Raw genomic sequence first — 49736 nt, 5'->3', positions numbered from 1 at the left:
AAAGAACAGCATTTAGCTGTTCTTTTTTTGTATTTAGGTCTTGTTAAAGGGGTTCCTCGGAAAGCGGTTTAAAACATGTTCTTAAGAATCTATAGATAATCACTAGATTCGTATATTTTTAACAAACAAAGGACATACTAGCTTTCAGGAGGTGGAGAAGTTGAAAAAATTATATAAAGGGAAGACTTGTGTAGTATGTGAAGAAGAGAAAGAAGACGGTATGTATGTATATACTGCTTTTATTTGTTGGGAATGTGAAAGAGAAATTGTTCAAACAGAACCTGGAACTGAAAAGTACGAACAGCTTGTGAAAAAATTGGGCAAAATAAGAAAGCCTTCTGTTTTCTCGTGATCTCCTTGTTCTAGTATGTTAGGCTAAGAGAAAAGTATAGATAGAAAAGGCAGGATGTTCATTGAAATTAAAGCAAGCACATACCCCACTTATTCATGCATTACAACAACATATAAAGCGGCAGCCGTTGTCTTTTCATGTACCTGGCCATAAAAATGGTGTGTTAACGAAGGAATGGCTGCCTGCAGATTTTCGAAACTTTTTACCTTATGACGTAACTGAAATTACAGGTCTGGATGATCTTCACTCACCCGAAGGCTGCATTTTAGAAGCGCAGAAGTTGCTAACAGACTTATATAACACGAGAAAAAGCTATTTTTTAGTGAACGGCAGTACAGTTGGGAATCTAGCAATGGTGATGTCTGTATGCGAAGAAGGGGACATTGTTTTCGTACAGCGTAATTCCCACAAATCCATTTTTCATGCCTTGAAACTGGCGAAGCTAAAGCCGGTATTTTTAGATACTGCATATGATAGCCGTATACAGGCGGCTGGACAAGTTAGTTTAGATACGATTAGGGAAGCGTATAGCCGTTTTCCTTCTGCAAAAGCGGTTATCTTCACGTATCCTACTTATTATGGAATGATAGGAGAGCTTGAAGAAATGATTAGACTGGCAAAGCAGCACGGTTCCTTTGTCCTTGTCGATGAGGCTCATGGTCCTCATTTCACACTGCGCTCTCCTTTTCCAAAAAGTTCTTTAAGATTAGGGGCAGATATTGTTGTTCATTCCGCCCATAAAATGCTTCCAGCCATGACAATGGGCTCTTACCTTCACGTGCAATCAGAGAAAGTACCGATTGCGAAACTAGAGTTTTATCTGCAAGCGTTACAATCGAGTAGTCCCTCTTACCCTATTATGGCTTCATTAGATGCAGCCAGGGCTTATTTAGCGAGTATAACTGAAGAGGATCAATCTTTTATGCTGCAAATGAGAGAAAAGCTGTCTTTGCAGTTTCATAAGAAAGGAATAGGAGTTGTTTTTTCCGATGATCCTTTGAAGTTATTGCTTAGAAAGCCCGGATATAGTGGTTACGAATTACAAAAAAGATTAGAAGAGGCAGAGATCTACACAGAGATGGCGGATCAAGCACAAGTGTTATGTACACTTCCTTTAGTGAAACAAGGAGAAACTGGGTTTTTTAGTGATGTGGAGAAAAAGCTATCACAGTTTATAATAGAGGAGCGGGAAGAAAGTTTTCTCCCTACTGTACCAGTGCCCAGTCAGAAGAAAGTTTCTCCTCTTGCTTTGTCGTATGGAGAGCAGAAGAATTATCAAATTGAGTGGATACCTGTACGAAAAGCAGCTGGCAGGATTGCAGCAGAAACCATTATTCCTTACCCTCCAGGTATTCCGTTAATGATAGCGGGAGAAAGAATATTTACAGAACAGGCGGCTGCAATGGAGAAATTGCTCACGGAAGGGGTACATATACAGGGAGGGCAGCAATTGCAAGAAAAGAAACTAGCTGTTTTTGCTGAGGAAAGTGGCAATCATGAATAATGCGGAGGATTATATGAGACAAGGCGTTTTTATTACTATTGAAGGACCAGAGGGAGCCGGCAAAACAAGTATTATCCAAAAGCTCAAACAAGGGCTTGAAGAAAGAGGACAAGTCGTTATGGCAACCCGGGAGCCAGGCGGTATTGCGATTGCTGAACAAATTCGGGAAGTGATCTTAAATAAAGAAAATATTTCAATGGATGGGCGAACGGAGGCTTTATTGTATGCCGCAGCGAGAAGGCAGCATCTCGTGGAGAAGGTGAGTCCTGCCCTTAAGGAAGGACATATCGTGCTTTGCGACCGCTTTATCGATAGTTCTCTTGCTTACCAAGGATATGCGCGAGGGTTAGGGATGGAGGCCGTATATGAGATCAACCGATTTGCAATCGGCGAGCTTATGCCTCATTTAACCTTATTATTTGATGTTCGCCCGGAAGTGGGGCTAGAGCGCATTAAAGCGCATAAGGAACGGGAGGTAAACCGTTTAGACTTAGAGGCCCTGTCATTTCATGAGAAGGTAAGAGAAGGATATTTGCAGCTGGCAGACAAGTTCCCTGAGCGTATAGCCGTTGTAAATGCAGAGGCTTCTATTCAATCAGTTTATCAGGAAAGTCTAAAATTGATTTTGGCTAAAGTTGAAGAACAATCTCTCGGCCAGCAATGTTGAAAGAATTCCTGCGAAAGGAGTTCTTTTTTATTAATATTGTTTGTACAATTCAAAAAAACACTCTTTTTCTTGGTATAATAGAAGAAAGAGAAAAGAAAGAGGAGGAAGAGGGATGAAATTAATTTTGGCAGTGGTACAGGATCAGGATAGCCATCGTTTATCGCAAGCTTTGATAGAAAACAACTTTCGGGCAACAAAACTTGCTACGACAGGCGGATTTTTAAAAGCTGGAAACACAACCTTTATTATTGGGACAGATGATATTCGGCTTGATCGGGCACTTGCTATTATTAAAGAGAATTGCCAGTCACGGGATCAGATGGTAGCACCTGTTTCCCCAATGGGAGGCAATGCGGATTCTTATGTTCCTTATCCTGTGGAAGTTCCGGTAGGCGGAGCGACTGTATTTGTCTTGCCAGTGGAGCAATTTCATCAATTCTAACAGGGGAAATATTCAATGAAAATCAACAAGGATCTAAATTTTAATATAGATAAACCGTGGACAGACCAGAAGCCTGGACAAACAGGCCAATCAAAGTTTGCAGGACTGGTCCAGCACCAAGGCCAACAGATGAAAACAGAACAGCTGACGAAGTTGCTTGTTGATATCGAGGGAGCGGGAGAAAGATTAGCCCGCTCGCGGACATTTCAAGATATGGCAAAATATAAAACACTTGTACGACGCTTTATTAAAGAAGCTGTAGACTTTGGCATGAATTTAAAAAATTCTCATACGTGGAATCAATTTGGTGAAGGACGTAAATTAAAAACGGTTGAAACAATTGACGAGAAATTGATTGAACTGACGGAAGACGTCATGAATCGGGAAAAATCATCCGTCGATTTATTAGACAAAATTGGCGAAATTAAAGGACTCATTATAAATTTATACACATAGGCGGGGATGAAAGTGTCCGATATATGGAAAGATTTAAATGAACTGCAGCCTATTGTACTCAAAATGATAACCAATAGCCTGACAAAAGATCGAGTGGCTCATGCTTATTTATTTGAGGGCGACCCGGGAACAGGCAAGAAGAAAACCGCTTTTTATTTTGCAAAAAGCTTACTTTGTGAAGAAGCAGGTGACAGGCCTTGCAACGAGTGCAGCAATTGCCGGCGGATTGATAGCGGCAACCATCCGGATGTCCATATGGTCGAACCTGATGGTCTATCGATAAAAAAACAACAGATTGTGTACTTACAGCAGGAATTTAGTAAAACAGCTGTAGAATCAAACAGAAAAATCTATATCATCAATCACGCAGATAAAATGACAGCTAGTGCCGCTAATAGTTTGCTGAAGTTCTTAGAAGAGCCAGCAGCAGACACAGTGGCGCTGCTCTTAACTGAACAGGCGCAGCGAATGCTTCCAACGATCCTGTCTCGTTGCCAGCTCCTCTCTTTTAAATCGCTGCCTCCCGCTCTCCTAAAAAATAAATTAATTGAAAAAGAAGTTTCCCTGCCGATGGCTGCACTGGTTTCAAGGCTGACAAACAATTTTGAAGAAGCGTTTCGTCTGGGTACCGAAGAGTGGTTTGCACAGTCACGTAAGATAGTGTTAAAATTATACGAAGTCCTGCTAAAAAACCCATTAGAAGCAATGGTGAAATTACAGGAGGACTTTAACGGGCATTTTAAAGATAAACAACAAGTCAGCGTTGCACTCGATCTTTTGTTGCTGCTTTTCAAAGATTTGCTGTCTATTCAGACAGGAGAAGAGCAAGGTCTTGCTTATCCTGACCAGCTTGCCTTGCTTAAGAATACGGCTCTTCATTCTTCCATTGTAAATACAACAGAGCAGATAACTGCTATTTTAGAAGCAAAGCGGAAACTTGATGCTAATATGAATCCACAGCTGCTAATGGAGCAGCTTGTGCTAAAATTGCAGGGGGGAGCATCCTTTGTATGATGTAGTAGGAGTACGCTTTAAAAAAGCGGGTAAAATATATTATTTTGATCCAATGGATCTAGGCGTTGAGAAAAATGACCATGTCATTGTGGAAACTGCCAGAGGTGTAGAACACGGCGAAGTAGTTGTAGGGCCGAAGAAGGTGGATGATGATGATATCGTCCTTCCTTTAAAGAAAGTCATCCGTAAAGCTGACCAGAAAGACCGCTTAATTGTGGAAGAGAATAAGTCAGCAGCAGCAGAAGCTTTTGAAATATGCTGCCAGAAAATTTCTGAGCATCAGTTGGATATGAAGCTTGTTGATGTTGAATATACGTTTGATCGCAACAAAGTGATCTTTTATTTTACAGCAGATGGAAGAGTGGATTTCCGGGAGCTTGTAAAAGATTTAGCCGCTATTTTCCGAACAAGAATTGAACTTCGGCAAATTGGAGTCCGTGACGAAGCTAAAATGCTTGGTGGAATCGGGCCATGTGGCAGAATGCTTTGCTGCTCGACTTTTCTAGGAGATTTCGAGCCAGTTTCAATAAAAATGGCGAAGGATCAGAACCTCTCATTAAATCCGACTAAAATTTCAGGTTTGTGTGGTCGTTTAATGTGCTGCTTGAAATATGAAAACGATGAATATGAAGCAGCAAAAGAGCTTCTTCCTGATATAGGTACGAAAGTGAACACCCCTCATGGTGCTGGAAAAGTTGTCGGTTTGAATATTCTAGAACGGGTGCTTCAAGTAGAGGTATTCAACCACGAGCGAATCCTTGAGTTCACCATGGATGAAATTGGGGCGGAAGGTGCCGTGTCAGTACAAGCCACAGAGTGATGGGGTGGAACGGGTGGAAAAAAAAGAATTTCTTGATTCGGTCAGCGATATGGAAATGCAGATTGGCCAGCTGTATAAACAGCTGGGAGAGTTGAAAAAAGGTTTAGTAAAAATGATGGAAGAAAACCATTCATTACAATTGGAGAATGAACATTTACGACGCCGTCTTGAAGAGATTGAACTTTCTCATGATCAAGCTGGACAAGAATTGGACAAAGAGACTAGCAGCAAAAGCTTCTCAAAACTAATGGATATAGGCGAGGGATATGATAACCTTGCAAGGCTTTATCAAGAAGGGTTTCATATTTGCAATATTCATTTTGGAAGTCCGCGCAAAGACGAAGATTGCTTGTTTTGTTTATCATTTTTAAATAAAAAATAATAGAGCATGTTGATGAGGCTGTCCACGGAGGCCGGTACCGGAACTGTCAATCATTTAAGAAGAGGTGACATCCTTCCTAAGTGAAGCAGCAGTCAGGCCTGTCGGGACAGTCTTTCTTTTTTGTAAAAACAGGAGGAAAGAAGGAAATGGTTCTATTAAAAGGTGATGAAAGGCTCGATTATTTGCTGGCGGAGGAACTGCGAATTATTCAAAGTCCGTCCGTCTTTGCTTTTTCTCTTGATGCTGTACTCCTTGCGAGGTTTGCCTATCTTCCTGCTAAGAAAGGCTCGATTGTTGATTTATGCTCGGGAAACGGAGTGGTGCCGCTCCTAATGAGCGCTAAAACAAAGGTACCGATCATTGGCGTGGAAATTCAAGAGCGATTGTACGATATGGCTTTTCGCAGCATTGAGTATAACGGATTAGAAGACAGAATTTCTATGGTACACGGAGATTTAAAAGAGGCTCCCGCACAATTAGGGTACGAAAAGCACAGCGTAGTGACGTGCAATCCTCCGTATTTTGTCACACCCTCTGACAAAGAGCTAAATATGAATGAGCATTTGGCTATTGCCCGCCATGAAATCTACTGTACGCTTGAGGATTGTATCCGCTCGAGCAGCGAGCTTTTAAAACAAGGCGGAAAAGCGGCTTTTGTTCACCGTCCGGGAAGATTATTAGATTTAGTGACGCTCATGAGAAAATATCGCTTAGAGCCCAAACGCCTCCGCTTTGTTTATCCGAAAACGGGAAAGGAAGCCAACACGGTATTGATTGAGGGCATGAAAGATGGAGCGCCTGACTTGAAAATATTGCCGCCATTGTTCGTGTACGATGAGCAGGGTGAATATACAGCAGAAGTAAGAGAGATGTTATATGGAGAAGAACAATGAACATTTTTTCTACGTGCTAGAGTGTAAGGATCACTCGTTGTATGGAGGCTATACGACCGATTTAGAAAAAAGGCTAAAGGCCCATAATTCTGGAAAAGGAGCAAAGTATACACGAGGAAGAGGCCCTGTGCGTCTGATCCATTCGGAAAAGTTTGATACCGTGACGGAAGCAATGCAGGCAGAATATGCTTTTAAACAGCTGACACGAAAGCAGAAGATTCATTATTTGCAAAGGGAGGGCTGCCGCTATGATCAGGAAACAAAAAAGTTTTATCCATGAGGGAGGAGCTCTTTATTTAGTGCCTACCCCGATTGGAAATTTAGAGGACATGACATTTCGAGCGATTCGAATGATGAAAGAAGCGGATGTCATTGCCGCTGAAGATACACGTAATACAAAAAAACTATGCAATTACTTCGAGATTGCCACTCCCATAACAAGTTATCATGAGCATAATAAAGAAATGAGTGGCAAGCAGCTCCTTGAGCGCATTAAGCAGGGAGAAAAAGTAGCCCTAGTGAGCGATGCGGGCATGCCGTCTATTTCAGATCCAGGCTATGAACTGACCGCCGCTGTGATCAGGGAAGGCTTAACCGTTGTTCCTCTGCCTGGCGCAAATGCTGCACTGACCGCTCTTATTGCTTCAGGTCTTGCTCCCCAGCCATTTTATTTTTATGGCTTTTTAAGCCGGCATAAAAAAGAAAAGAAACTACAGCTAGCTGAGTTGAATAAAGTGCGCGATACGTTTATTTTGTATGAATCACCGCATCGCTTAAAGGACACCCTTGCCCTTATGGCTGAAATATTAGGAGATAGCCGGGAAATTGTATTGTGTCGGGAGCTGACAAAGAAGTTTGAAGAGTTTCTGCGGGGCACCATCGCAGAGGCACTCGTCTGGTCAAAAGAAGAAGGAATTCTAGGGGAATTTTGTTTAATCGTTGAAGGAAACGAAGAAGCGGAGGAAGGGGAAGCCGAAGCATGGTGGTCCTCTTACTCTGTGGTTGATCATGTTGACTATTATATTAATGAAAACAACCTGTCTTCAAAAGAAGCCATTAAACAGACGGCTGTCGATCGGAATATGGGAAAACGTGATGTCTACCAGGCTTATCACGTAAAATAAAAAACGAGCCGCACTGGCTCGTTTTTTTTATTTTGTAGAAGCAAATGACTCGGAAATTTCTTTCATCAATTGTTCTGCACCTTCACGGCTAAGAATTAATTTTCCGCCTGCAAGTTTGATATTGTCATCAGAAACTTCACCTGTAATGTGGCAAGTCATGCTAGGTTTATATTTTTTAAGAATGATTTTGTCGTCGTCTACGTAAATTTCTAACGCATCCTTTTCAGCAATTCCTAATGTACGGCGAAGTTCGATTGGAATAACCACCCGTCCTAATTCGTCAACTTTACGAACAATACCTGTTGATTTCATTTTTTTTTGCTCCTTCCAAACTAATATATTTAAAATATAAAGCTTAATCGTCAATTTTCGACATATTTTTCACTTATGATCTTATCATACCAGCTATTCCCAACGTCGTCAACAAGAAAATGTAATTTTACCAGGGAATGTAAAGTGCTTAAAATGTTGATATAATAAGGTTTTTAAGCCTTGAGTAATAAATTGGAAATGAAAAAATAAAAAAAATGTCGAATCAATTGAGTTCCATGTCGAATCTTTTAAAATTAGCTAATATAAGAGAGTTTAATATTTACAATTGTCGCTGAATAAGAGAAAATAAAAGAAGTGGCTCTTTAACCATAGCCTATGTATATTTTTTTTGTATAATAGTCATAATGTCAATAAAATTTAGTATGAATTGTCCGCTAGGGGCATGAATGTAAAAGAAAGCTCTCAACCGCTGGGTGAGGGCTTTTCTACATAAGAATCAGCGTTTTGAGGAGGGGTACAAGATGAATGATCAAAAGAACACATTTTATCTAACGACACCGATTTATTATCCGAGTGGAAATCTCCATATCGGACACGCTTATACAACGGTAGCAGGCGATGCTATGGCACGTTATAAGAGACTGCGTGGATTTGATGTCATGTACTTAACAGGTACAGATGAGCATGGACAAAAAATTCAACGGAAAGCGGAAGAAACAGGCGTAACTCCGCAGCAATATGTCGATAATATTGTCTCTGGCATTCAAGAGTTATGGGACAAGCTAGACATCTCTTATAATGATTTCATTCGTACAACACAGACTCGTCACAAGGACATTGTCGAAAAAATCTTTAAACAGCTATTAGATCAAGGTGATATTTATCTAGACGAATATGAGGGCTGGTACTGTACACCGTGTGAGTCTTTCTTTACAGAACGCCAATTGGAAAATGGCAACTGTCCAGACTGCGGCCGCCCTGTTGAGAAGGTAAAAGAACAATCTTATTTCTTCAAGATGAGCAAGTATGCAGATCGTCTGCTGAAGTATTACGAGGAGAATCCGGACTTTATTCAGCCGGAATCTCGTAAAAATGAAATGATTAATAACTTTATTAAACCAGGGCTAGAGGATTTAGCTGTATCCCGAACAACTTTTGACTGGGGTATCAAGGTGCCAGGGGATCCAAAGCATGTTATTTACGTATGGATCGATGCGCTTTCTAACTATATTACTGCTCTTGGATATGGAACGGATCATGATGAGAAGTACCAAAAATATTGGCCGGCTGATGTCCACCTTGTCGGCAAGGAAATTGTGCGCTTCCATACAATTTATTGGCCAATTATGCTGATGGCGCTTGATTTGCCTCTTCCTAAAAAGGTATTTGCACATGGATGGCTGCTCATGAAAGATGGAAAGATGTCGAAGTCAAAAGGCAATGTAGTCGATCCAGTTACGTTGATTGACCGTTATGGACTCGATGCTCTTCGTTATTACTTACTGCGTGAGGTGCCATTCGGTTCAGATGGCGTCTTTACACCAGAAGGCTTCGTTGAACGCATTAATTACGACCTAGCTAACGATTTAGGTAACTTATTAAATCGCACTGTTGCCATGATCAATAAATATTTTGATGGTGTAATCCCAACATACAAAGGGTCAAATGGAGAGTTTGATCAGCAGCTTGAGCAAATGAACATGGAAACAGTGAAACAATATGAAGAAGCGATGGAGAAGATGGAATTTTCCGTTGCATTGTCAGCTCTCTGGCAGCTTGTTAGCCGTACGAATAAGTATATTGATGAAACACAGCCATGGGTACTTGCTAAAGCGGAAGAGAAAGAGAAACTCGGCGATGTCATGGTTCATTTAGCAGAATCTTTACGCAGAATGGCTGTTATGCTAAAACCATTCTTGACACAAACACCGAAGAAGATTTTCGAACAGTTGAACATTCAAGATGAACAGCTGCAATCATGGGACAGCCTGTCTCAATTCGGATTGATACCAGAAGGCACAACAGTCGTGAAAAAAGGAGAGCCAATTTTCCCTCGCCTTGATATCGAGGAAGAAATTGCCTACATTAAAGAGAAAATGCAAGGCACTCCTGAGAAAAAAGAAGAACCGAAAGAAGAGCCAAAGGTTGAACTAGCTGATGAAATTACCATTGATGACTTCATGAACATTGATTTAAGATCCGCAACGGTTATTGCTGCAGAACCAGTTAAAAAAGCTGATAAATTATTAAAGCTTCAATTGGATCTTGGCTTTGAAAAGCGCCAGGTCGTTTCCGGCATTGCTGAATTTTACAAGCCAGAAGAACTAGTCGGCCGTAAAGTAGTCGTTGTCGCTAACTTAAAGCCAGTTAAATTACGTGGGGAATTATCACAAGGCATGATCCTTGCTGGTAAAGCTGATGGCGTATTATCATTAGTTAGTGTGGATGAAAACTTGCCAAATGGTTCGCGGATTAAATAAATGAGTCGATTGAAAAACATAGAATGTTTCACGTGGAACAATTATTCGACGGAAACGTCTATGTTTTTCTTTTAGAAAGGATGAAAAGATTGTTATTCGATACACATGTTCATTTAAATGCTGAACAATATAAAGAAGATATAGCAGAAGTAATTGAACGGGCTCAAGAAGCAGGCGTAGAAAACATGGTCGTTGTCGGCTTTGACCGCCCAACAATTGAAAAAGCACTTGAACTAATTGAAAAGTATGACTTTTTATATGCAAGTGTCGGCTGGCATCCGGTTGATGCAATCGACATGGAAGAAGAGGATCTCGCTTGGCTGGAAGAGCTGGCGGCACATCCGAAAGTCGTTGCCTTAGGGGAGATGGGGCTTGACTATCATTGGGACAAGTCGCCCAAAGATGTTCAGAAAGAAGTATTTCGCAAGCAAATCCAGCTAGCTAAAAAAGTGAAGCTCCCCATCATTATTCATAATCGGGAAGCCACACAGGATATCGTTGAGATTTTGAAGGAAGAAGGAGCCGAGGAAGTAGGCGGCATTATGCATTGCTTCAGTGGCAGTGTTGAAACAGCCCGTGAATGTGTAGATATGAACTTTTACATCTCTCTTGGCGGTCCCGTGACCTTTAAAAATGCCAAAAAGCCAAAAGAGGTGGCAGCCGATATTCCACTTGATAAGCTGCTAATTGAAACGGACTGTCCGTATCTCGCTCCCCACCCTTATCGCGGCAAGCGCAATGAGCCAGCTTATGTAAAATTAGTAGCAGAACAAATTGCTGAACTGAAAGGAATAAACTACGAAGAAGTGGCACAAGCAACAACAGAAAATGCCCGTAAGCTGTTTCGTATTGAGCGGTGAGTGATAAGATGAAAATAAAAGAAATTATTGTTGTAGAAGGAAAAGACGATACAACAGCGATTAAGAGGGCAGTGAATGCCGATACGATAGAAACGAATGGTTCGGCGGTGTCAGATGCTGTGATTGAGAGAATTAAGCTGGCACACGAGACGAGAGGGGTTATTATTTTTACGGATCCCGATTATCCGGGAGAACGGATTAGGCACATTGTTGCCGAGCAGGTGCCTGATTGCAAGCATGCTTTCTTGCCAAAGCACGAAGCCATTGAAAAGAGGGGAAGAGGTGTTGGGGTCGAGCACGCATCTGTAGAGGCAATCCGCAAAGCCCTAAAAGATGCCCAGACGGTAGAAAAAGAAGCCGCAGAGCAAATTTCAAAAGAAGATTTGGTGGATGCCGGACTCATTGGAGGGCCTCAGGCAAAAGAAAGAAGGCAGAAGCTCGGCGAAAAGCTCCGGATTGGCTATATGAACGGCAAGCAGTTATACAAACGCCTGCTGATGTTCCAAATTACACAGGAACAGTTTGCTCGCGCTTTAAAAGAAGTGTTGCAGGAGGAAAAAACATGAAAGATATTGCCACCCCTACGCGAACGAAAGAGATCTTAGAAAAATACGGTTTTTCTTTCAAAAAGAGCTTAGGACAAAACTTTTTAATCGACCCGAATATTTTGCGTAGAATTACAGAAACAGCTGAGCTGACAAAAGAAACAGGAGCGATCGAAATTGGTCCTGGAATTGGCGCTTTGACTGAACATTTAGCTCGTACGGCGGGAAAAGTAGTAGCCTTTGAAATTGACCAGCGGCTTTTGCCGGTTCTATCTGATACACTTTCTCCTTATGACAATGTAAAAATCATTCACGAAGATATATTAAAAGCAGACGTGGCGCAAATCACGGAGCAAGAGTTTTCCGATTTTGAACAGCTGATGGTAGTAGCCAATTTGCCTTATTATATTACAACACCCATTATCATGAAGCTGCTTGAAGATAAGGTCCCTTTTAAGGGGATGGTGGTGATGCTTCAAAAGGAAGTGGCTGATCGCATTTCAGCCAAACCAGGCACCAAAGATTACGGCTCGCTCTCGATTGCTATCCAATATTACATGGAAGCAACGACCGCTTTTATCGTACCTAAAACCGTCTTTATGCCGCAGCCAAATGTTGACTCTGCCATTATTAAGCTGCTTAGAAGAGAGCGTCCGGCTGTAGAAGTGACGAATGAAGAGTTTTTCTTTACCGTTACTCGCGCTTCTTTTGCCCAGCGCCGGAAGACTATTTTAAATAACTTAACGAATCAATTGCCTGCCGGAAAAGAAAAAAAGGAGCAGATTTTAGAGGCGCTTCAGCAAGCTGAAATAGAACCGTCGAGGAGAGGAGAGTCCCTTTCGCTTGAGGAATTTGCTCGACTCGCCAATGCTCTTTATCCTGTTTTTAATTAAGAAGTATCCGCCTCATTATCGGGGCAGATATTTTATTTTCAGGGCTGTTTTTTATCAGCTATATATCTGTATTCCCCAATTATACTTCTTTTGCATAGGATAACTAGAAGAGTAAAAATTAACGGGGATGATCACATGGTGATTCGTATTAATTCTATTGTTAGCCGCCCGTCTTATGGGAATGACATATTGTTCCGGGTAATGGAGATTAAAGAGACAGAGGAAGGCAAAATAGCGATTTTATCAGGAGAAGATTATCGGCTGATTGCAGATGCCCCGTTCTCCGATTTATTAGAAGTAGACCCCGATGAGCAGCAGAGAATGACACGTGATACGAGGATGCGTGAAGAGCAATCGCTGCATTTATTTAGACAAGAACTGGAGCTAATTAAGGAAAAACAGGAGTACAGGGCAACAAAGTGTTATCGGAATGAAAATGACGTTTTTCAAATACCAGGCAGGGTGCTCCACATGGACGGCGATCCTAACTATTTAAAAAAATGCTTAGCTGCTTATGAAAAAATCGGCCTTCCCGTTTATGGAGTACACTGCCTGGAAGAAGAAATGCCGCAGAAAATTTTATCGTTAATTGATGAATATCGTCCAGATATATTAGTCATCACTGGTCATGACTCTTATTCGAAAACGAAGGGAAGTAAATCAGATATAAATGCGTATCGTCATTCAAAATACTTTGTTCAAACTGTTCGGCTGGCGCGAAAGAAAATTCCGCATCTAGATCAGTTAGTTATTTTTGCCGGGGCCTGTCAATCGCATTTTGAGTCCTTAATCCGGGCGGGGGCCAACTTTGCCAGTTCGCCCTTTCGCGTAAATATTCATGCACTCGATCCTGTTTATATTTCATCTAAAATCGGTTTTACGCCGTTTAACGAGCTTGTAGATGTACGCGAAGTGCTTAGAAACACACTGACAGGAAATAAAGGGCTTGGCGGAATTGAAACGAAGGGACTGCTTCGGGTTGGCATGCCTTTTCAGCCTCCTGAAGAGGAATAAAGAACACTAAAAACAATTTTGTCATGGTTATTGAATTATTGGGCACGCTAAAAATATGATGAAAAAAGCAGGTTTTTGTAAAATAAAAAACGTTGACAAAAGGGGGCACTGGTTGATAAAATATTTTATTTATTTGACTTGCTATTTAAATCATGGTATTATAAAAATAGTGAGGTGGAAGCGGATGCCAAAAACATTAGCCGACATTAAAAAATCTCTTGATTCAAATTTAGGAAAAAGACTGTTGTTGAAGGCAAACGGGGGACGCCGAAAAACGATTGAGCGATCTGGTGTTCTAGCTGAAACATATCAAGCAGTCTTCGTAGTAGAGTTAGATCAAGATGAAAACGCGTTTGAAAGAGTGTCATACAGCTATGCAGATGTGTTGACAGAAACAGTAGAATTAACATTTGAAGACGCAGCAGGAAGCGCCGTTTAAGTTTGCAGTAAACAATATTGTTTACTGCTTTTTTATTTGTTTTAAAAATAAAGTGGGATGTATTCTAATTTACTTTTGAGTCAACTAAGTGCTTCAGGAATACTTAACTTTTCCCTGTAGACGCCAAAAACAAACTTTTTGAGAGAGGAACATGGTCCGTCGGGACTGGTCAAGGCCTTCTGGCTTGGTTGTCTTCCAGTTCTTCAGCCAGCTTGTCTTATGCGTGTCGTTGATAATCGGCGCTCTCTGCATTGAGGGCTTCCCTTCATTTTCCGCTAATCGTTTTAAACGGGCTGGTTAAGCTATAAATGGCGGCAGAAGGAGGAAAACGAATGGGCAGAAGAAGAGGGATTATGTCTGACCAATTGAAGGAAGAGCTTGCGAAAGAGCTAGGGTTTTATGACACTGTTCAACGGGAAGGCTGGGGCGGAATTACAGCTCGTGATGCTGGCAACATGGTAAAGAGAGCAATTGAACTTGCAGAAAACCACCTCGTTAACAAGCGCTGACACGGTAGTTGACTTCTAACTGAAACGCCGCTAAGAGATCGGGGAGGAAGCCCGGTCTCTTTTTATATAGAAAATTACTCCATCCTACATCATATTTACAACTCCTAATCGACTTTATGATAAAATAAGCTAAACTAATTGTATTGTGCACAAAGTAGGTGGCTATTGTGAAGATAATGATGAAAGCACCAGCGAAAATTAACTTAACGCTTGATGTGCTGCATAAACGTGCGGATGGATACCATGAAGTTGAAATGATTATGACAACGGTGGATCTGGCGGACCGCATAGAACTGGAACCGCTCGCAAAAGATGAAATTAAAATTATATCCCATAACCGTTTTGTTCCGGACGATAAACGGAATTTAGCTTATCAGGCAGCCATGCTGCTGAAAGAAAGATATAGCATTCGTTCAGGTGTAGCAATCGGCATTGAAAAGGTTATCCCAGTAGCTGCCGGTTTAGCAGGAGGCAGCAGTGATGCTGCGGCGACATTAAAAGGGTTAAACCGAATGTGGAATCTAGGATTAAGCCTGGATGAATTAGCAGCGCTTGGATCAGAGATTGGTTCCGATGTTTCTTTTTGTGTGTATGGCGGCACAGCTTTAGCAAAGGGACGTGGAGAAAAAATACAGCATCTTCCGTCTCCGCCAAACTGTTGGGTGGTTCTGGCCAAGCCGACCATTGGAGTATCAACAGCGGAAGTATATAAAAACTTAAAAATCGATGGGCTCCGTCATCCTGATACGAAAGCGATGATGACTGCGATTCAAACGAAGGATTATCAAAAGATGTGCGCTAACCTTGGCAATGTTCTAGAATCTGTTACCTTAAAGCTTTATCCGGAAGTGGCGCAGATTAAAGAACAGATGGAACGTTTTGGAGCAGATGCGGTGCTGATGAGTGGAAGCGGACCGACTGTTTTTGGACTCATCCAGCATGATTCTAGAATGCACCGGGTTTGCAACGGCTTAAGAGGATTTTGTGACCAGGTATACGCAGTCCGACTGTTAGGAGAAGGGATTCCTGTTGATTGAATCCGTATATTAAGTTATATTTAAAATTAAATATTCGGATTTACTCCTTAGGAGGGTAGAGTAAAACATGAAGTTTCGTCGAAGTGAACGGTTAATTGATATGACACATTATTTATTAGAACATCCGCAGCAGCTAGTTTCACTTACTTTTTTTGCTGAACGGTACGGATCAGCAAAATCGTCTATTAGTGAGGACTTGTCTATTGTGAAGGAAACGTTTGAACAGCGTGGCATCGGCTCGCTTCAAACTATTCCCGGAGCAGCTGGCGGTGTGAAGTACTTCTCGAAAGTCAGTGAGATGGAAGCACGAAAGTTTATTGCGGAGCTCTGTGAGCAAATTGAAAATCCAGAAAGGCTGCTTCCGGGCGGTTATTTATACATGATGGATTTGCTTGGTCATCCGCAAGTTATTCACCAAGTTGGCAAGCTCCTTGCCTCAGCGTATGCAGGAATGGACATCGACGCCATTATGACAGTTGCCACGAAAGGCATCCCTATTGCCCATGCTATTGCTTCGCATTTAAATGTTCCAGTCGTCGTGGTTCGCAGAGACAGCAAGGTAACAGAAGGTCCAACTGTAAGCATTAACTACGTATCCGGATCTACGAAGCGAATTCAGACGATGGTGCTGGCGAAGCGTAGTTTGAAGGAAGGTTCCAAAGTGCTGCTTGTTGATGATTTTATGAAAGCAGGTGGAACCATTAATGGAATGATCAGCCTGCTCGCTGAGTTTAATGCATCAGTAGCGGGAATTGCTGTGCTAGTGGAAGCGGAGCATGACGAGGAAAGACTCGTGGAGGACTACATATCTCTTGTTAAGCTTCAAGATGTAAATGTTCGTACGTCTGCTATTTCTGTAGTAGAAGGAAATTATTTTTCCGAAAATATACAGTTTTCATAAGGAGAGGTTAACATGAAAGTAGTAGCAACAAACCAAGCACCAGCGGCTATTGGGCCATATTCTCAAGGGATTATTGTAAACAACATGTTTTACAGTTCTGGTCAAATTCCATTAACACCTGCAGGGGAACTAGTGAATGGAGATGTAACAGAGCAAACTCACCAAGTATTCAAGAATCTTCAAGCTGTACTGGCTGAAGCAGGTGCTTCACTAGATACCGTTGTAAAGGCGACAGTTTTTATCGCGGATATGGAAGAGTTTGCGGCAGTAAACGATGTGTATAGCCAATACTTTGGCGATCACAAACCAGCTCGCTCTTGTGTAGAGGTAGCAAGATTGCCGAAAGATGTAAAAGTGGAGATTGAAGTCATCGCGCTCGTAAAATAACAACAAGTGTGAGCTTTAAGACAAGCGCTCTCTTTCTTTATTATTTTTTGATAAGGCAAGCGTTTTCAAAACAAACATAGAGATAATCTGTATTCTGACACTCGTGAAACAATCACGAGTGTTTTTTATATAAAAAAAAGTAAAATTTTTTCAAAAAAAAGAAGGAATATTTAAAATATTATTGAATAGTTAGTTTAGGCTTTTTATATAGGGGAAAAAGGGGTGAACAGAGTGGAAGTAACTGATGTGAGACTAAGACGTGTAAATACGGACGGCCGCATGAGAGCGATTGCATCTATTACGTTGGACAATGAATTTGTTATTCATGATATCCGTGTAATTGATGGCAACAATGGTTTATTCGTAGCCATGCCAAGCAAACGCACACCAGATGGAGAATTTCGTGATATTGCTCATCCGATCAACTCCAACACACGCGGTAAAATCCAAGATGCTGTTTTAGCTGAGTATCACCGTTTGGGAGAATTAGAAGAAGTGGAATTAGAAGAAGCAGGAGCTTCATAAATTTAAATGCAACAAGAGCCTACTTCAAATGTATGGCTCTTTTTTAGTGCGAAAATTTCCTCTTTTTCCACTCTGCTTATCCTCTTGGAATCTTCTTTCTTCGTTTCCTTTAAAAAATTCGAATATTCATTGACAAAAATTTGTCGTTTTTTAAGCTGTCTTGAAATAAGAGCCCTTTTAAGATATAGTCAATAAGGATAAAAGGTTATAGGGGGACCCTCAATGACGAATATTTATGCTGTCATTCTTGCAGCAGGAAAAGGCACGCGTATGAAGTCTAAGCTTTATAAAGTGTTGCACCCTGTCTGCGGTAAACCGATGGTAGAGCATGTAATTGATCAAATATCCGATTTACATACACATAAAATTGTTACAATTGTTGGCCATGGAGCAGAAAAAGTTAAAGGCTATCTTGGGGAAAAAAGCGAGTTTGCTTTGCAAGCAGAGCAGCTTGGCACCGCTCATGCAGTCATGCAGGCGGAAGAGATCCTCGGTAAAGAAGAGGGTTGTACACTCGTTGTTTGTGGTGATACACCTCTTATTAAGTCTTCCACTATGGAGGCGCTTGTAAACTTCCACACAGAACAACAGGCAAAAGCGACTATTTTAACAGCTTACACGGATCAGCCTGATGGTTATGGGCGAATCATCCGCAATGAGCAAGGAATGGTTGAGAAAATCGTTGAGCATAAAGATGCAACAGACGAGGAACGGAAAGTGAAAGAAATTAATACAGGCACTTATTGTTTCGATAATCGTTATTTATTTGAGACGTTGAAGAAAGTATCAAATGATAATGCCCAAGGCGAATATTATTTGCCAGATGTTATTGAAATCCTTCAGAAGGCCGGAGAGAAAGTAGCCGCCTATCAAACAGCCGATTTCAATGAAACACTTGGTGTAAATGATCGTGTAGCTTTAAGCCAAGCAGAAAAAATTATGCGTGAACGTATTAACGAGCAGCACATGCGCAATGGAGTAACGCTCGTCAGTCCAGAAAATGCATTTATCGGTCCAGACGTAGTGATTGGTTCAGATACTATTATTCACCCTGGAACAGTATTGTCTGGAAACACTTCTATTGGTGCTGATTGCGAGATCGGTCCAAATAGTGAGATTAACAATTGCCAAGTTGGAGATAGCACTGTTATTCGCCATTCTGTGGCTGCTGATAGTGAAATTGGATCTCGTGTGGCGATCGGGCCATTTGCACACATTCGTCCAGCATCTCAAATCAGCGATGAAGCGAAGATCGGTAATTTCGTTGAGATTAAAAAGTCTGTCTTTGGCAAAGGCAGTAAAGCTTCCCACTTAAGCTATATTGGCGATGCCGAAGTAGGAAGTGGCGTTAACCTTGGCTGTGGTTCTATTACAGTGAATTACGACGGAAAAAATAAATTTTTAACTAAGATTGAAGACGATGCATTCATCGGCTGTAATTCTAACCTTGTAGCTCCTGTTACAGTGGGCAAAGGGGCGTATGTAGCAGCCGGTTCTACTATTACGAACGATGTGCCTGGTGAAGCTTTAGCCATTGGCCGTGCTCGTCAAGTAAACAAAGAAAATTACGTAGAAAAGTTAAATCTTAAAAAATAAAGGCGGAGGTCCACCCATGCATAATCAGTATTTAGACCCTAAGTTGAAAATCTTTTCTCTCAATTCTAACCGCAAACTCGCTGAAGAAATTGCCGAAATTATTGGAGTAGAATTAGGGAAATGTTCAGTGAAGCGTTTTAGCGACGGAGAGATACAAATTAATATTGAAGAGAGCATTCGCGGCTGCGACGTATACGTTGTTCAATCAACGAGTGCACCGGTCAATGAAAATCTAATGGAACTACTCATTATGATTGACGCTCTAAAAAGAGCTTCTGCTAAAACGATCAATATTGTTATTCCTTACTATGGTTATGCACGTCAGGACCGCAAAGCCCGCGCTCGCGAACCAATCACTGCAAAATTGGTAGCTAACTTACTTGAAACAGCTGGAGCAACTCGCGTAATTACGCTTGATCTACATGCACCGCAAATTCAAGGATTCTTTGATATGCCAATTGATCACTTAATGGGTGTACCAATCTTGTCTGATTACTTTAAAGGGAAAAACTTCAGCGGAGATGATGTTGTCATCGTTTCCCCAGATCATGGTGGGGTAACACGTGCACGTAAAATGGCCGACCGTTTAAAAGCACCAATTGCTATTATCGACAAGCGCCGTCCAAGACCAAATGTAGCTGAGGTAATGAACATCGTTGGGAATATCGATGGAAAAATTGCTATCTTGATTGACGATATTATCGATACAGCTGGTACCATTACACTTGCAGCTAATGCGCTGGTCGAAAACGGAGCAAAAGAAGTATATGCTTGTTGTACGCATCCTGTGCTCTCAGGCCCAGCGATCGAGCGTATTCAAAACTCTAACATTAAAGAACTTGTTATTACAAACTCAATTGCTCTTCCAGAAGAGAAAAAGACTGACAAAATTGTAGAGCTTTCCATTGCACCACTAATCAGTGAAGCCATCATTCGTGTTCACGAAGAACAATCCGTCAGCACATTATTTGATTAATAGAAAAGCGGAGGGCGCTTGTTGAGCACGATAGCGGATTGGAGCTCTCGACGAGAAGTTGTTTTCCAAACTTCGACAGAGAGAGCGAAATCAGCGTACGTGCTAGCGTCTGCAGCTAGACAATAGAAAAGTGGAGGGTGCTCGATCAGCACGATAGGAGGTTGGAGGAATTTCTGTTGGAGTCGTTCTTTGACTCCTGCAGAAATTTCGAAACCGCCGTACGTGCTAGCGCCTGCAACTAGACAATAGAAAAGCGAAGCCGCCTGTTCTGGGGCGACAAGCATAAGCCAAGCCGTCTGGAAGGTTGTTCTTAACCTTCTGGGCGGCTTAGCTTATGACCTCGAGCTCCAAGGAGGCGCAGCTGGACAATAGAAAAGCGAAGCCGAATACTCTCGCTCTAATAAATAGCCTTTCCTTCAAAAATCCATTTTTCGGATCTCAGGGGAAAGGCTATTTATTTTGACATTGTAGGAGACTAGAGTAGTCAAGCGATGGGTGTGCTGCCAACATGTATATAGCTGAAAGAACCGTCAAGCAATAAAAAGGCCTTGTCTACGCTTTTTATGTTTAGCCATGACACAATAAGGGAATAGATGGTTTAGGACAGAAGTTTCAGACAGAGATCATAATACAGGAAGGTGAGTTTCTCTAATGAGTTCAGTACTTGAAGCAAAAAAGCGTAATGAATTTCAGCGATCGGCTAAAACCGAGCTGCGAGAGAGTGGAAATTTCCCTGCTGTTGTTTACGGGAAAGAAGTTGAGTCAGAGTCCGTTTTTGTGAATGAAGGAGATTTCTTCAAAGTGATTAAAGAAGTTGGCCGTAACGGGGTCATTTCTTTAGCCGTAGACGGAAAACAACATAACGTTATTTTACACGATTATCAACAAGACCCAATTAAAAATTATATCGTTCACGCTGATTTCCTGGCAGTAGATTTATCATCTGAGATGACGTCCAATGTTCGAGTTGATTTAGAAGGAGAAGCCGCTGGGGCAAAAGAGGGCGGAGTCGTTCAGCAGCCGCTATTTGAGCTTTCAGTGACAGCAAAGGTTAGTGAGTTCCCTGAAAGTGTGGCAGTGGATGTTTCTAATTTAAATATTGGTGACAGCCTATCTATCAGTGATATCCGTAATAGCCAGCCATTTACTATAAATCATGAAGATGATGAAGTCATCGTATCTGTGCTTGCTCCACGTGTCGAAGAAGCGTCTGAGGAAACTAATCAGGAAGCTTCAGAAGCAGAGACTGAAACGGAAGCGAAGGCTGAGCAAGAATAATATAAAGAGAGAGGTCCCTCCTTTCCGTAATGGAGCGGGCCTCTTTTTTGCGGAAGAAAGAGGATAGGGTTTATAATTAAGCGTATAATTTCTGACTCATGTGCGTTATACTTAAATTAATTTATTGAAGAAAAAATTCGAGGTGCGCAAAATGAAGCTAGTCGTTGGTCTCGGCAATCCGGGAGCAAAATATGCAGGTACGAGGCATAATATCGGTTTTGATGTAATTGAAGAGTTAGCCGAGCGGTTTAATTCACCCCTTACAGAAGCAAAGCATAAAGGCATTTATTCCATTGTGCGGAAGGGGACAGAGAAAGCTATTTTACTTAAGCCGCTTACATATATGAATCTGTCAGGGGAAAGCATTGGAGAGGTTATGCGCTATTACGACGTGGCAGCAGAAGAGGTAGTCGTGATTTACGACGACTTGGACTTGCCGGTCGGTCGTATTCGTCTCCGTCAAAAAGGCAGTGCAGGCGGGCACAATGGGATTAAGTCGACCATTGCTCATCTTGGCACGCAGAATTTTAATCGTATCCGTATCGGCATTGACCGTCCAACTCCGCCTATGAAGGTTGTTGATTACGTATTAGGAAGATTTACAGAAGAAGAACAAGAAAAAATGAAGCAAGCCGTTTCAAAAAGTGCAGACGCAGTAGAAGCATGGCTGGAAAAACCGTTTCTTGAAGTAATGAACGAATATAACATTCAGATATGAATAAATGCTTTCTTCTTTGCCTATACTAACGTTAGCCATACATAACAAAAGTGAGCAGCAAAGGAGGAGGCACATGGCCATTCATTACGTTTGCCGCCATTGCGGAACGATGGTTGGAAGCCTTAAGCAATCAGTTGTATCTAGCCGACAGCTTGGCATCAATGCACTGACGGAGGACGAAAGAATAGAGATGGTTCATTACGACTCTGAAGGAAACGTAAAGATCATGACAATATGTGAAGATTGCGAGGAATCTCTTCAAAGAAACCCTGATTTTCACCAATATGATTACTTTATACATTAAAAACAGCTTTGGACAGCGATCCAAAGCATTTTTCTGTTTTCTGCCGAGGCAACAAATAGAAAGCCTTGGTTGGAGGGACAGTAAAAGTGTCCATTTAAGGGGAGGAAGAAAGCGTGAATAGTTTACAACAAATTCTCTTGCGGAATCATGATATTCAATCTATTCTTGATGGGGTATCAGGCGGGCTAAAAGAACAATTAGCTGCCGGTCTTTCGGGATCATCTCGAGCCCTTTTTATAGCGGCTGCTTACGAGAAAACAGGCAGGCCTACCGTCGTCGTAACGTATAACCTGCTTCAAGCTCAAAAGCTGTACGATGATTTACTTCAGTTTGTTGACGAGCGAGAAGTATATTTATATGCAGCGAATGAGCTAATAGCCGCTGAAATTAGCGTAGCAAGTCCTGAGTTGCGAGCGCAGCGAATTGAAGTGCTAAATCATATGGTTCATCAGGCAAAAGGGATTTATATCGTGCCTGTTGCTGGACTGCGAAAACTGCTGCCGCCTAAAGAGAGATGGGCCAGCTTGCAAAAAACAATTGAGCTTGGAAAAGAAATTGATTTGGACGAAACGATCCATCAGTTCGTGCAAATGGGTTATCAACGCACGGATATGGTATATGCACCTGGAGAATTCAGTGTGCGCGGCGGTATTATTGATATTTACCCATTGACGATTGAGCACCCTGTTCGCATTGAGTTATTTGATACAGAAGTAGATTCGATTCGTACATTTTCTATGGAGAACCAGCGCTCTATTGAAAATAAGAATAAGATAGATATTAGCCCTGTTACAGAAACGCCGTATTCTTCGGAACAGCTTTTAGTATTATCACAACGGTTAGAGGAAGTTTTACAAGACTCACTCAAAAAAGTTAAAAAGGCTGAAACGAAACAGCTGATGAAAGAAAATATCGGCTTTGAAATTGACCGTTTAAAGCAAGGCATTCCAATAGAAGGATTAGCGAAATACACGGCCTTAATGTATGAAAACCCAATGAGTTTAACCGATTATTTACCGGAGGATGGCCTTGTATTCTTCGATGAGATTAGCCGAATTAATGAAATGAATGATTCTCTACAACAAGAGGAAGCTGAATGGTATACATCACTGTTAGAAGAGGGGAAAATCCTCCATGACATTAAATTGTCTTACCATTTTGGAGAGTTGTTATCCACTATCCGTCAGCCAATTATTTACCTTGCGCTGTTTTTGCGTAAGGTTGCTCATACGCGCCCAGAAAATATCGTTAATTTTTCCTCGCGGCCAATGCAAGATTTTCACGGTCAGATGAATGTGCTTCATGCAGAAGTAGAGCGCTGGAAAAAGCTTGGGATGACCGTTGTATTTCTTGGCGAAAGTGAGGAGCGGATAGCTAAAATTCAACGTGTTTTAGCAGATTATGAGATTGAAGCCTCTAGTTCACTAGAGAAAAACAGCATTATAGAACAGGCTGTGCAAGTCAACCGCGGAACTTTAACAGCAGGGTTTGAATTTCCTGCGCTACATCTTGCGGTTATTACAGAGAAGGAATTATTCAATAAAAAACCAAAAAGCAGCAAGCGGCGTCAAAAACTGTCTAATGCCGAGCGGATTAAAAGCTATTCGGAACTAAAGCCGGGAGATTACGTGGTTCATGTGAACCATGGTATTGGAAAATATTTAGGAATTGAAACGCTTGAAATTAAAGGAGTACACAAAGACTATTTAAATATTAAATATCAGGGAACAGACCAACTGTATGTTCCGGTTGAGCAAATTGAGCTCGTTCAGAAATACGTAGGTTCAGAAGGAAAAGAGCCAAAAGTATATAAATTAGGCGGCAGCGAATGGAAACGGGTTAAAAGCAAAGTTCAATCATCCGTTCAAGACATTGCAGATGATTTGATCAAACTTTATGCCGAGAGAGAAGCGGCTAAAGGATACGCATTCTCGCCTGATGGAGAAATGCAGAGGGAATTCGAAGCAGCTTTTTCTTATGAAGAAACAGAAGATCAAATTCGTTCAATTAACGAGATTAAAATGGATATGGAAAAAGAACGGCCAATGGATCGCCTTCTTTGTGGAGATGTTGGATATGGTAAAACAGAAGTAGCCATTCGAGCCGCTTTTAAAGCCATTGCTGACGAGAAACAAGTCGCTTTTCTTGTGCCAACCACTATTCTGGCTCAACAGCATTTTGAAACGTTGAGCGAGCGTTTCCGGGACTTTCCGATTGAGATTGGTCTACTGAGCCGCTTCCGTTCCCGAAAACAACAAACCGAGACGATTAAAGGCCTTAAAAATGGCACGGTAGATATTGTTGTCGGCACACACCGCTTACTATCGAAAGATATTCAATACCATGATCTAGGGCTGTTAATTGTGGACGAAGAGCAGCGTTTTGGTGTGACACATAAAGAGAAAATCAAACAGCTGAAGACAAATATAGATGTCTTAACACTGACAGCGACACCGATTCCACGGACTCTTCATATGTCCATGCTTGGTGTTCGGGACTTATCTGTTATTGAAACGCCGCCAGAGAATCGTTTTCCTGTACAAACATACGTAGCAGAACTGAATCCTGCCTTAATTAGAGAAGCGATTGAGCGGGAGCTTGCCCGGGAAGGACAAGTATTTTATTTGTATAACCGTGTAGAGGATATTGAACGAAAAGCAGATGAAATTGCTATGCTTGTCCCTGATGCCAAAGTAGCTTACGCACACGGCCAGATGACGGAAAGAGAGCTTGAAACAGTGATCTTAAGCTTTTTAGAAGGGGAATATGATGTCCTTGTCACGACGACGATTATCGAAACAGGCGTTGATATTCCAAATGTTAATACACTCATTGTCCATGATGCAGACAGGATGGGACTATCCCAGCTTTATCAAATTCGCGGGCGCGTTGGGCGCTCCAATCGGGTAGCCTATGCTTATTTTATGTATCGTAAGGACAAAGTATTATCTGAACAGGCTGAGAAGCGCTTGCAGGCGATTAAAGAATTTACTGAACTAGGTTCCGGCTTTAAAATTGCCATGCGCGACCTATCTATTCGCGGGGCAGGAAATTTACTTGGTTCCCAACAGCACGGATTTATTGACTCCGTCGGATTCGATTTATATTCTCAAATGTTGAAGGAAGCCATCGAACAAAAACAAGGAGCAGACAAAAAAGAGACAAAATCATCGTTTGAAGCGGAAATTTCTATTGATGCTTACATCCCTGATTCTTATATTAAAGACAGCCGTCAGAAAATTGAGATGTATAAACGGTTCAGAAGTATAGAATCATTAGAAGAAGTAGAGGAGTTAAAAGAAGAAATGGTAGACCGTTTTGGTGACTATCCACGTGAGGTGGAAGATCTCTTCAAGGTAGCAGAGATGAAGGTTTATGCGGTTGCTGCTCAACTAGAGTTAATTAAACAAGAAAAAGACTCCGTGTATATATTAATGAATGAAGATGGAACGAAAGAAATTGATGGCTCAAAAGTATTCAATATTTGCAATAAACATGGACGAGCAGTGGGGCTTGGAATGGAAGATAGTAAGCTCAAACTGACTATCGATATTAAAAATATGACAACGGAGACGTGGTTTGGAATTGCCTTCGATATTATAAAAAATTTAGAGACAGCGAAAAAATAGTGGGAAAAACACAACAAAATGTATAGAACTTCCCAGATGATAAATAATAACAATCACAAGGGCAATATCATCGGTCAGGTATCGTTGATTCATTGTCAATCCATCATCTGAGGAAAGTGAGGCAACATAAGATGAAAGCAACTGGTATCGTTCGTCGAATCGACGATTTAGGACGGGTCGTTATCCCAAAAGAAATCCGCCGCACGTTAAGGATCAGAGAAGGGGATCCGTTAGAAATTTTCGTTGATCGCGATGGAGAAGTTATTTTAAAAAAATATTCCCCTATTAGTGAGTTAGGCGATTTCGCTGAGGAGTATGCAGAGGCACTGAATGACAGCTTAAACACGGCTGTATTAATTTGTGACCGTGATGCCATTATTGCGTCTGCTGGAGTATCGAAGAAAGAATATGTAAACAAAAGCATTGGAGAAGTTATTGAAAAAGCAATGGATGATCGGCAAAGCGTACTGCAGCATCCACAATCTCAAGTATCATTTGTAGATGGCCGCGAAGAAAAAGTTCAATCTTACACACTCGCCCCTATTATTGCAGGCGGTGATCCAATTGGAGTAGTCGTTATTTTCTCTGATGAACGCTCAATAGGTGAAGTAGAGAGAAAATCAGCAGAAACGGCTGCCAGCTTCTTAGCTAAACAAATGGAAAGTTAATTGGGAAAGGAAGCAGGAGAAGCACTGCTTCCTTTTTTATGGACAAAAACGTTGAGTGGAGAGAGCGTGTGCTGGTCGGGGCTAAACAAGGCACTTGCACTTTTCTATGTAAATATATTAAGTTGGAAGCAGCATGTTTAGAAGGGCAGAGTGCTATATGTTGCCATGGAGAGAGAAAAATTCATTAATGCAGGGGGCAGCCATCTTAACGATAGCGGCTGTGTTTATAAAAGTGTTAAGTGCGGTATACCGGGTCCCATTTCAAAACATCGTTGGTGATATTGGTTTTTATATTTATCAGCAAATATATCCTTTTTACGGAATTGCGAATGCATTAGCTACATATGGGTTTCCTGTTGTTATTTCTAAATTAATAGCTGAATCGGCGGGTGATCCGCGGCGCAGACAAGAAGCTATCCGTCTTTCTTATTATGTAACAAGCTGTACGGGCATTTTACTATGGGGAATTGTCTTTTTCGGGTCAGGCTTTATATCCGGTAAAATGGGAGATCCGTCTTTACAGCCGCTCCTCCAGATTGTTGCTTTTTCTTTTTTATTCATTCCGTTATTAACAGTGTGGAGGGGCACATTCCAAGGAGATGGAAATATGGTTCCGACAGCTGTTTCACAAACGGTGGAGCAATCAGTACGAGTTGGAGCTATTTTATTATTCTCTTATATTCTAATCGGAAGAGGTGCTTCGCTTTACACGGCAGGATCAGGTGCCTTTGCAGGATCGATAGCCGGCAGTCTCGCTGCGACGGCGGTTCTGTTGTACTTCGTGCACAAGAGCGGTTTGATCTCTGACAGAAAAATAAGGCTTGAAAGTACTATAAAGAAGAAAGAAATTCAGCTGCTCTTCATTCAGGCAGCCGCTATTTGTCTGTCGAGTATGGGAATTGTATTGTTTCAATTAATTGATTCATTTAATCTATATCATGGATTAATAAAAGAAGGCATGGGGGAATGGGAAGCTAAAATGGCTAAAGGAACTTATGATCGCGGTCAGCCACTTTTACAGCTTGGCACAACAGCGGCTGCTTCCCTTGCCTTGACCATTGTACCGCTCGTGACATCGGCTTACCGCAGAAACTTTCGTCAGGAGCTGGACAATTATATTCAACTGGCATTGAAGGTAAGCTTTACATTCGGGCTGGCGGCCACAGCAGGACTCATAAATATTATGGAATCGGTTAATACGATGCTTTTTGAAAACAGCAATGGCTCCTTTGTGCTTTCTGTTTTTTGCACATCCATCCTCTTTAGTTCGCTTGTGCTTACATTGACGGGGATATTGCAAGGGTTCGGCAAAGACTTTGCGCCTGCTTTGGCCGTGTTAACAGGTATGCTTTTTAAGTATATTGGCAACGTTGTTTTGATTCCTCTGTTTGGAACAGCTGGAGCAGCGGCTGCTACGTTGTTAGCCTTTGCTTGGATGTCTGTCTTTTTAACGATTGTTCTTCGGAAAAAGTGGAAAACCGCCTTTATAAAAAAAGAAGCAGCAGGCAAAGCCTTGCTTGCCGTTTTTTGTATGACAGCTGTTCTGCAGGCATGGAGAGTGTTATGGGAGTACATTTTTCCTCTAGAAGAGAGCAACCGAGCAGCAATGGTCGGAATGGCGTTAAGCAGTGTCGCTATTGGAGCATTTATTTTTATTTATTTAGTTTTAAAATTAAAGCTTTTTACGGAAGAAGAACTTCAACAAATTCCTTTCGGCAGCAGACTGAGTAAAAAAATCAGTTGAGCCAAAAAATTACAATGGAAAGAGAGAGGGAACATGACGCCATCTATTACGATTGCCGGTCTCGGCGCCGGAGATATAAACCAGCTGCCCCTTGGTATATATCGTCTATTATTACAATCTGGGAAGGTTTTTACCCGTACGCTCGATCATCCAGTGATTGACGAACTGAAGAAAGAAGGAGTTCGTTTTGAAAGCTTTGATCACATATATGAAAAGCATGATCAATTTGAAGCTGTCTATGAAGAGATTGTTTCCTTATTAATCACACAAGCTCAGGAACAAGGAAATATTATTTATACAGTTCCAGGACACCCTATTGTCGCTGAGAAAACAGTGCAGCTTTTACTTGAGAAAGGGCACGTAGGTGAACTGAAAGTCAACATTGCGGGGGGCCATAGTTTTCTTGATGACTTGTTTGCTTCGGTTGAAGCCGATCCAATAGAAGGGTTTCAGTTTCTTGACGGCACGTCCTTAAAAAAGGAAGACATCAACATTTTTCAGCATATTGTCATTGCACAAGTGTACGATGCCTATGTTGCTTCCGATGTGAAATTAACCTTAATGGAAAAGTATCCGGACGATTATGAAGTGACGATTGTGACAGCAGCAGGAAGCACACAGCAGCAAACAAAAACGCTGCCTCTTTATGAGCTAGATCGTCAGGTCACGCTGAATAACCTCACGTCCTTATACGTGCCACCTGTGCAAAAAGAAGAGGATACGTACAAAGAATTTTCTGTATTGCGTCAAATCATCGCTACATTGCGGGGACCAGACGGCTGTCCGTGGGATCGGGAGCAAACACATACGTCTTTAAAGAAATATTTGATTGAGGAAGCCTATGAATTGCTGGATGCGATCGATCAAGAAGATGATGATCATATGATTGAAGAGCTGGGGGATGTGCTGCTGCAAGTTCTGCTTCATGCGCAAATTGGTGAAGATGAGGGCATGTTCTCTATAGAAGATGTAATCGAATCAATTTCCCGGAAAATGATTCGCCGTCATCCACATGTATTTGGTAATGTAGAGGCAGAAAATGCCGAAGCGGTGGTTTCAAACTGGCAAAAGATCAAGAGTGAGGAAAAAGGAGAAACACAAGCTTTCCGACTCGACGAAGTAGAAAAAGGGCTGCCTGCTCTGCTGCGCGCCTATGAGTTCCAAAAGAAGGCGGCCAAAGTAGGATTTGATTGGGATGATGCCAACGGAGCGATTGAGAAGGTATTAGAAGAGTGGCAGGAGTTTCTGGATGAAGTGAAGAATGAAGACAGCAGCAAACAGCTCGATGAATTCGGTGATACCCTTTTTGCGCTTATTAACGTGGCGCGGTTTTATCATATTCATCCGGAAGAAGCGCTCGCTAAAGTGAATGAAAAGTTTTACCGCCGTTTTTCTCATGTAGAAAAACGGGTAAAAGAGAGCGGACGTTCATTTGATGATTTTACTCTAGATGAGCTGGATGCATTTTGGGATGAAGCTAAAAATATAGGTTTGTAAAGGGAGAGAGAACCATGTCGACGATGAGACTCGATAAGTTTTTAAAAGTTTCACGATTGATTAAACGGAGAACATTAGCAAAGGAAGTAGCCGATCAAGGAAGAATTGCTATTAATGGGACTACCGCGAAAGCGAGCTCTAATGTGAAGGAAGGGGACGAGCTGTCTATTCGGCTCGGACAGCGTGTTCTAACTGTAAAAGTACAAAAATTGCAAGAAACGACAAAAAAAGAAGAAGCCGCCGGTATGTATGAGTTAGTAAAAGAAGAGAGAATCAATGAATAAAAGAGTCGGCTGGTAAATGAGAAGTACTCATAGAGCAAGCCTTTGTGAGTACTTTTATTTTTGACAAAAAGCCGGGAGCCAGGAACAAATAGCTGCGAATGTGAATAAAAAGGTTAGAGCGATAAATAAAGCAGGACACTCGTAAACACGGCCTGGTGCTTTTAAATTTTTTCTTGCCCCTCATAGTTTTGCTATTGGCTGCATACATTTAGTGGCAAAGCTTGTACTTTGCAGTGAGGGGGAGAAAAATGAATCAGATGTATGATTCTACTAATAGTCGCTCAGCTGACGGTCATGATATTGTCATGCAAGGCAGAAAGATCATGGAGATCACCGGAGTAAAGCAAGTAGAAAGTTTCGATAGCGAGGAATTTTTACTGCTGACTGTTATGGGCATGCTCGTGATTAAAGGCGAAAATTTGCAGATGAAAAACTTAGATGTAGACCGTGGTCTCGTAGCGATTAAAGGGCGTATCTCTAGTTTGGTTTACACAGATCAGTCTGCGGGCGATAAATCAAAAGGATTGTTCAGTAAGTTGTTCAAATGACATTAACTGTTCAATTCGAAACGTTATTGTCGATGATCGCTATGGGAATCTTTTTCGGCGCCCTGTTGGACACTTATCAAAGATTTTTAAAGCGGCAGACCCGCCCGCGAGTTATCTCTTTTTTTACAGATATTTTGTTTTGGTGTGTGTTTGGTTTATTAATATTCTATTGCTTATACCAGGTTAATTTCGGTGAAGTCCGCCTGTATCTTTTTCTCGCCTTGCTTTGTGGGTATTCAGCTTACCAGGCTTTATTTAAAGGGTTTTATATGCGGCTTCTTGAGCAGATCATCTTAACTATAGTGAATATTTTCCTTTTCTTAAAAAAATGTTTTTATTTTCTCATTATCCTCCCTATTAAGTTGATTATAAAAGCAGTTATCACCATTGCCACCATAGTGGGCCAGTCTTTTCTACTTCTTGCCAAAACTACCCTTTCCCTATTATTATGGATAGGAAAGATTGTTTTTTCGCCTATTCTTTTGATTTGGCGCTTTTTTCCTGAAAAATTACAAAAAAAAGCAACTAATTTAAAAGAGAAACTGGCAGGATTTTTCTTATCAATCAAGAATAAGGTTATGAATCAAGCAAATCGTTGGAAAAAATGAGCCGGGAGGAAGGGAAATGAGCGGTTTGAACAAAAGTAAAGTAACTGCCTTGAAAAACGCCTTTGTCTTCAGCCGTGCGAGAAAAGACTTATTTATGGCAAGGCACAAAAAGAAGCTGTACAGGAGGCTGATTGCCTTTGTTGTCGTAGCTCTGATGATTTCTGTGGGCTTAATGTCGACTCTTTATTCACGGACGGCCCATCTAGAAGAACAAAAGCTAGCGAAAGAAAAAGCAGAAGCATCGCTGGCAGAGCTGAAGCAGCAACAGAAACGATACGAGGAAGAATTAAAGAAACTAGAAGACGATGAATATATTGCGGAACTCGCGAGAAAAAAGTACTTTTTATCTGATGATGGAGAGATTATATTTAACCTTCCTGAATCAGAGGAAAGCAATGGGAAAAGTAAAGAATAAGAAGGGTTATATTGACACCTTTTTTTTTCGTAATATAATAAAGGTTAAAGTTTGATCATTTCTAAGGAGGAACATTTTTTTTATGTCAATCGAAGTAGGCAGCAAGTTACAAGGTAAAGTGACAGGGATCACTAAATTTGGAGCGTTTGTTGAACTGCCAGAAGGCTCAACTGGATTAGTACACATTAGTGAAGTAGCGGACAACTATGTAAAAGACATCAACGACCATTTAAAGGTCGGCGATGAAGTAGAAGTAAAAGTCATTAATGTGGAAAGCGATGGAAAAATTGGTTTGTCCATCCGCAAAGCGAAAGACCAGCCGCAGCAACAGCAATCCTATCGTCCCCGTCCAAGAAATAATGATTTCCGCTCTAAAGGACCAAGAGGAGGAGGAAGCTATTCAACTCCGAAAGAAAACTTTGAACAAAAAATGGCCCGCTTTCTCAAGGAAAGTGAAGATCGTCTGTCTACCTTGAAACGCCAAACAGAATCGCGCCGCGGCGGTAGAGGAGCGAAAAGGGGTTAATTGCTGTCTATTTAACTATAATTATGAACTGATCGGAAAAACATTCAGCAGCAAAAAAGCTGCCTTGCAAGGCCTTATAAGCCTTGCAAGGCAGCTTTTTTTATTGTTTAGGGCAGTCTAGCTGCCAGATGGTGCCAAATTTATCCTGTAATTTAGCATATGTGGAGCCCCAAAATGTATCTTGCAATTCCATTTGAATAGTTCCTTCTTGCTGTAACTTCTCGTATACAGATTGAATTTCTTCTTTGCTCTCAAAAGTTAATGCCAGAGAAATATGGTTTCCGATCTGAACATCTTGTCCCGGAAAAGTGTCAGAGACCATTATAAGAAAATCTCCTTTACTTAAACGAGCATGCATCACTCGGTCTGCCGCTTCCGGAGGCGTTGGATAATCTGCTTCTCCAAATGTTTGAAGTCTTTGTATTTCTGCTTGAAAGGTTTGTGCGTAAAAATTAAGTGCTTCTTTGGCGTTGCCGTTAAATGTTAAATAAGGCGTAGCTTGTCCCTTCAATTTCATCACCTCTTTTTATTTTAATATGGAAAATATAGATGCACAGCTGAACGTTGTCAACTAAAAAAAGAGAAAGATGTCAATAAACCGAGCAAGAAATTGCATAAAAAGCGATAAGATAGGAGGATACAAGAAAAAGCGGCAAAAGAGCCGCTTTTTTTATAACATATAGAAACTGACGAATGATAGGCAAAATAAAAAACCAGATCTCTGACAGACCGCTTGGATCCGTAGAAATCTGGTTTTTTTGCCGATGACCCGTACGGGATTCGAACCCGTGTTACCGCCGTGAAAGGGCGGTGTCTTAACCGCTTGACCAACGGGCCAGTGTAAAAAACTAGAATGATAAATGTAGATTACGAGTTTGAATAGCTAAGTAAATCATAGCTGTCTACTTTTTCCAGAAGCTGATACAAAAACGCTATTAAACGAAATTTGGTTTTTAATAGCGGCGGAGGGGATCGAACCCCCGACCTCACGGGTATGAACCGTACGCTCTAGCCAGCTGAGCTACACCGCCATGATAAATAGAAATTCAAGCACAATGACTATAATACTGAGGATAAACTGAGTTGTCAATCTCTTTTTTACGGTTTCTGAAAAAAGTGGCTTTTCTTGCTGTCGAACGGTTTTTTGACAAGCCTTCTCTTTTTGACAAACTTTGAAACCGTTGTTTTGTATAATGGCAGCAAAGAAACGTGGATGGGAGTTGTTAACTGTGGAGAAAGCGGAAAGAAGTTTAACAGAGCCGGTCAATCATGTGGGATTAGAAGAGACGAAGGTGGAGGTATTCAAAGGGCTTAAACAGTTTTTTACTCAGTTGCAAGTACTGCTGCTTGAAAAAGGGTTTATTTTACTGATTATAGGCTTTTTGTTAGGTCGAGCATTAATTTTGTCTCATTTAACGCCGTTTGGTCTTCCTTTTTTTGCCGCTGCTTTCATGCTAAGGCGTGACTGTGCACCGCTTGCTTTGATAGGCTTGCTTGCCGGATCTTTAACCTTGTCCATCGAGCAAATGAGCTATTCCTTTTTTTCTATAGCTGTCTTCCTAGTCGCCTACCGAATGCTAAAAAACTTTCATAAAGAAGATATAGTGTCACTGCCATTTTTTGTTTTCTTTACGGCTATGGCAGTGAAAATAGGCTTTGCTTATTTTCAAAATGGCCAGCAATTTGTCCCTTATGATTTGTTAATGGCTGTAATTGAATCTTCTTTGGCCTTTGTACTTACACTCATTTTTATGCAAACCATTCCTTTTTTATCACTAAAAAAGCGGATTAAAGCATTAAAAACAGAAGAGATTGTCAGTTTGATTATTATGCTTGCTTCCATTACATCAGGTACGATCGGCTGGTCTCTCTATGGTTTATCGATTGAACACATCTTTTCTAGATATTTGGTACTTATTTTCTCGTTTATTTCCGGCGCTGCAGTCGGGTCTACTGTCGGTGTAGTCACCGGACTGATCTTTAGTCTCGCCAGTGTTTCTAGTTTCTTTCAAATGAGCCTGCTTGCTTTTGCTGGTTTGCTTGGCGGGTTGTTAAAAGAGTGGCGGAAAGCAGGAGCGGCAGGGGGGCTTATCATTGCCACTCTGCTCGCTGGAATGTACGGAGAGCAAGGTGTTCCTCTTACCCAAACATTGTATGAATCATTAGTGGCTGTAGCGCTCTTGTTTTTAACGCCTAAAATTCTTACCGATCAGCTTGCAAAGCTTATACCGGGGACAGCCGAGCATTCAAATGAACAGCAACAATATTTACGGAAGATGCGGGATGTAACAGCGAGCAGGGTAGAACAATTTTCCGAAGTGTTCCAAGCGCTGTCAAAAAGTTTTTCTCAGTACAATATTGAAGCGCTGGATAATTACGAAGAGCGGGAGTTAGATATGTTTTTAAGCCATGTAACAGAAAAAACATGTCAAACATGTTTTAAGAAAGAACAGTGTTGGACAAAAAATTTCCATCATACTTATCATTTAATGAAAGATGTGCTGTATGAATTAGATGAAGGACAAGCAGGGCTAAGTCAAAGACTGTCAAGAGAGCTGGATACCCATTGTTTCCGCCCAGGTCGAGTGGAAGAAGCCATTAAGCAGCAGCTAACTTATTATCAGGCCAATCAAAAGTTAAAAAAGCAAGTTCATGATAGCAGGAAGCTTGTGGCAGAGCAGTTGCGAGGGGTTTCTGAAGTCATGAGTGATTTTGCGGAAGAAATTCAACGGGAACGGGAAAATCATTACAATCAGGAAGAACAAATATTAGAAGCGATCGAGTCATTTGGATTGGAGATTGATTACGTCGATATATATAGTCTGCAAAAAAGCAATGTAGACATTGAAATTAGCCTGCCCGCTTCTTGCAATAACCATGGAGAATGTCAAAAGGTGATCGCCCCTATGCTGTCTGATATTTTAGGCGATAATGTCATCGTTCATAAAGAAGACTTCGACGGGGGGCCTGCTGGCATGTGCCATGTGATTTTCCGTTCTGCCAAAGCTTTTGCTGTACAAACAGGAGTAGCTCATGCGGCTAAGGGCGGCGGATTAGTTTCGGGAGACAGCTATTCTACCATTGAGCTCGGGGCAGGGAAATATGCTGTTGCGATTAGTGACGGAATGGGGAATGGAGAAAGGGCTCATTATGAGAGTCATGAAACGCTTCGGCTGCTGCAGCAAATTTTGAAATCAGGCATCGAGGAAAAGGTGGCTATTAAATCGGTCAACTCTATTCTGTCTTTGCGGACAACCGATGAAATTTTTTCCACTCTTGATCTTGTGATTATTGATTTGCAGGATGCTGTAGCTAACTTTTTAAAAGTAGGGTCGACGCCAAGCTTTATTAAACGAGGCAGCAAAATAATGAAAATAGAAGCAAGCAATCTGCCAATCGGTATTTTACAGGAATTCGAGGTAGATGTAGTGAGTGAACAGCTTAAGTCTGGAGACTTAATTATCATGATGAGTGACGGAATCTTTGAAGGGCCAAAAAATGTAGAAAACAAAGACCTATGGATGAAGAGAAAAATACAGGAAATGGAAACGGATGACCCGCAAATGATTGCTGATTTACTTATTGAAGAAGTTATTCGAACAAGATCAGGAGAGATTGAAGATGATATGACGGTGGTAGTGGCAAAAGTAGAACACAACCTGCCAAAATGGACATCCATTCCAATGCAGTTCGGTTTTTCAAAAAAGAAAAAGAAAATTTCTTAAGGTGGTGAATTTGTCCCTTTATAAGTATAATTTTCCCTCTTTATGGCGAGGCTGGTAATAACTCGTGAAGGTTGGAGGGGTTATGATGAAGCAAGGGACGATTAAGCAAATTTTGCTGCTAACGGATGGCTGCTCAAATCATGGCGAAGATCCAGTTGCTATGGCTGCTTTAGCTCGAGAGCAGGGAATTACCGTTAATGTTATTGGAATGATAGATGATCAAGCTACAGATGAGCGAGGACTTCAGGAAATTGATCAGATTGCTCTTTCAGGAGGAGGGATCAGTCAAACCGTTTTTGCCAAGCAGCTTTCCCACACAGTGCAGATGGTGACAAGACAAGCTATGACCCAGACGCTGCAAGGAGTAGTGAATGAACAATTAAAGAAGATATTGAATAAGGACACTGGTATGGAGTCGTTGCCGCCGGATACGCGTGGCGAGGTAATGGAAGTGGTGGACGAGCTCGGTGAAACAGCTAACTTAGAGGTATTGATCTTAGTTGATACGAGCGCCAGTATGAAAAGCAAGCTGCCGACTGTAAAAGAAGCGTTGCTTGATTTGTCACTAAGCATGAATGCGAGAATGGGGAGCAATCTCTTTTCCTTATCAATATTTCCTGGGAAAAGAAAAGATACGGAACAGCTGCTTGACTGGACACCTAAGTTAGACTCTTTAACATCTCTGTTCTCGAAGCTGTCTCCGGGAGGATTAACACCAACTGGACCTGCTATTCGTGAAGCTATTTCCCAATTTAAAAAGAAACGAAGCAGGAAAGGCTGGTTATCAGGTGGCGATGAATACATCGAGAAATCAGTTTAATATTGGCCGGGGAACTGTCATACATGGGAAATGGCATAGTCAAGCTTACTTGGTGGAGCGGCTGCTCGGCCGGGGAGCCACCGGAACAGTCTATTTAGTGAATGGGCCAGACGGGGCTGCTGCGCTGAAATTCAGTAACTCATTATCCATCACAGCTGAAATGAACGTTTTGAAGGCGTTTGCTAAGGTCCAGGGGTCTTCCCTTGGACCTTCTTTGTTAGATGCTGATGATTGGGAGAGCGGGTACGGAGTGCAGCCATTTTATGTGATGGAATACATACAGGGACCAACACTGTCTGCTTTTATCCGGATGAGAGGTTCATCATGGATTGGTGTTTTGCTATTGCAGCTGTTAGAAAACTTACAGACGCTTCACGAAGCCGGCTGGATCTTTGGTGATATTAAACCGGATAATCTAATCGTCTCGGGTCCGCCTTTTGCTCTCCGTTGTATAGATGTTGGCGGCACAACTAAAATGGGGCGTGCTATCAAAGAGTATACAGAATTTTTTGACAGGGGTTATTGGCGTGCAGGATCCAGAAAAGCAGAGCCTTCTTATGATTTATTTGCCGCTGCGATGGTAGCCATCAACCTAGTGTATCCAGAGCGATTTTCACGAAATGAGGAAGGCATAAAACAATTAGAAGCTAAAGTTAGGCAAAAGAAGGAGCTGCAAGCTATTGCTCCTGTATTAATAAAAGCGTTGCAAGGAAAGTATTCTTCCGCCAGTGCTATGCGAACAGAGCTGCTCGTTTCACTTAATAGCGAGACAAAGAAAAAAGAACCGGTAAATAGGAGATCAGCTGTCCGTAAAAACAACGGAAGGGCGATTTATAAACAAAAGAGGAAAGAGCGGGGCTTATTTACTTTAGCGGCTGTTTTGTTTATTGCCGTTGTGTATGTCCTCTACGTGCTGACAGAACTGCTTATTTAAAGATAAACTTTTTCTTTTTGTTTGTTATCTTTAGAAAGTGTTAATATAGTCAATAAAAAGAGCAGGAAGAGGAATAGATGCTGGCATATGAAGAGAACGTTAAACAATTTATTACTCATCACCAATTAATCAGCAAGGGCGACAAAGTTGCTGTCGGTGTATCAGGTGGTCCAGATTCTTTATCGTTGCTTTCTTATTTGGAGAGAAAACGTAAAGAATTCAATATTGAAGTGTTTGCTCTCCATTTGGATCATATGTTCAGAGGAGAGGAGTCTTACCGGGAGTTACAGTTTGTTGAACAATTTTGTGAAAGCAAAAAGATTCCTTTTTATGCAGAAAGAATTAATATAGCAAAGGAATTGGAGGAAGAAGGCGGGGGATTGCAGGAAGTGTCACGTCGGGTACGATACGAATTTTTTGAGAGAGGACTAGAGAAGTTTTCAGCTGACAAGCTGGCACTTGCCCATCATGGAGATGATCAGATAGAAACTGTTATGATGCAGCTCGTGAAGGGGTCTAGCAGCCGAACGGGAATTCCAGTTCGCAGAGCTTTCGGAAAAAGAGAGATTATTCGGCCGCTTCTTTCCGTAAACAAGGATATGATTGAAGAATATTGCCTTCATTATCGGCTTAATCCACAGAGGGATCCAAGCAATGAGAAGCCTGTCTATACCCGCAACCGTTATCGACTTGAGCTGCTTCCTTTTTTAAAAGAGGAAAACCGCAAAGTTCATGAGCATTTCCAAAGATTTAGTGAAGAGTTGAATGAAGATAACAGATTTTTGGAAGAATTAACAAAGGAGAAAATGAAGAATATATGGCAAAAGGATGACAGTATGTGCTCCTTTGAAATTGAGAGCTTTCAGTCAATGCCTTTGCCTTTACAAAAAAGAGGGATTCATCTAATATTAAACTATCTTTATAAAGGAAAAAAGCCCTTCTCTTACATACATATTCAACAGATTTTACAGCTTTTAAAGGAAGACAAATCCTCATGGAAATTGGACTTGCCGCATGGGCTGAAAGTCTGCCGGGAATACCAATTATGTGTCTTTAGATTTAATGCTTCAGAAAAAAGGGAATATACTTTTAAGCTGAACTGTGGAGACCAGGTTTCTTGGCCTTATGGAGGCCAGTTTCTATTGACTGATAGAGCCCCCGAAGTAACGGGTGAATATGAATACATGATGCTTGAGGAGAAGGTGAAGCTCCCGCTTTATATTCGAACAAGGAAAAAAGGCGATAAAATTCAGCCAAAGGGCATGAACGGCTCAAAAAAATTAAAAGACTTATTTATCGATGAGAAAGTGGTCCTTGCAAGGCGTGATCAGTGGCCAATCGTAACAGATAGCGAGGGGAAACTGCTCTGGGTGCCTGGGTTGAAGAGATCTAGGTATGAAAAAGCCGGTTCTAATGGCAACCATTTAATATTAATTTATATACGCAATCACTTCTAGGAGGCTAACAAATTGTTAAATCAGGATATCGAGAAAGTACTGATTACCGAGGAAGAAATTCAAGAGACAGTGAAAGAGCTTGGTCGTCAGCTTACAGAAGAGTATAAAGATAAGTTTCCCCTCGTTATTGGAGTTTTAAAAGGGGCTTTGCCTTTCATGTCTGATTTGATTAAGCGAATGGATACTTATTTAGAAATGGACTTCATGGACGTTTCGAGTTATGGCCGCTCCACTACTTCATCAGGGGAAGTAAAGATTGTAAAGGATTTAGATACTTCAGTAGAAGGCAGAGATATATTAATCATTGAGGATATCATTGATAGTGGCTTGACGCTGAGCTATCTAGTGGAGCTTTTCCGATACAGAAAAGCAAAATCCATTAAAATTGTGACGCTTTTAGATAAGCCAACGGGCAGAAAGGCAAAGATTGAAGCTGACATCGTTGGATTTAATGTGCCTGATGAATTCGTTGTCGGTTACGGACTTGACTTTGCAGAGAAATATCGAAACCTTCCTTATATCGGCGTTTTAAAACCGGAAGTATATACGGAAGAGGATAACGGTTAAGAAAGGTTGATCAGCATATATGAATAGGCCGATCTACATGCCAAATAGTTGTAATACCAAGATTTTCTATGATAGTATTGAATACAGTATTTTTACCGTGGGAGGAGGTAAGGGATGAGCCGAATTTTTCGTTATACCATATTTTATTTATTAGTTTTCCTTGTCATTATTGGGGTTGTCAGTTATTTCAATAACAATAATGAACCGAATAAGAATATAACGTACAATGAGTTTGTTTCCTATCTGGAAAAGGATCAGGTAGACTCATTCTCCATGCAGCCGGAAAGAGGGGTCTATGAAATTCGCGGACAACTCAAGGGTGCACAAGAAGGTGAATTTTTTCTTACTTACGTAATGAACAGTGAGAATATGCTGAACCGCATTGATAACGCAGCAAAGGATTCTAAAGTAGAAATCTTGCCTGCCAAAGAGACCAGCGGCTGGGTATCTTTCTTCACAACAATTATTCCTTTCTTAATTATTTTCCTTTTATTCTTCTTCTTATTGAATCAGGCGCAGGGCGGCGGCAGCCGAGTGATGAACTTCGGAAAAAGCAAAGCCCGCTTGTACAATGATGAAAAGAAAAAAGTACGCTTTAAAGATGTAGCAGGGGCAGATGAAGAAAAGCAAGAACTCGTAGAAGTAGTTGAATTTTTAAAAGACCCGCGCAAATTCTCCGAGTTGGGTGCGCGAATTCCAAAGGGAGTTCTTTTAGTTGGACCTCCGGGAACTGGTAAAACGTTGCTTGCGCGAGCAGCAGCGGGAGAAGCAGGAGTACCGTTTTTCTCCATCAGTGGTTCTGACTTTGTAGAGATGTTTGTTGGGGTCGGGGCTTCTCGTGTACGTGATTTATTTGAAAACGCGAAAAAGAACGCTCCTTGTATCATTTTCATTGATGAGATTGATGCAGTAGGCCGTCAGCGTGGCGCCGGACTTGGTGGCGGACATGATGAACGCGAACAGACGTTGAATCAGCTTTTAGTTGAAATGGATGGGTTTAGTGCCAATGAAGGAATCATTATTATTGCGGCAACAAACCGTCCTGACATCTTAGACCCTGCCTTATTGCGTCCAGGTCGTTTTGACCGTCAAATTACAGTTGATCGTCCGGATGTAAATGGCCGTGAAGCAGTATTGCGTGTTCATGCGCGCAACAAGCCGCTTGATGACTCAATTGATTTAAAAGCTATTGCGATGAGAACACCAGGTTTCTCAGGTGCGGACCTTGAAAACTTACTAAACGAAGCAGCGCTTGTGGCTGCCCGTCGCAATAAGAAGAAAATTGATATGCGTGATATCGACGAGGCGACAGACCGAGTGATCGCAGGACCTGCTAAGAAGAGCCGTGTTATTTCTCAGAAGGAGAGAAAGATTGTTGCTTTCCACGAAGCGGGGCATACTGTGATTGGTCTTGTGCTTGATGAAGCCGAAATGGTTCATAAAGTAACCATTGTTCCACGCGGCCAGGCTGGCGGCTATGCTGTTATGCTGCCGAAGGAAGACCGTTACTTTATGACAAAGCCGGAGCTTCTTGATAAAATCACCGGCTTGCTAGGTGGCCGTGTAGCCGAGGATATCATTTTTGGTGAAGTATCTACTGGTGCCCATAATGACTTCCAGCGCGCGACAGGCATCGCCCGCCGAATGGTAACTGAATTTGGAATGAGTGATAAACTCGGTCCACTTCAATTTGGCCAGACTTCAGGCGGCCAAGTATTCCTTGGACGTGACTTTAATAACGAACAAAACTATTCAGATGCAATTGCGTATGAAATCGATCTTGAAATCCAAAGAATTATTAAAGAGTGTTACGAACGTGCGAAGAATATCTTAACTGAGAACCGCGATAAATTAGAGTTAATTGCTAATACTCTTCTTGATGTAGAAACGTTAGATGCTGCTCAAATTAAACATCTCGTTGACCATGGTACATTGCCAGAGCGCAAGTACGAAACGGATGAAGGGGCAGAAACGCTCAAGCTTTCTAAAGACGAGCAAATGGTTGTTAATGTCCAGAAGAAGGAAGAACCTTCTGAAACTGACAATACTATACCTGTTTCGGAAGAGAAAGAACAGCAGCCGAATGATCGGGAAGATGACCCGAGAGTTTAATCGAAAACGCCGATTTCAATCAGCCTAATGCTGTACAGAAAAGATTTTTTGTATACTTTAGAGCGCCGATTGAATCGGCGCTTTTTTATTTTATGGGGAATGATAAACTAAAATAGGTTTTTTTATTTCGCAGGTTTGACCGCCTCTTGATTTTTACAGGATAAAATCGAGCTTGTACCTTTTTAAAAAAATCCTTTGTTCTGGAAGGCATGACATAATGATGTCACCGCTTTTATGTGATATGATGAATGGCAGCAATAAAAGTTTAAATGAGTGTGGTGAGAGTCTTGATATTTGTGTTGGATGTAGGGAATACAAATACTGTGTTGGGCGTTTATGAAGAAGATGAGTTGAAATTTCACTGGCGGATTGAAACGAGTCGTAATAAAACAGAAGACGAATACGGCATGATAGTCAAAAACCTTTTTCAGCATGAGGGAATTACGTTTGATCAAATTGAAGGAATTATCATTTCTTCTGTAGTACCGCCCATTATGTTTTCATTAGAGCAAATGTGCCAGAAATATTTTAATATAAAGCCGATGATTGTTGGTCCGGGAATGAAAACCGGTTTAAATATCAAATATGAAAATCCGCGGGAAGTAGGGGCGGATCGGATTGTTAATGCAGTGGCCGCTATTCATGAATATGGCAGCCCTTTAATTATCGTAGATTTTGGAACTGCTACTACTTATTGTTATGTTGATGAAGAAGGCAACTATATGGGCGGTGCGATTGCGCCAGGAATTAATATTTCTACGGAGGCCCTTTATTCAAGAGCGGCTAAATTGCCCCGTATAGAAATCATTAGACCGGATCATATTGTTGGTAAAAATACTGTAGCAGCCATGCAAGCTGGAATTCTGTATGGATACGTAGGCCAGGTAGATGGCATAGTGAACCGAATGAAAGAGCAGAGTAAAAAGCAGCCGACTGTGGTAGCAACTGGAGGGCTGGCTCCTTTAATTGGAGAGGAAGCACAGTCGATTGATATCATTGATCCGCTATTAACGCTTAAAGGGTTATGTCTGATTTACAAACGCAACCTTTAAGAAGAAAGGAGTTTTCCTATGAAGGATTATTTAGTAAAAGCATTAGCCTTTGATGGCCAAGTACGTGCTTATGCGGTAGATACAACAGAAACGATAAATGAAGCACAAAGAAGACATTATACATGGCCGACTGCTTCTGCTGCCATGGGCCGGGCGATGACAGCTGGTGTTATGATGGGTGCGATGCTAAAAGGTGAGGAAAAAATCACTATCAAAATAGAGGGTGGCGGTCCTATTGGAGCGATCCTTGTGGACGCCAATTCGAAAGGTAAAGTTCGTGGATACGTGACGAACCCGCAAACTCATTTTGACTTAAATGAGCATGGCAAATTGGATGTACGCCGTGCAGTTGGAACGAATGGGCTGCTTACAGTCGTAAAGGATCTTGGTCTCCGGGAACACTTTAGCGGGCAGACTCCGATCGTTTCCGGAGAGCTTGGAGAGGATTTTACTTATTATTTTGTCGCTTCAGAACAGGTGCCGTCTGCGGTCGGAGTAGGGGTGCTTGTTAATCCGGATAACTCCATTTTAGCGGCAGGAGGGTTTATTGTTCAAATTATGCCAGGGGCAGAGGAAGAAGTGATTTCTCTAATTGAAGAGAAAGTTTCCAACATGACTCCGATCTCGAAGTTAATTGAACGAGGAATGTCTCCTGAAGAAATTCTTTATTATGTTTTGGGAAAAGAAAATGTAAAGATTCTTGACCAAATGCCAGTCAGCTTTGAATGTACTTGCTCAAAAGAACGGTTCGGTAATGCGATTGTTAGTCTTGGAAAAGAGGAAATCCAAGAAATGATTGATGAAGACGGACAAGCAGAGGCCCAATGCCATTTCTGTAATGAGAAATATATTTTCACAAGAGATGAGCTTGAAGAATTGAGAGAAGCCGCTTCTATTTAATCGAATAAACGGAAAAAACCTGCTGACAAAGAATGTTTTGCAGGTTTTTTCATAATTTACTCGTATATTAAGAAGTAAAACGATTGACTTTTAGCAAAAAAATTGGTAAATTCTATATAACCAATAAAAATACTCGGTATTGAGGTGGATGAAATGGTACGTGTGGCAAATTCAGTGGCTGAGCTAGTCGGTCAAACTCCTATTGTGAAGTTAAATAATGTAGTAAGTGAAAATAGTGCAGATGTGTATTTAAAGCTAGAATACATGAATCCGGGAAGCAGTGTAAAAGATCGGATTGCTTTAGCAATGATCACGGCAGCAGAGGAAAGCGGCGGCCTTAAAAAGGGCGGAACGATCATTGAACCAACGAGCGGTAACACAGGAATTGGGCTGGCGATGATCGCGGCGGCAAAAGGATATCGTGCTATTTTAGTAATGCCGGAAACGATGAGTATGGAGCGTCGTAATTTGCTTCGTGCTTATGGAGCAGAACTTGTGCTAACACCTGGCCCTGAAGGAATGAATGGAGCGATTCGCAAAGCAAAAGAACTTGCTGAAGAGCACGGTTATTTCATGCCGCAGCAATTTGAAAATGAAGCGAATCCAGAAATACACCGGAAAACAACAGGGAAAGAGATTGTCGAACAGATGGATCAATTGGATGCTTTTGTTTCCGGTATCGGTACAGGCGGAACGATCACAGGAGCCGGCCAAGTGTTGAAAGAAAAGTTTCCTGAAATAAAAATCTATGCAGTTGAGCCAGCTGATTCTCCAGTCCTTTCCGGTGGAAAGCCAGGTCCTCATAAGATTCAAGGGATCGGCGCTGGATTCGTTCCAAAAGTGCTAGACACGGAAGTGTATGATGAAGTCATTACAATCGAGAACGAACAAGCGTTTGAAACAGCTCGTAAAGTTGCTCGCGAAGAAGGAGTTCTAGGCGGAATTTCTTCAGGTGCGGCCATTGCTGCTGCATTGCAAGTAGCTGAAAAGCTGGGAAAAGGAAAGAAGGTACTCGCCATCATTCCAAGTAACGGAGAACGTTATTTAAGTACTCCATTGTATGATTTTGAGGAAAAGTAAAGAAATCGAAAAAGCAGGCTGAGAAATCAGTCTGTTTTTATTTTTGTATCGTTTAGACATGATAAAATAAAAAGGATAGAAAGATGGAAGGGGTAAAAAAAATGAAAGTTTCAGCAGGAGCCTATGAACTAGATTTCACAAAAAAAACCTATATGATGGGTATTTTAAATACAACGCCTGATTCCTTTTCTGACGGTGGCCGTTTTAATGAGATAGAGACAGCTGTTCACCATGCAAAAGAGATGGTGAAGGATGGGGCTCATATTATTGATGTCGGCGGTGAATCTACACGGCCAGGTTATACAGCTATTTCGGCAGAAGAGGAACTGGAGCGAGTCGTCCCTGTTATTGAGGCGGTCTCATCCAGTATAGATGTACCACTTTCGATTGATACGTATAAAGCGGAAACTGCGAGACGGACATTAGAAGCAGGAGCCCATATTATCAATGACATTTGGGGAGCGAAAAAAGATCCCGAGATTGCAGCCGTAGCAGCTGAAAAAAATGCTCCTATTATTCTTATGCATAATAGAGACGACATGAATTATGAATCCTTTATTAGGGATGTATTGCTTGATTTATATGACAGTATTAACATCGCCGTTAAAGCAGGTGTACCTGAAGAAAAGATTATTCTTGATCCGGGAATTGGATTTGCTAAAGATATGGACCAGCATATACTTATGCTGCAAAATCTAGATAAAGTGTCAGCTCTTGGATTTCCGGTACTTCTCGGCGCTTCTCGAAAAAGGATAGTGGGACATGTTCTGGACTTGCCGGTAAAAGAACGAATGGAAGGAACAGGGGCTATCTGTTGTTTCGGTATTGAAAAAGGCTGCCATATTCTTCGTGTTCATGATGTAAAGCCGATTAGCCGGATGGCAAAAATGATGGATGCAATCGTTGGGAAGGAGTGAAGGTATGGATAAAATTTATGTAACAGGTATGGAGTTTTATGGTTACCATGGAGTATTTCCGGAAGAAAACAAGCTTGGCCAGCGCTTTCGAGTGGACGCTGTACTCGACGTTTCTTTGCAAAAGGCCGGACAGTCAGACGACCTGGAAGATTCCGTGAATTACGGGGAGATTTATAAAGTATGCAAGGAAATCGTAGAGAACCGAACATTTAACTTATTGGAAGCGGTAGCTGAACATATTTCTTTTGCTCTGTTAGAAAGCTTTCCTAAAGTAGCAGCTTGTACGATTAAAGTCATTAAACCTGATCCGCCCATTCCTGGACATTACAATCATGTAGCTGTTGAAATAACGAGGAGAAGAACGAGAGATGAAGAATAAGGCCTTTTTATCGTTAGGAACCAATCTGGGAGATCGCTTTGCTAACTTACAAGCTGCGCTGCACTTACTTCAATCGTATGAAGCGGTTACAGTGGGAAAGCTTTCTTCTATTTATGAAACAGAGCCTGTTGGCTACACGGATCAGCCTGCTTTTTTAAATATGGTTATTCAAGTAACCACCTCTTTATCGGCAGAAGAACTGCTTGATTTATGTTTATCTATTGAGCAAGAGCTTGGTAGAATTAGGGAGTTTAAATGGGGGCCGCGAATAATAGACCTTGACATTTTAATGTATAATCAAGACAATATTGAATCAGAGAAACTTATCGTTCCGCACCCAAGAATGCATGAACGTGCTTTTGTACTTGTTCCTTTAATAGAAATAAATCCAAACATTTGTTCTCCAGAGAGTGATATGCCACTTGAAGAAGCACTTTCAAGTATCGAAGAAAGGAAAGGTGTGCGCCTGTGGAAACAGATCAATCGGGAAGACGAATCCGGGCTTTTAGGAAGTTGAAGGGTTTTACTCAAGAGCGATTGGCTCACCAGCTTGGAGTATCAGTTTCTGTTCTCGGTGAGGTGGAAAGAGGCAGTCGTCCGCTGTCGGATGAGTTATTGAAGGAAATATCGAAAGTTTTGCATATATCGACTGAGGAATTGTGTCCGCCGGAAAAAAACTAGAAAGGTGATCAGTATGTTAAAGATCGGAAACATCGAGATAAAGAATCCGGTTGTTCTTGCACCGATGGCGGGAGTTTGTAATTCTGCTTTTCGTCTGACAGTAAAAGAGTTTGGCGCCGGACTCGTTTGTGCCGAAATGGTTAGTGACAAAGGAATCGTTTTTCAGAATGAGAAAACGATGAACATGCTTTATATTGATGAAAGAGAAAAACCACTGAGCCTGCAGATCTTTGGAGGAGAGAAAGAGACGCTTGTACAAGCTGCAAGCTTTGTTGATAAAAATACAAATGCCGATATTATTGACATTAATATGGGTTGTCCTGTTCCTAAAATCACAAAATGTGATGCCGGAGCGAAATGGCTTCTTGATCCAAATAAGATTTACGAGATGGTATCAGCAGTAGTAGATGCTGTTGACAAGCCTGTGACAGTGAAAATGCGAATGGGCTGGGATGAAGATCACATTTATGCAGTCGAAAATGCTCGAGCGGTAGAGAGAGCAGGCGGACAGGCAGTAGCTCTTCATGGACGGACTCGTGTCCAAATGTATGAAGGAACAGCAAACTGGGATATCATTAAAGAAGTAAAACAATCAGTTAACATCCCGGTAATCGGAAATGGCGACGTAGAAACTCCGCAGGACGCTAAGCGGATGCTGGAGGAAACAGGCGTGGATGGAGTGATGATTGGCCGCGCCGCCCTCGGTAACCCATGGATGATTTATCGTACGGTCAAATTTTTAGAAACAGGCGAATTAATTGGAGAACCTACAGCACGTGAAAAAATAGACGTTTGTTTATTGCATCTCGATCGCCTTATTGCTTTAAAAAATGAAAATATTGCCGTGCGTGAAATGCGGAAGCATGCTGCCTGGTATTTAAAGGGTATTCGTGGCAATGCCAGTGTACGCAAGGAGGTCAATTCCTGCGAGACGAGAGAACAATTAGCCAGCTTGCTGTCTAACTTTGTTCAAGAAGTAGAAGAGAAAGAAGCGGCTGTTCAAGCCGGATAACTTGTAAGGGCGATCATAGGAATAGGAGTGAATGAAATGAGTGAGGAATTAAACGATCAGTTGCTGGTTAGAAGAGAAAAAATGCAGGCGCTAAGAGATAAAGGGCTCGATCCTTTTGGCAAACGCTTTGAACGTACGCACACAGCTAAAGGCATTATTAGCGCTTATGAAGAGCTTTCTAAAGAAGAGCTAGAAGAAAAAGAAATAGAAGTGAAAATTGCTGGACGTATTATGACAAAGCGCGGAAAAGGAAAAGCAGGCTTTGCTCATGTACAAGACTTAACAGGACAAATCCAGATCTATGTACGTAAAGATGCAATCGGAGACGAAGCGTATGAAATATTTAATATGACCGATCTCGGTGATCTTGTCGGAGTGACTGGTACAATTTTTAAAACAAAAGTGGGAGAGCTGTCGATTAAAGTCAGCCAGTATGAATTCTTGACAAAGGCTTTGCGTCCGCTTCCTGACAAGTTCCATGGATTAAAAGACGTTGAACAGCGTTATCGACAACGTTATTTAGATTTAATTACGAGTCCAGAAAGTCAGCAGACGTTTATCACTCGCAGCCGCATCATTCAGTCAATGAGACGTTATTTAGACGATCATGGCTATTTAGAGGTAGAAACACCAATGATGCATTCCATTGCAGGGGGAGCTTCAGCACGTCCATTTATTACGCATCACAATGCGCTTGATATGGAGCTTTATATGCGTATTGCGATCGAACTTCATTTAAAGCGCCTAATCGTCGGTGGTATGGAGAAAGTATATGAAATCGGCCGTGTATTCCGAAATGAAGGCGTTTCTACTCGTCACAATCCAGAATTTACGATGATTGAATTATATGAAGCCTACGCGGATTATCAAGATATTATGCGTTTGACAGAAAACTTAATCGCTCACATTGCACGGGAGGTACATGGTACTACAACGGTCACTTATGGAGAATATGAAGTGAATCTAGAACCACAATGGCGCCGTTTGCATATGGTGGATGCTGTTAAAGAATATACAGGTGTGGATTTCTGGCAGGAAATGACGGATGAACAAGCCCGTGCGCTAGCTAAAGAGCATGGCATTGAATATAAAGAAACAATGCAATACGGACACATTGTTAATGAGTTCTTTGAACAAAAAGTAGAGGAAAAATTAATCCAGCCTACGTTCATTTATGGTCACCCAGTTGAAATCTCTCCTCTTGCGAAGAAAAATGAGGAAGATCCACGTTTTACAGATCGTTTTGAGTTATTTATTGTAGGACGCGAGCATGCGAACGCGTTTACGGAACTAAATGATCCGATCGATCAGCGTGAACGTTTTGAGGCGCAATTGAAAGAACGAGAGCAAGGAAACGATGAAGCACATGAAATGGATGATGACTTCATCGAAGCATTGGAATACGGACTGCCGCCAACAGGTGGACTAGGCATAGGAATTGACCGTCTTGTTATGCTGTTAACAAACTCTCCTTCTATCCGGGACGTACTTCTCTTCCCGTTAATGAGACATAGAGATTAATTTCTAAAGGATCGCTTCTGGCGATCCTTTATTTTTTGAAAAAAAGAGCAGCATAAGGTTTAAAGGATAACTATTTAGGTTAAATAAACTATTTTAAAAAAGTACTTGCATACGAGAAAAAGAGATGGTATATTTATATTCGTTGCTAACGACGAACATCATTTGATTAAAAAACATTTGAAAAAAGTTGTTGACAACGAAGTCGAGAAATGATATATTTAAGAGGTCGCCAAAAACGACAAAAGAAAAATTGATCTTTGAAAACTGAACA

The 49736-nt window shown here is 41.5% G+C and carries 54 protein-coding genes and 2 tRNA genes; 51 read left to right on the top strand and 5 right to left on the bottom strand.

Annotation, left to right across the window (positions count from 1 at the left end):
* Positions 1–160 precede the first annotated feature (160 nt).
* From A8F95_RS07605 to rsmI, 11 genes are all read left to right on the top strand, one after another.
* Entirely contained in the window at positions 161–352 is a 192-nt protein-coding gene (locus A8F95_RS07605; RefSeq protein WP_176713646.1) for a sigma factor G inhibitor Gin, read from the top strand.
* A 61-nt stretch (positions 353–413) separates the two neighbouring features.
* A complete protein-coding gene (locus A8F95_RS07600) occupies positions 414–1856 on the top strand; it encodes an aminotransferase class I/II-fold pyridoxal phosphate-dependent enzyme (RefSeq protein WP_065409970.1) in 1443 nt (480 codons plus the stop codon).
* 13 nt (positions 1857–1869) lie between these two features.
* Positions 1870–2523: a dTMP kinase gene (gene tmk / locus A8F95_RS07595; protein ID WP_065409977.1), complete on the top strand. Its 654-nt coding sequence runs from the start codon at positions 1870–1872 to the stop codon at positions 2521–2523.
* 112 nt (positions 2524–2635) lie between these two features.
* Complete coding sequence (locus A8F95_RS07590; protein WP_041101868.1) at positions 2636–2965, top strand: cyclic-di-AMP receptor; 330 nt, start codon at positions 2636–2638, stop codon at positions 2963–2965.
* Between the two features lie 15 nt (positions 2966–2980).
* Positions 2981–3421 (top strand): YaaR family protein, encoded by a 441-nt coding sequence (locus tag A8F95_RS07585; protein ID WP_049665998.1) that lies wholly within the window; start codon positions 2981–2983, stop codon positions 3419–3421.
* Between the two features lie 12 nt (positions 3422–3433).
* Positions 3434–4435 carry a DNA polymerase III subunit delta' gene (gene holB / locus A8F95_RS07580; RefSeq protein WP_281181750.1) on the top strand — a complete coding sequence of 334 codons (1002 nt, stop codon included), beginning with the start codon at positions 3434–3436 and terminating at the stop codon, positions 4433–4435.
* Positions 4428–5255 (top strand): PSP1 domain-containing protein, encoded by an 828-nt coding sequence (locus tag A8F95_RS07575; protein ID WP_049666001.1) that lies wholly within the window; start codon positions 4428–4430, stop codon positions 5253–5255. Before holB ends, A8F95_RS07575 begins: the two co-directional genes overlap by 8 nt.
* A 13-nt stretch (positions 5256–5268) precedes the next feature.
* A complete protein-coding gene (gene yabA, locus A8F95_RS07570) occupies positions 5269–5637 on the top strand; it encodes a DNA replication initiation control protein YabA (protein ID WP_049666003.1) in 369 nt (122 codons plus the stop codon).
* Between the two features lie 146 nt (positions 5638–5783).
* Complete coding sequence (locus A8F95_RS07565; RefSeq protein ID WP_065409968.1) at positions 5784–6530, top strand: tRNA1(Val) (adenine(37)-N6)-methyltransferase; 747 nt, start codon at positions 5784–5786, stop codon at positions 6528–6530.
* A complete protein-coding gene (locus A8F95_RS07560) occupies positions 6514–6810 on the top strand; it encodes a GIY-YIG nuclease family protein (RefSeq protein ID WP_065409967.1) in 297 nt (98 codons plus the stop codon). The genes A8F95_RS07565 and A8F95_RS07560 overlap by 17 nt, the downstream gene beginning before the upstream one ends.
* Positions 6782–7654, top strand: a complete 873-nt coding sequence (gene rsmI, locus A8F95_RS07555) for a 16S rRNA (cytidine(1402)-2'-O)-methyltransferase (RefSeq protein WP_065409976.1) — start codon at positions 6782–6784, stop codon at positions 7652–7654. The genes A8F95_RS07560 and rsmI overlap by 29 nt, the downstream gene beginning before the upstream one ends.
* Positions 7655–7681: 27 nt before the next feature.
* Here rsmI and A8F95_RS07550 read toward each other — a convergent pair whose 3' ends face one another.
* The gene (locus A8F95_RS07550) at positions 7682–7966 is read right to left on the bottom strand and encodes a transition state genes transcriptional regulator AbrB (protein ID WP_049666009.1); all 285 of its coding nucleotides are present in this window, start codon (positions 7964–7966) and stop codon (positions 7682–7684) included.
* Between the two features lie 434 nt (positions 7967–8400).
* Between A8F95_RS07550 and metG the strand changes: the two genes are divergently transcribed.
* From metG to A8F95_RS07485, 13 genes are all read left to right on the top strand, one after another.
* Complete coding sequence (metG, locus tag A8F95_RS07545) at positions 8401–10407, top strand: methionine--tRNA ligase (protein WP_281181749.1); 2007 nt, start codon at positions 8401–8403, stop codon at positions 10405–10407.
* Positions 10408–10496: 89 nt separating this feature from the next.
* On the top strand, positions 10497–11267 hold the full coding sequence (locus A8F95_RS07540; protein ID WP_065409975.1) for a TatD family hydrolase: 771 nt from the start codon (positions 10497–10499) through the stop codon (positions 11265–11267).
* 8 nt (positions 11268–11275) lie between these two features.
* Positions 11276–11833 carry a ribonuclease M5 gene (gene rnmV / locus A8F95_RS07535; protein ID WP_065409965.1) on the top strand — a complete coding sequence of 186 codons (558 nt, stop codon included), beginning with the start codon at positions 11276–11278 and terminating at the stop codon, positions 11831–11833.
* Positions 11830–12705, top strand: coding sequence for a 16S rRNA (adenine(1518)-N(6)/adenine(1519)-N(6))-dimethyltransferase RsmA (gene rsmA / locus A8F95_RS07530; protein ID WP_065409964.1), 876 nt, complete (start codon positions 11830–11832; stop codon positions 12703–12705). The genes rnmV and rsmA overlap by 4 nt, the downstream gene beginning before the upstream one ends.
* Before the next feature lie 135 nt (positions 12706–12840).
* Complete coding sequence (gene yabG / locus A8F95_RS07525; protein WP_065409963.1) at positions 12841–13719, top strand: sporulation peptidase YabG; 879 nt, start codon at positions 12841–12843, stop codon at positions 13717–13719.
* A gap of 184 nt (positions 13720–13903) precedes the next feature.
* Positions 13904–14158 (top strand): biofilm formation stimulator Veg, encoded by a 255-nt coding sequence (veg, locus tag A8F95_RS07520; protein WP_049666021.1) that lies wholly within the window; start codon positions 13904–13906, stop codon positions 14156–14158.
* Between the two features lie 332 nt (positions 14159–14490).
* The gene (locus A8F95_RS07515; RefSeq protein WP_049666022.1) at positions 14491–14667 is read left to right on the top strand and encodes a small, acid-soluble spore protein, alpha/beta type; all 177 of its coding nucleotides are present in this window, start codon (positions 14491–14493) and stop codon (positions 14665–14667) included.
* A gap of 167 nt (positions 14668–14834) precedes the next feature.
* Positions 14835–15704 (top strand): 4-(cytidine 5'-diphospho)-2-C-methyl-D-erythritol kinase, encoded by an 870-nt coding sequence (gene ispE, locus A8F95_RS07510; RefSeq protein WP_065409962.1) that lies wholly within the window; start codon positions 14835–14837, stop codon positions 15702–15704.
* A gap of 67 nt (positions 15705–15771) precedes the next feature.
* On the top strand, positions 15772–16605 hold the full coding sequence (purR, locus tag A8F95_RS07505; protein WP_049666027.1) for a pur operon repressor: 834 nt from the start codon (positions 15772–15774) through the stop codon (positions 16603–16605).
* 12 nt (positions 16606–16617) lie between these two features.
* Complete coding sequence (gene ridA / locus A8F95_RS07500) at positions 16618–16992, top strand: 2-iminobutanoate/2-iminopropanoate deaminase (protein ID WP_065409961.1); 375 nt, start codon at positions 16618–16620, stop codon at positions 16990–16992.
* A gap of 231 nt (positions 16993–17223) precedes the next feature.
* Entirely contained in the window at positions 17224–17517 is a 294-nt protein-coding gene (spoVG, locus tag A8F95_RS07495; protein ID WP_041101893.1) for a septation regulator SpoVG, read from the top strand.
* Positions 17518–17739: 222 nt separating this feature from the next.
* On the top strand, positions 17740–19113 hold the full coding sequence (gene glmU / locus A8F95_RS07490) for a bifunctional UDP-N-acetylglucosamine diphosphorylase/glucosamine-1-phosphate N-acetyltransferase GlmU (protein WP_065409960.1): 1374 nt from the start codon (positions 17740–17742) through the stop codon (positions 19111–19113).
* Positions 19114–19129: 16 nt separating this feature from the next.
* A complete protein-coding gene (locus tag A8F95_RS07485) occupies positions 19130–20089 on the top strand; it encodes a ribose-phosphate diphosphokinase (protein ID WP_049666033.1) in 960 nt (319 codons plus the stop codon).
* Here the strand turns inward: A8F95_RS07485 and A8F95_RS07480 are convergent.
* The gene (locus A8F95_RS07480) at positions 20086–20373 is read right to left on the bottom strand and encodes a hypothetical protein (RefSeq protein ID WP_065409959.1); all 288 of its coding nucleotides are present in this window, start codon (positions 20371–20373) and stop codon (positions 20086–20088) included. The two genes, A8F95_RS07485 and A8F95_RS07480, sit on opposite strands and share 4 nt — an antisense overlap.
* 367 nt (positions 20374–20740) lie before the next feature.
* Here A8F95_RS07480 and A8F95_RS07475 point away from each other — a divergent pair, with 367 nt between their 5' ends.
* The 12 genes from A8F95_RS07475 (at position 20741) to A8F95_RS07420 (ending at position 32308) form a co-directional block, all read left to right on the top strand.
* Positions 20741–21367, top strand: a complete 627-nt coding sequence (locus tag A8F95_RS07475; RefSeq protein WP_065409958.1) for a 50S ribosomal protein L25/general stress protein Ctc — start codon at positions 20741–20743, stop codon at positions 21365–21367.
* 151 nt (positions 21368–21518) lie between these two features.
* Entirely contained in the window at positions 21519–22085 is a 567-nt protein-coding gene (pth, locus tag A8F95_RS07470; protein ID WP_049666038.1) for an aminoacyl-tRNA hydrolase, read from the top strand.
* Positions 22086–22158: 73 nt separating this feature from the next.
* Positions 22159–22389, top strand: coding sequence for an anti-sigma-F factor Fin (gene fin / locus A8F95_RS07465; protein ID WP_065409957.1), 231 nt, complete (start codon positions 22159–22161; stop codon positions 22387–22389).
* Between the two features lie 113 nt (positions 22390–22502).
* Positions 22503–26018: a transcription-repair coupling factor gene (mfd, locus tag A8F95_RS07460; RefSeq protein WP_065409956.1), complete on the top strand. Its 3516-nt coding sequence runs from the start codon at positions 22503–22505 to the stop codon at positions 26016–26018.
* 131 nt (positions 26019–26149) lie between these two features.
* Positions 26150–26686: a stage V sporulation protein T gene (gene spoVT / locus A8F95_RS07455; protein WP_065409955.1), complete on the top strand. Its 537-nt coding sequence runs from the start codon at positions 26150–26152 to the stop codon at positions 26684–26686.
* 157 nt (positions 26687–26843) lie between these two features.
* The gene (locus A8F95_RS07450) at positions 26844–28430 is read left to right on the top strand and encodes a putative polysaccharide biosynthesis protein (RefSeq protein WP_065409954.1); all 1587 of its coding nucleotides are present in this window, start codon (positions 26844–26846) and stop codon (positions 28428–28430) included.
* 33 nt (positions 28431–28463) lie between these two features.
* A complete protein-coding gene (yabN, locus tag A8F95_RS07445; RefSeq protein ID WP_065409953.1) occupies positions 28464–29927 on the top strand; it encodes a bifunctional methyltransferase/pyrophosphohydrolase YabN in 1464 nt (487 codons plus the stop codon).
* A gap of 23 nt (positions 29928–29950) precedes the next feature.
* Entirely contained in the window at positions 29951–30211 is a 261-nt protein-coding gene (locus A8F95_RS07440; protein ID WP_065409974.1) for an RNA-binding S4 domain-containing protein, read from the top strand.
* A gap of 248 nt (positions 30212–30459) precedes the next feature.
* Positions 30460–30759: a sporulation protein YabP gene (yabP, locus tag A8F95_RS07435; RefSeq protein ID WP_065409952.1), complete on the top strand. Its 300-nt coding sequence runs from the start codon at positions 30460–30462 to the stop codon at positions 30757–30759.
* Positions 30756–31367, top strand: a complete 612-nt coding sequence (gene yabQ / locus A8F95_RS07430; RefSeq protein WP_065409951.1) for a spore cortex biosynthesis protein YabQ — start codon at positions 30756–30758, stop codon at positions 31365–31367. Before yabP ends, yabQ begins: the two co-directional genes overlap by 4 nt.
* 16 nt (positions 31368–31383) lie before the next feature.
* Positions 31384–31782 (top strand): FtsB family cell division protein, encoded by a 399-nt coding sequence (locus A8F95_RS07425; protein ID WP_065409950.1) that lies wholly within the window; start codon positions 31384–31386, stop codon positions 31780–31782.
* Positions 31783–31864: 82 nt separating this feature from the next.
* Entirely contained in the window at positions 31865–32308 is a 444-nt protein-coding gene (locus A8F95_RS07420; protein WP_065409949.1) for a S1 domain-containing RNA-binding protein, read from the top strand.
* A 100-nt stretch (positions 32309–32408) separates the two neighbouring features.
* Here the strand turns inward: A8F95_RS07420 and A8F95_RS07415 are convergent, their stop codons facing one another.
* The 3 genes from A8F95_RS07415 to A8F95_RS07405 form a co-directional block, all read right to left on the bottom strand.
* On the bottom strand, positions 32409–32825 hold the full coding sequence (locus tag A8F95_RS07415) for a VOC family protein (protein ID WP_065409948.1): 417 nt from the start codon (positions 32823–32825) through the stop codon (positions 32409–32411).
* 248 nt (positions 32826–33073) lie between these two features.
* Positions 33074–33145 (bottom strand) — tRNA-Glu (locus A8F95_RS07410).
* A 120-nt stretch (positions 33146–33265) separates the two neighbouring features.
* Positions 33266–33339, bottom strand: a tRNA-Met gene (locus A8F95_RS07405).
* Positions 33340–33501: 162 nt separating this feature from the next.
* On the opposite strand from A8F95_RS07405, the gene spoIIE reads away from it, so the two are divergent.
* The 15 genes from spoIIE (at position 33502) to lysS (ending at position 49465) form a co-directional block, all read left to right on the top strand.
* The gene (gene spoIIE, locus A8F95_RS07400) at positions 33502–36033 is read left to right on the top strand and encodes a stage II sporulation protein E (protein ID WP_425414980.1); all 2532 of its coding nucleotides are present in this window, start codon (positions 33502–33504) and stop codon (positions 36031–36033) included.
* Between the two features lie 85 nt (positions 36034–36118).
* The gene (locus tag A8F95_RS07395; RefSeq protein WP_065409946.1) at positions 36119–36853 is read left to right on the top strand and encodes a VWA domain-containing protein; all 735 of its coding nucleotides are present in this window, start codon (positions 36119–36121) and stop codon (positions 36851–36853) included.
* Positions 36828–37787, top strand: coding sequence for a protein kinase domain-containing protein (locus A8F95_RS07390; RefSeq protein ID WP_065409945.1), 960 nt, complete (start codon positions 36828–36830; stop codon positions 37785–37787). Before A8F95_RS07395 ends, A8F95_RS07390 begins: the two co-directional genes overlap by 26 nt.
* Before the next feature lie 77 nt (positions 37788–37864).
* Positions 37865–39244 carry a tRNA lysidine(34) synthetase TilS gene (gene tilS / locus A8F95_RS07385; RefSeq protein WP_077247262.1) on the top strand — a complete coding sequence of 460 codons (1380 nt, stop codon included), beginning with the start codon at positions 37865–37867 and terminating at the stop codon, positions 39242–39244.
* Positions 39245–39256: 12 nt separating this feature from the next.
* Positions 39257–39811 carry a hypoxanthine phosphoribosyltransferase gene (hpt, locus tag A8F95_RS22985; RefSeq protein WP_049666072.1) on the top strand — a complete coding sequence of 185 codons (555 nt, stop codon included), beginning with the start codon at positions 39257–39259 and terminating at the stop codon, positions 39809–39811.
* A 114-nt stretch (positions 39812–39925) separates the two neighbouring features.
* Entirely contained in the window at positions 39926–41923 is a 1998-nt protein-coding gene (gene ftsH / locus A8F95_RS07375) for an ATP-dependent zinc metalloprotease FtsH (RefSeq protein ID WP_065409944.1), read from the top strand.
* Between the two features lie 287 nt (positions 41924–42210).
* Entirely contained in the window at positions 42211–42975 is a 765-nt protein-coding gene (locus A8F95_RS07370) for a type III pantothenate kinase (RefSeq protein WP_049666078.1), read from the top strand.
* 18 nt (positions 42976–42993) lie between these two features.
* Complete coding sequence (gene hslO / locus A8F95_RS07365; protein WP_065409943.1) at positions 42994–43875, top strand: Hsp33 family molecular chaperone HslO; 882 nt, start codon at positions 42994–42996, stop codon at positions 43873–43875.
* A 153-nt stretch (positions 43876–44028) separates the two neighbouring features.
* On the top strand, positions 44029–44955 hold the full coding sequence (cysK, locus tag A8F95_RS07360) for a cysteine synthase A (protein WP_065409942.1): 927 nt from the start codon (positions 44029–44031) through the stop codon (positions 44953–44955).
* 101 nt (positions 44956–45056) lie between these two features.
* On the top strand, positions 45057–45872 hold the full coding sequence (gene folP / locus A8F95_RS07355; protein ID WP_065409972.1) for a dihydropteroate synthase: 816 nt from the start codon (positions 45057–45059) through the stop codon (positions 45870–45872).
* Positions 45873–45876: 4 nt separating this feature from the next.
* Positions 45877–46251: a dihydroneopterin aldolase gene (gene folB, locus A8F95_RS07350; protein WP_065409941.1), complete on the top strand. Its 375-nt coding sequence runs from the start codon at positions 45877–45879 to the stop codon at positions 46249–46251.
* The gene (gene folK, locus A8F95_RS07345; protein WP_065409940.1) at positions 46241–46768 is read left to right on the top strand and encodes a 2-amino-4-hydroxy-6-hydroxymethyldihydropteridine diphosphokinase; all 528 of its coding nucleotides are present in this window, start codon (positions 46241–46243) and stop codon (positions 46766–46768) included. Before folB ends, folK begins: the two co-directional genes overlap by 11 nt.
* Complete coding sequence (locus A8F95_RS21655) at positions 46720–46932, top strand: helix-turn-helix domain-containing protein (protein WP_077247261.1); 213 nt, start codon at positions 46720–46722, stop codon at positions 46930–46932. Before folK ends, A8F95_RS21655 begins: the two co-directional genes overlap by 49 nt.
* A gap of 13 nt (positions 46933–46945) precedes the next feature.
* Positions 46946–47944 carry a tRNA dihydrouridine synthase DusB gene (gene dusB, locus A8F95_RS07340; protein ID WP_065409939.1) on the top strand — a complete coding sequence of 333 codons (999 nt, stop codon included), beginning with the start codon at positions 46946–46948 and terminating at the stop codon, positions 47942–47944.
* Positions 47945–47980: 36 nt separating this feature from the next.
* The gene (lysS, locus tag A8F95_RS07335; RefSeq protein ID WP_065409938.1) at positions 47981–49465 is read left to right on the top strand and encodes a lysine--tRNA ligase; all 1485 of its coding nucleotides are present in this window, start codon (positions 47981–47983) and stop codon (positions 49463–49465) included.
* Positions 49466–49736: the final 271 nt, after the last annotated feature.

The organism is Pseudobacillus wudalianchiensis, from assembly GCF_001685015.1.
GTDB lineage: Bacteria > Bacillota > Bacilli > Bacillales > Domibacillaceae > Pseudobacillus > Pseudobacillus wudalianchiensis.
The sequence above is the reverse complement of the archived record's forward strand: the minus strand, read 5'-3'. Positions and strand labels throughout refer to the sequence as shown.

Bases quoted from the DNA above. Each gene is read 5' to 3' on its own strand.
- glmU (WP_065409960.1), top strand. From the start codon at position 17,740: ATGACGAATATTTATGCTGTCATTCTTGCAGCAGGAAAAGGCACGCGT.
- A8F95_RS07425 (WP_065409950.1), top strand. From the start codon at position 31,384: ATGAGCGGTTTGAACAAAAGTAAAGTAACTGCCTTGAAAAACGCCTTT.
- spoIIE (WP_425414980.1), top strand. From the start codon at position 33,502: ATGGCAGCAAAGAAACGTGGATGGGAGTTGTTAACTGTGGAGAAAGCG.
- purR (WP_049666027.1), top strand. From the start codon at position 15,772: ATGAAGTTTCGTCGAAGTGAACGGTTAATTGATATGACACATTATTTA.
- folP (WP_065409972.1), top strand. From the start codon at position 45,057: ATGAAAGTTTCAGCAGGAGCCTATGAACTAGATTTCACAAAAAAAACC.
- lysS (WP_065409938.1), top strand. From the start codon at position 47,981: ATGAGTGAGGAATTAAACGATCAGTTGCTGGTTAGAAGAGAAAAAATG.
- A8F95_RS07565 (WP_065409968.1), top strand. From the start codon at position 5,784: ATGGTTCTATTAAAAGGTGATGAAAGGCTCGATTATTTGCTGGCGGAG.
- dusB (WP_065409939.1), top strand. From the start codon at position 46,946: ATGTTAAAGATCGGAAACATCGAGATAAAGAATCCGGTTGTTCTTGCA.
- A8F95_RS07590 (WP_041101868.1), top strand. From the start codon at position 2,636: ATGAAATTAATTTTGGCAGTGGTACAGGATCAGGATAGCCATCGTTTA.
- A8F95_RS07475 (WP_065409958.1), top strand. From the start codon at position 20,741: ATGAGTTCAGTACTTGAAGCAAAAAAGCGTAATGAATTTCAGCGATCG.
- rnmV (WP_065409965.1), top strand. From the start codon at position 11,276: ATGAAAATAAAAGAAATTATTGTTGTAGAAGGAAAAGACGATACAACA.
- A8F95_RS07420 (WP_065409949.1), top strand. From the start codon at position 31,865: ATGTCAATCGAAGTAGGCAGCAAGTTACAAGGTAAAGTGACAGGGATC.
- A8F95_RS07585 (WP_049665998.1), top strand. From the start codon at position 2,981: ATGAAAATCAACAAGGATCTAAATTTTAATATAGATAAACCGTGGACA.
- A8F95_RS07480 (WP_065409959.1), bottom strand. From the start codon at position 20,373: ATGCTTGTCGCCCCAGAACAGGCGGCTTCGCTTTTCTATTGTCTAGTT.
- A8F95_RS07550 (WP_049666009.1), bottom strand. From the start codon at position 7,966: ATGAAATCAACAGGTATTGTTCGTAAAGTTGACGAATTAGGACGGGTG.
- A8F95_RS07485 (WP_049666033.1), top strand. From the start codon at position 19,130: ATGCATAATCAGTATTTAGACCCTAAGTTGAAAATCTTTTCTCTCAAT.
- A8F95_RS07450 (WP_065409954.1), top strand. From the start codon at position 26,844: ATGTTGCCATGGAGAGAGAAAAATTCATTAATGCAGGGGGCAGCCATC.
- A8F95_RS07440 (WP_065409974.1), top strand. From the start codon at position 29,951: ATGAGACTCGATAAGTTTTTAAAAGTTTCACGATTGATTAAACGGAGA.
- A8F95_RS07390 (WP_065409945.1), top strand. From the start codon at position 36,828: ATGAATACATCGAGAAATCAGTTTAATATTGGCCGGGGAACTGTCATA.
- hslO (WP_065409943.1), top strand. From the start codon at position 42,994: ATGAAGGATTATTTAGTAAAAGCATTAGCCTTTGATGGCCAAGTACGT.
- yabN (WP_065409953.1), top strand. From the start codon at position 28,464: ATGACGCCATCTATTACGATTGCCGGTCTCGGCGCCGGAGATATAAAC.
- folB (WP_065409941.1), top strand. From the start codon at position 45,877: ATGGATAAAATTTATGTAACAGGTATGGAGTTTTATGGTTACCATGGA.
- A8F95_RS07415 (WP_065409948.1), bottom strand. From the start codon at position 32,825: ATGAAATTGAAGGGACAAGCTACGCCTTATTTAACATTTAACGGCAAC.
- folK (WP_065409940.1), top strand. From the start codon at position 46,241: ATGAAGAATAAGGCCTTTTTATCGTTAGGAACCAATCTGGGAGATCGC.
- yabP (WP_065409952.1), top strand. From the start codon at position 30,460: ATGAATCAGATGTATGATTCTACTAATAGTCGCTCAGCTGACGGTCAT.
- fin (WP_065409957.1), top strand. From the start codon at position 22,159: ATGGCCATTCATTACGTTTGCCGCCATTGCGGAACGATGGTTGGAAGC.
- A8F95_RS07560 (WP_065409967.1), top strand. From the start codon at position 6,514: ATGGAGAAGAACAATGAACATTTTTTCTACGTGCTAGAGTGTAAGGAT.
- ftsH (WP_065409944.1), top strand. From the start codon at position 39,926: ATGAGCCGAATTTTTCGTTATACCATATTTTATTTATTAGTTTTCCTT.
- tmk (WP_065409977.1), top strand. From the start codon at position 1,870: ATGAGACAAGGCGTTTTTATTACTATTGAAGGACCAGAGGGAGCCGGC.
- ridA (WP_065409961.1), top strand. From the start codon at position 16,618: ATGAAAGTAGTAGCAACAAACCAAGCACCAGCGGCTATTGGGCCATAT.
- pth (WP_049666038.1), top strand. From the start codon at position 21,519: ATGAAGCTAGTCGTTGGTCTCGGCAATCCGGGAGCAAAATATGCAGGT.
- spoVT (WP_065409955.1), top strand. From the start codon at position 26,150: ATGAAAGCAACTGGTATCGTTCGTCGAATCGACGATTTAGGACGGGTC.
- tilS (WP_077247262.1), top strand. From the start codon at position 37,865: ATGCTGGCATATGAAGAGAACGTTAAACAATTTATTACTCATCACCAA.
- veg (WP_049666021.1), top strand. From the start codon at position 13,904: ATGCCAAAAACATTAGCCGACATTAAAAAATCTCTTGATTCAAATTTA.
- yabQ (WP_065409951.1), top strand. From the start codon at position 30,756: ATGACATTAACTGTTCAATTCGAAACGTTATTGTCGATGATCGCTATG.
- yabG (WP_065409963.1), top strand. From the start codon at position 12,841: ATGGTGATTCGTATTAATTCTATTGTTAGCCGCCCGTCTTATGGGAAT.
- cysK (WP_065409942.1), top strand. From the start codon at position 44,029: ATGGTACGTGTGGCAAATTCAGTGGCTGAGCTAGTCGGTCAAACTCCT.
- rsmA (WP_065409964.1), top strand. From the start codon at position 11,830: ATGAAAGATATTGCCACCCCTACGCGAACGAAAGAGATCTTAGAAAAA.
- A8F95_RS07515 (WP_049666022.1), top strand. From the start codon at position 14,491: ATGGGCAGAAGAAGAGGGATTATGTCTGACCAATTGAAGGAAGAGCTT.
- A8F95_RS07395 (WP_065409946.1), top strand. From the start codon at position 36,119: ATGAAGCAAGGGACGATTAAGCAAATTTTGCTGCTAACGGATGGCTGC.